Origin of the sequence: Robertmurraya mangrovi (genome assembly GCF_034427655.1) — a bacterium.
Taxonomy (GTDB): Bacteria; Bacillota; Bacilli; order Bacillales; family Cytobacillaceae; genus Robertmurraya_A; species Robertmurraya_A mangrovi.
The window spans coordinates 1-57,671 of sequence record NZ_JAXOFX010000001.1; the positions used below are offsets into that span (position 1 = coordinate 1).

The 57,671-nt window shown below is 35.6% G+C and carries 52 protein-coding genes, 24 tRNA genes, 2 rRNA genes, 1 pseudogene and 2 riboswitches (1 of these 81 running past the window's edge); of the genes and pseudogenes, 57 read left to right on the forward strand and 22 right to left on the reverse strand.

What is annotated here, in order from left to right:
• From SM124_RS00005 to SM124_RS00135, 27 genes are all read left to right on the forward strand, one after another.
• A 23S ribosomal RNA gene (locus SM124_RS00005) occupies positions 1–176 on the forward strand; the annotation flags it as partial.
• 108 nt (positions 177–284) lie between these two features.
• Positions 285–401: ribosomal RNA gene (gene rrf, locus SM124_RS00010) — 5S ribosomal RNA — on the forward strand.
• A gap of 83 nt (positions 402–484) precedes the next feature.
• Positions 485–559 (forward strand) — tRNA-Glu (locus SM124_RS00015).
• 44 nt (positions 560–603) lie between these two features.
• Positions 604–679 (forward strand) — tRNA-Val (locus SM124_RS00020).
• A 43-nt stretch (positions 680–722) separates the two neighbouring features.
• A tRNA-Thr gene (locus SM124_RS00025) sits at positions 723–798 on the forward strand.
• Between the two features lie 9 nt (positions 799–807).
• Positions 808–883 (forward strand) — tRNA-Lys (locus SM124_RS00030).
• 106 nt (positions 884–989) lie between these two features.
• Positions 990–1,074: transfer RNA gene (locus tag SM124_RS00035), tRNA-Leu, on the forward strand.
• Between the two features lie 42 nt (positions 1,075–1,116).
• Positions 1,117–1,191, forward strand: a tRNA-Gly gene (locus SM124_RS00040).
• A gap of 7 nt (positions 1,192–1,198) precedes the next feature.
• A tRNA-Leu gene (locus SM124_RS00045) sits at positions 1,199–1,284 on the forward strand.
• Positions 1,285–1,338: 54 nt separating this feature from the next.
• Positions 1,339–1,415, forward strand: a tRNA-Arg gene (locus SM124_RS00050).
• Positions 1,416–1,444: 29 nt separating this feature from the next.
• Positions 1,445–1,521 (forward strand) — tRNA-Pro (locus tag SM124_RS00055).
• A gap of 10 nt (positions 1,522–1,531) precedes the next feature.
• A tRNA-Ala gene (locus SM124_RS00060) sits at positions 1,532–1,604 on the forward strand.
• Between the two features lie 54 nt (positions 1,605–1,658).
• Positions 1,659–1,735 (forward strand) — tRNA-Met (locus tag SM124_RS00065).
• Between the two features lie 16 nt (positions 1,736–1,751).
• A tRNA-Ser gene (locus SM124_RS00070) sits at positions 1,752–1,844 on the forward strand.
• Positions 1,845–2,028: 184 nt separating this feature from the next.
• Positions 2,029–2,102, forward strand: a tRNA-Met gene (locus tag SM124_RS00075).
• Positions 2,103–2,112: 10 nt separating this feature from the next.
• Positions 2,113–2,188, forward strand: a tRNA-Asp gene (locus SM124_RS00080).
• A 194-nt stretch (positions 2,189–2,382) separates the two neighbouring features.
• Positions 2,383–2,455, forward strand: a tRNA-Phe gene (locus SM124_RS00085).
• Positions 2,456–2,466: 11 nt separating this feature from the next.
• Positions 2,467–2,550 (forward strand) — tRNA-Tyr (locus SM124_RS00090).
• Between the two features lie 11 nt (positions 2,551–2,561).
• A tRNA-Trp gene (locus SM124_RS00095) sits at positions 2,562–2,635 on the forward strand.
• Positions 2,636–2,647: 12 nt separating this feature from the next.
• Positions 2,648–2,723: transfer RNA gene (locus SM124_RS00100), tRNA-His, on the forward strand.
• 23 nt (positions 2,724–2,746) lie between these two features.
• A tRNA-Gln gene (locus tag SM124_RS00105) sits at positions 2,747–2,818 on the forward strand.
• 6 nt (positions 2,819–2,824) lie between these two features.
• A tRNA-Cys gene (locus tag SM124_RS00110) sits at positions 2,825–2,898 on the forward strand.
• Positions 2,899–2,907: 9 nt separating this feature from the next.
• Positions 2,908–2,981 (forward strand) — tRNA-Gly (locus tag SM124_RS00115).
• A gap of 3 nt (positions 2,982–2,984) precedes the next feature.
• A tRNA-Ile gene (locus tag SM124_RS00120) sits at positions 2,985–3,058 on the forward strand.
• Between the two features lie 33 nt (positions 3,059–3,091).
• Positions 3,092–3,166 (forward strand) — tRNA-Asn (locus SM124_RS00125).
• A 524-nt stretch (positions 3,167–3,690) separates the two neighbouring features.
• Positions 3,691–4,086: a response regulator gene (locus tag SM124_RS00130; protein ID WP_322444457.1), complete on the forward strand. Its 396-nt coding sequence runs from the start codon at positions 3,691–3,693 to the stop codon at positions 4,084–4,086.
• Positions 4,079–5,008: a cyclic di-GMP-binding domain-containing protein, MshE-related gene (locus SM124_RS00135; protein ID WP_322444458.1), complete on the forward strand. Its 930-nt coding sequence runs from the start codon at positions 4,079–4,081 to the stop codon at positions 5,006–5,008. The genes SM124_RS00130 and SM124_RS00135 overlap by 8 nt, the downstream gene beginning before the upstream one ends.
• A gap of 98 nt (positions 5,009–5,106) precedes the next feature.
• Here SM124_RS00135 and SM124_RS00140 read toward each other — a convergent pair whose 3' ends face one another.
• The 6 genes and pseudogenes from SM124_RS00140 to SM124_RS00165 all read right to left on the reverse strand — a co-directional run bounded on the left by SM124_RS00140 (position 5,107) and on the right by SM124_RS00165 (position 9,918).
• A complete protein-coding gene (locus SM124_RS00140) occupies positions 5,107–5,637 on the reverse strand; it encodes a YceI family protein (RefSeq protein WP_322444459.1) in 531 nt (176 codons plus the stop codon).
• A gap of 255 nt (positions 5,638–5,892) precedes the next feature.
• On the reverse strand, positions 5,893–6,021 hold the full coding sequence (locus tag SM124_RS00145) for a hypothetical protein (RefSeq protein WP_322444460.1): 129 nt from the start codon (positions 6,019–6,021) through the stop codon (positions 5,893–5,895).
• Between the two features lie 445 nt (positions 6,022–6,466).
• A complete protein-coding gene (locus SM124_RS00150; protein ID WP_322444461.1) occupies positions 6,467–7,816 on the reverse strand; it encodes a hemolysin family protein in 1,350 nt (449 codons plus the stop codon).
• A gap of 135 nt (positions 7,817–7,951) precedes the next feature.
• A complete protein-coding gene (locus SM124_RS00155) occupies positions 7,952–8,149 on the reverse strand; it encodes a hypothetical protein (RefSeq protein ID WP_322444462.1) in 198 nt (65 codons plus the stop codon).
• A 27-nt stretch (positions 8,150–8,176) separates the two neighbouring features.
• Positions 8,177–8,353 (reverse strand): annotated as a pseudogene (locus SM124_RS00160) (MerR family transcriptional regulator); the annotation flags it as partial.
• Between the two features lie 254 nt (positions 8,354–8,607).
• Entirely contained in the window at positions 8,608–9,918 is a 1,311-nt protein-coding gene (locus SM124_RS00165) for a hemolysin family protein (protein WP_322444463.1), read from the reverse strand.
• A 228-nt stretch (positions 9,919–10,146) separates the two neighbouring features.
• Between SM124_RS00165 and SM124_RS00170 the strand changes: the two genes are divergently transcribed.
• Together SM124_RS00170 and SM124_RS00175 are read left to right on the forward strand one after the other, a co-directional pair.
• On the forward strand, positions 10,147–10,530 hold the full coding sequence (locus SM124_RS00170; protein ID WP_322444464.1) for an ArsR/SmtB family transcription factor: 384 nt from the start codon (positions 10,147–10,149) through the stop codon (positions 10,528–10,530).
• Positions 10,511–12,646 carry a heavy metal translocating P-type ATPase gene (locus tag SM124_RS00175; protein WP_322444465.1) on the forward strand — a complete coding sequence of 712 codons (2,136 nt, stop codon included), beginning with the start codon at positions 10,511–10,513 and terminating at the stop codon, positions 12,644–12,646. The genes SM124_RS00170 and SM124_RS00175 overlap by 20 nt, the downstream gene beginning before the upstream one ends.
• A 61-nt stretch (positions 12,647–12,707) precedes the next feature.
• Here SM124_RS00175 and SM124_RS00180 read toward each other — a convergent pair whose 3' ends face one another.
• The 3 genes from SM124_RS00180 to SM124_RS00190 form a co-directional block, all read right to left on the reverse strand.
• Positions 12,708–13,250, reverse strand: a complete 543-nt coding sequence (locus tag SM124_RS00180) for a GNAT family N-acetyltransferase (RefSeq protein WP_322444466.1) — start codon at positions 13,248–13,250, stop codon at positions 12,708–12,710.
• A 161-nt stretch (positions 13,251–13,411) separates the two neighbouring features.
• The gene (locus SM124_RS00185) at positions 13,412–14,527 is read right to left on the reverse strand and encodes a histidine kinase N-terminal domain-containing protein (RefSeq protein ID WP_407691363.1); all 1,116 of its coding nucleotides are present in this window, start codon (positions 14,525–14,527) and stop codon (positions 13,412–13,414) included.
• 254 nt (positions 14,528–14,781) lie between these two features.
• Complete coding sequence (locus tag SM124_RS00190) at positions 14,782–16,191, reverse strand: cryptochrome/photolyase family protein (protein ID WP_322444468.1); 1,410 nt, start codon at positions 16,189–16,191, stop codon at positions 14,782–14,784.
• Between the two features lie 268 nt (positions 16,192–16,459).
• Here SM124_RS00190 and SM124_RS00195 point away from each other — a divergent pair, with 268 nt between their 5' ends.
• Together SM124_RS00195 and SM124_RS00200 are read left to right on the forward strand one after the other, a co-directional pair.
• Positions 16,460–16,906 (forward strand): helix-turn-helix transcriptional regulator, encoded by a 447-nt coding sequence (locus SM124_RS00195; RefSeq protein WP_322445024.1) that lies wholly within the window; start codon positions 16,460–16,462, stop codon positions 16,904–16,906.
• Positions 16,907–16,941: 35 nt separating this feature from the next.
• A complete protein-coding gene (locus SM124_RS00200) occupies positions 16,942–17,283 on the forward strand; it encodes a hypothetical protein (RefSeq protein WP_322444469.1) in 342 nt (113 codons plus the stop codon).
• 73 nt (positions 17,284–17,356) lie between these two features.
• On the opposite strand, the gene SM124_RS00205 is transcribed toward SM124_RS00200, so the two are convergent.
• Positions 17,357–17,875 (reverse strand): universal stress protein, encoded by a 519-nt coding sequence (locus SM124_RS00205; RefSeq protein ID WP_322444470.1) that lies wholly within the window; start codon positions 17,873–17,875, stop codon positions 17,357–17,359.
• A gap of 150 nt (positions 17,876–18,025) precedes the next feature.
• On the opposite strand from SM124_RS00205, the gene SM124_RS00210 reads away from it, so the two are divergent.
• The 13 genes from SM124_RS00210 (at position 18,026) to SM124_RS00275 (ending at position 33,600) form a co-directional block, all read left to right on the forward strand.
• Positions 18,026–18,199, forward strand: coding sequence for a hypothetical protein (locus SM124_RS00210; RefSeq protein ID WP_322444471.1), 174 nt, complete (start codon positions 18,026–18,028; stop codon positions 18,197–18,199).
• 104 nt (positions 18,200–18,303) lie between these two features.
• On the forward strand, positions 18,304–20,385 hold the full coding sequence (locus SM124_RS00215; RefSeq protein WP_322444472.1) for a transglycosylase domain-containing protein: 2,082 nt from the start codon (positions 18,304–18,306) through the stop codon (positions 20,383–20,385).
• A gap of 428 nt (positions 20,386–20,813) precedes the next feature.
• Positions 20,814–21,986 (forward strand): beta-aspartyl-peptidase, encoded by a 1,173-nt coding sequence (gene iadA / locus SM124_RS00220; protein WP_322444473.1) that lies wholly within the window; start codon positions 20,814–20,816, stop codon positions 21,984–21,986.
• A gap of 477 nt (positions 21,987–22,463) precedes the next feature.
• Positions 22,464–23,813, forward strand: a complete 1,350-nt coding sequence (locus SM124_RS00225) for a spore germination protein (protein ID WP_322444474.1) — start codon at positions 22,464–22,466, stop codon at positions 23,811–23,813.
• Complete coding sequence (locus SM124_RS00230; RefSeq protein WP_322444475.1) at positions 23,810–24,913, forward strand: GerAB/ArcD/ProY family transporter; 1,104 nt, start codon at positions 23,810–23,812, stop codon at positions 24,911–24,913. The genes SM124_RS00225 and SM124_RS00230 overlap by 4 nt, the downstream gene beginning before the upstream one ends.
• A complete protein-coding gene (locus SM124_RS00235) occupies positions 24,903–26,021 on the forward strand; it encodes a Ger(x)C family spore germination protein (RefSeq protein ID WP_322444476.1) in 1,119 nt (372 codons plus the stop codon). Before SM124_RS00230 ends, SM124_RS00235 begins: the two co-directional genes overlap by 11 nt.
• Positions 26,022–26,132: 111 nt before the next feature.
• On the forward strand, positions 26,133–27,419 hold the full coding sequence (locus tag SM124_RS00240; RefSeq protein WP_322444477.1) for an MFS transporter: 1,287 nt from the start codon (positions 26,133–26,135) through the stop codon (positions 27,417–27,419).
• Positions 27,420–27,699: 280 nt separating this feature from the next.
• Positions 27,700–28,251 (forward strand): RNA polymerase sigma factor SigY, encoded by a 552-nt coding sequence (sigY, locus tag SM124_RS00245; protein ID WP_322444478.1) that lies wholly within the window; start codon positions 27,700–27,702, stop codon positions 28,249–28,251.
• Positions 28,217–28,567, forward strand: a complete 351-nt coding sequence (locus SM124_RS00250; RefSeq protein WP_322444479.1) for a YxlC family protein — start codon at positions 28,217–28,219, stop codon at positions 28,565–28,567. Before sigY ends, SM124_RS00250 begins: the two co-directional genes overlap by 35 nt.
• Positions 28,568–28,782: 215 nt before the next feature.
• Positions 28,783–28,986, forward strand: a complete 204-nt coding sequence (locus tag SM124_RS00260; protein WP_322444481.1) for a hypothetical protein — start codon at positions 28,783–28,785, stop codon at positions 28,984–28,986.
• The gene (locus tag SM124_RS00265; protein WP_322444482.1) at positions 28,967–29,281 is read left to right on the forward strand and encodes a YbjQ family protein; all 315 of its coding nucleotides are present in this window, start codon (positions 28,967–28,969) and stop codon (positions 29,279–29,281) included. Before SM124_RS00260 ends, SM124_RS00265 begins: the two co-directional genes overlap by 20 nt.
• A gap of 546 nt (positions 29,282–29,827) precedes the next feature.
• On the forward strand, positions 29,828–31,585 hold the full coding sequence (locus SM124_RS00270; RefSeq protein ID WP_322444483.1) for an ABC transporter ATP-binding protein: 1,758 nt from the start codon (positions 29,828–29,830) through the stop codon (positions 31,583–31,585).
• Positions 31,582–33,600, forward strand: a complete 2,019-nt coding sequence (locus SM124_RS00275) for an ABC transporter ATP-binding protein (protein ID WP_322444484.1) — start codon at positions 31,582–31,584, stop codon at positions 33,598–33,600. Before SM124_RS00270 ends, SM124_RS00275 begins: the two co-directional genes overlap by 4 nt.
• A 461-nt stretch (positions 33,601–34,061) precedes the next feature.
• Here SM124_RS00275 and SM124_RS00280 read toward each other — a convergent pair whose 3' ends face one another.
• Positions 34,062–34,271, reverse strand: coding sequence for an alpha/beta-type small acid-soluble spore protein (locus SM124_RS00280; protein WP_322444485.1), 210 nt, complete (start codon positions 34,269–34,271; stop codon positions 34,062–34,064).
• Positions 34,272–34,683: 412 nt separating this feature from the next.
• On the opposite strand from SM124_RS00280, the gene SM124_RS00285 reads away from it, so the two are divergent.
• Complete coding sequence (locus SM124_RS00285; RefSeq protein WP_322444486.1) at positions 34,684–34,926, forward strand: hypothetical protein; 243 nt, start codon at positions 34,684–34,686, stop codon at positions 34,924–34,926.
• Between the two features lie 55 nt (positions 34,927–34,981).
• On the opposite strand, the gene SM124_RS00290 is transcribed toward SM124_RS00285, so the two are convergent.
• The 8 genes from SM124_RS00290 to SM124_RS00325 form a co-directional block, all read right to left on the reverse strand.
• Complete coding sequence (locus SM124_RS00290) at positions 34,982–36,091, reverse strand: ABC transporter ATP-binding protein (RefSeq protein ID WP_322444487.1); 1,110 nt, start codon at positions 36,089–36,091, stop codon at positions 34,982–34,984.
• 124 nt (positions 36,092–36,215) lie between these two features.
• On the reverse strand, positions 36,216–37,106 hold the full coding sequence (locus tag SM124_RS00295) for a PucR family transcriptional regulator (RefSeq protein ID WP_322444488.1): 891 nt from the start codon (positions 37,104–37,106) through the stop codon (positions 36,216–36,218).
• Between the two features lie 362 nt (positions 37,107–37,468).
• Positions 37,469–37,639 (reverse strand): hypothetical protein, encoded by a 171-nt coding sequence (locus SM124_RS00300; protein WP_322444489.1) that lies wholly within the window; start codon positions 37,637–37,639, stop codon positions 37,469–37,471.
• Between the two features lie 68 nt (positions 37,640–37,707).
• Complete coding sequence (locus SM124_RS00305) at positions 37,708–37,920, reverse strand: YheE family protein (RefSeq protein ID WP_322444490.1); 213 nt, start codon at positions 37,918–37,920, stop codon at positions 37,708–37,710.
• An 86-nt stretch (positions 37,921–38,006) separates the two neighbouring features.
• Positions 38,007–39,188: a YheC/YheD family endospore coat-associated protein gene (locus SM124_RS00310; protein ID WP_322444491.1), complete on the reverse strand. Its 1,182-nt coding sequence runs from the start codon at positions 39,186–39,188 to the stop codon at positions 38,007–38,009.
• Positions 39,185–40,543, reverse strand: a complete 1,359-nt coding sequence (locus SM124_RS00315; protein WP_322444492.1) for a YheC/YheD family endospore coat-associated protein — start codon at positions 40,541–40,543, stop codon at positions 39,185–39,187. The genes SM124_RS00310 and SM124_RS00315 overlap by 4 nt, the downstream gene beginning before the upstream one ends.
• A gap of 5 nt (positions 40,544–40,548) precedes the next feature.
• Positions 40,549–41,628, reverse strand: coding sequence for a YheC/YheD family endospore coat-associated protein (locus tag SM124_RS00320; protein ID WP_322444493.1), 1,080 nt, complete (start codon positions 41,626–41,628; stop codon positions 40,549–40,551).
• Positions 41,629–41,659: 31 nt separating this feature from the next.
• Positions 41,660–43,045: a YheC/YheD family endospore coat-associated protein gene (locus SM124_RS00325; RefSeq protein ID WP_322444494.1), complete on the reverse strand. Its 1,386-nt coding sequence runs from the start codon at positions 43,043–43,045 to the stop codon at positions 41,660–41,662.
• 199 nt (positions 43,046–43,244) lie between these two features.
• Between SM124_RS00325 and SM124_RS00330 the strand changes: the two genes are divergently transcribed.
• The 3 genes from SM124_RS00330 (at position 43,245) to SM124_RS00340 (ending at position 45,479) form a co-directional block, all read left to right on the forward strand.
• Positions 43,245–44,384, forward strand: coding sequence for a DUF445 domain-containing protein (locus SM124_RS00330; protein ID WP_322444495.1), 1,140 nt, complete (start codon positions 43,245–43,247; stop codon positions 44,382–44,384).
• Between the two features lie 98 nt (positions 44,385–44,482).
• Entirely contained in the window at positions 44,483–44,836 is a 354-nt protein-coding gene (locus SM124_RS00335; RefSeq protein ID WP_322444496.1) for a YlbF/YmcA family competence regulator, read from the forward strand.
• A 118-nt stretch (positions 44,837–44,954) separates the two neighbouring features.
• Positions 44,955–45,479, forward strand: a complete 525-nt coding sequence (locus SM124_RS00340; RefSeq protein ID WP_322444497.1) for a D-glycero-alpha-D-manno-heptose-1,7-bisphosphate 7-phosphatase — start codon at positions 44,955–44,957, stop codon at positions 45,477–45,479.
• Between the two features lie 70 nt (positions 45,480–45,549).
• Here SM124_RS00340 and SM124_RS00345 read toward each other — a convergent pair whose 3' ends face one another.
• Positions 45,550–45,756, reverse strand: a complete 207-nt coding sequence (locus tag SM124_RS00345) for an alpha/beta-type small acid-soluble spore protein (protein ID WP_322444498.1) — start codon at positions 45,754–45,756, stop codon at positions 45,550–45,552.
• A gap of 237 nt (positions 45,757–45,993) precedes the next feature.
• Between SM124_RS00345 and SM124_RS00350 the strand changes: the two genes are divergently transcribed.
• From SM124_RS00350 to SM124_RS00370, 5 genes are all read left to right on the forward strand, one after another.
• Complete coding sequence (locus SM124_RS00350) at positions 45,994–46,863, forward strand: Cof-type HAD-IIB family hydrolase (RefSeq protein ID WP_322444499.1); 870 nt, start codon at positions 45,994–45,996, stop codon at positions 46,861–46,863.
• An 81-nt stretch (positions 46,864–46,944) separates the two neighbouring features.
• A tRNA-OTHER gene (locus SM124_RS00355) sits at positions 46,945–47,030 on the forward strand.
• Positions 47,031–47,249: 219 nt separating this feature from the next.
• Positions 47,250–48,767, forward strand: coding sequence for a coproporphyrinogen III oxidase (locus tag SM124_RS00360; protein ID WP_322444500.1), 1,518 nt, complete (start codon positions 47,250–47,252; stop codon positions 48,765–48,767).
• Between the two features lie 178 nt (positions 48,768–48,945).
• A complete protein-coding gene (locus SM124_RS00365) occupies positions 48,946–50,565 on the forward strand; it encodes a long-chain fatty acid--CoA ligase (RefSeq protein ID WP_322445025.1) in 1,620 nt (539 codons plus the stop codon).
• Positions 50,566–50,731: 166 nt separating this feature from the next.
• Complete coding sequence (locus tag SM124_RS00370) at positions 50,732–51,520, forward strand: enoyl-CoA hydratase (protein ID WP_322444501.1); 789 nt, start codon at positions 50,732–50,734, stop codon at positions 51,518–51,520.
• Positions 51,521–51,593: 73 nt separating this feature from the next.
• On the opposite strand, the gene SM124_RS00375 is transcribed toward SM124_RS00370, so the two are convergent.
• Complete coding sequence (locus SM124_RS00375; RefSeq protein ID WP_322444502.1) at positions 51,594–52,166, reverse strand: DUF6434 domain-containing protein; 573 nt, start codon at positions 52,164–52,166, stop codon at positions 51,594–51,596.
• A gap of 106 nt (positions 52,167–52,272) precedes the next feature.
• Positions 52,273–52,458: a YhzD family protein gene (locus SM124_RS00380; protein ID WP_322444503.1), complete on the reverse strand. Its 186-nt coding sequence runs from the start codon at positions 52,456–52,458 to the stop codon at positions 52,273–52,275.
• Between the two features lie 468 nt (positions 52,459–52,926).
• On the opposite strand from SM124_RS00380, the gene SM124_RS00385 reads away from it, so the two are divergent.
• The 4 genes from SM124_RS00385 to thiC form a co-directional block, all read left to right on the forward strand.
• Positions 52,927–53,826: an ABC transporter ATP-binding protein gene (locus SM124_RS00385; protein WP_322444504.1), complete on the forward strand. Its 900-nt coding sequence runs from the start codon at positions 52,927–52,929 to the stop codon at positions 53,824–53,826.
• Positions 53,819–55,072 (forward strand): ABC transporter permease, encoded by a 1,254-nt coding sequence (locus tag SM124_RS00390; protein WP_322444505.1) that lies wholly within the window; start codon positions 53,819–53,821, stop codon positions 55,070–55,072. The genes SM124_RS00385 and SM124_RS00390 overlap by 8 nt, the downstream gene beginning before the upstream one ends.
• A gap of 75 nt (positions 55,073–55,147) precedes the next feature.
• A riboswitch (TPP riboswitch) is annotated at positions 55,148–55,259 on the forward strand.
• A gap of 109 nt (positions 55,260–55,368) precedes the next feature.
• Positions 55,369–55,878 (forward strand): energy coupling factor transporter S component ThiW, encoded by a 510-nt coding sequence (thiW, locus tag SM124_RS00395; RefSeq protein WP_322444506.1) that lies wholly within the window; start codon positions 55,369–55,371, stop codon positions 55,876–55,878.
• A gap of 47 nt (positions 55,879–55,925) precedes the next feature.
• Positions 55,926–56,038: riboswitch (TPP riboswitch) on the forward strand.
• A gap of 95 nt (positions 56,039–56,133) precedes the next feature.
• A protein-coding gene (gene thiC, locus SM124_RS00400) for a phosphomethylpyrimidine synthase ThiC (protein WP_322444507.1) crosses the window boundary here: on the forward strand, positions 56,134–57,671 show its 5' portion. It continues 235 nt past the right edge of the window; the window shows 1,538 of its 1,773 coding nt (coding positions 1–1,538); its start codon is at positions 56,134–56,136; its stop codon lies off the right edge, out of view.

Consider the following 57,671-nt stretch of genomic DNA (forward strand, 5'->3'; position numbering starts at 1 on the left):
TATGTGCGGAAGGGATAAGTGCTGAAAGCATCTAAGCATGAAGCCCCCCTCAAGATGAGATTTCCCATAGCGCAAGCTAGTAAGATCCCTGAAAGATGATCAGGTAGATAGGTCAGAGGTGGAAGCATGGTGACATGTGGAGCTGACTGATACTAATCGATCGAGGACTTAACCACATTATTGGTGATTACTCGAATTCTTCTTCTTCAATCATTATCTAGTTTTGAAGGCATAACTATGATTTTTCACGATAGTGAAAAGATCAATCCTTCTAAATTACATAGTCTGGTGGCGATAGCGAGAAGGTCACACCCGTTCCCATACCGAACACGGAAGTTAAGCTTCTCAGCGCCGATGGTAGTTAGGGGCTGTCCCCTTGTGAGAGTAGGACGTCGCCAGGCGAACATTTTCTTTTAAAAAAGTGTTGACTGTAATTAAAGAAAATGCTATCCTAATATAGTTCCTCTTAGAGGTAATTAATCTAGGCCCATTGGTCAAGCGGTTAAGACACCGCCCTTTCACGGCGGTAACACGGGTTCGAATCCCGTATGGGTCACCAATTTTTTTTACGGAACGTAGTGGAGTAAAAGCAACTTTTTTTATGGAGGATTAGCTCAGCTGGGAGAGCACCTGCCTTACAAGCAGGGGGTCGGCGGTTCGATCCCGTCATCCTCCACCATTTTTTTCACGTTACGTAGTGAAGCAAAAAAAAAATATATCGTGCCGGTGTAGCTCAGTTGGTAGAGCAACTGACTTGTAATCAGTAGGTCGTGGGTTCGACTCCTATCGCCGGCACCATAATAGTATGAGCCATTAGCTCAGTCGGTAGAGCATCTGACTTTTAATCAGAGGGTCGGAGGTTCGAGTCCTCCATGGCTCACCAAACTTTTTTGCGATGGCAAAAGAAGTTTCCTTAATTTTTGCGTAAGCAAAAGAGATTTCCTTATTATGTTTTTGCGTAAGCAAAAGAAGTTTCCTTAAATTACATTGCGGGTGTGGCGGAATTGGCAGACGCACTAGACTTAGGATCTAGCGCCGCAAGGCGTGGGGGTTCGACTCCCTTCACCCGCACCATATTTTTCTTTCTAGTAAACACTTTACCAAAAATAATGTAACGCGGAAGTAGTTCAGTGGTAGAACACCACCTTGCCAAGGTGGGGGTCGCGGGTTCGAATCCCGTCTTCCGCTCCAAAAATATGCCGGGGTGGCGGAACTGGCAGACGCACAGGACTTAAAATCCTGCGGTAGGTGACTACCGTACCGGTTCGATTCCGGTCCTCGGCATTTAACTTTTTTGCAGAAGCAAAAGTAGTTAGTATATACACTAGTACTTAATTTGCGCCCGTAGCTCAATTGGATAGAGCGTCTGACTACGGATCAGAAGGTTATGGGTTCGACTCCTTTCGGGCGCGCCACTATATTTAAGTAGTTAACAACTAGATATCGGGGAGTAGCTCAGCTTGGTAGAGCACTTGGTTTGGGACCAAGGGGTCGCAGGTTCGAATCCTGTCTTCCCGACCATCAATTTTATGGGGCCTTAGCTCAGCTGGGAGAGCGCCTGCCTTGCACGCAGGAGGTCAGCGGTTCGATCCCGCTAGGCTCCACTTAGATTTTTTCACGGAACGTAGTGGAGTGAAAAGAATCTACCATAATAATTTGGCGGTGTAGCTCAGCTGGCTAGAGCGTACGGTTCATACCCGTGAGGTCGTGGGTTCGACTCCCTCCGCCGCTACCATAATTTAAACTTTATTGGAGGTATACCCAAGTCCGGCTGAAGGGATCGGTCTTGAAAACCGACAGGCGGGTCAAACCGCGCGGGGGTTCGAATCCCTCTACCTCCTCCATTTTTAAAAAGAATATCTATAATACTATTATCGCGGGGTGGAGCACGGTCGAATATGCTTATTCGATTACTCTACAGCGCACCGATTGAGCCACTTCTTGAGATGCTTTCTGAAATCGAGGCGGTTTATCGGAATAGAAAATGCTTAACAAAGAGCATCTGCAATCTAAAACAAATACTATTATCGCGGGGTGGAGCAGTCTGGTAGCTCGTCGGGCTCATAACCCGAAGGTCGCAGGTTCAAATCCTGTCCCCGCAATAATCCATCTGGTCCCGTGGTGTAGCGGTTAACATGCCTGCCTGTCACGCAGGAGATCGCGGGTTCGATTCCCGTCGGGACCGCCATACTATATAATACTCGTTTAATTTGAGAAATTAATATGAAATATACGGCTCAGTAGCTCAGTTGGTAGAGCACGATGAATATACTTCTTGAAAAAACATCCAGCGTACCGATTTGAATTACATCTTTGTCTTTCCATCCTCGTAAATCGGGACGAAGGACGAAGCAAAACATATTGAATAGTATTTCAAAAAACGGCTCAGTAGCTCAGTTGGTAGAGCAAAGGACTGAAAATCCTTGTGTCGGCGGTTCGATTCCGTCCTGAGCCACCTTTTATTTTGGAGGGGTAGCGAAGTGGCTAAACGCGGCGGACTGTAAATCCGCTCCTTAGGGTTCGGCGGTTCGAATCCGTCCCCCTCCACCATTTTCTTATTTAGGGGTATAGTTTAAAGGTAGAACGAAGGTCTCCAAAACCTTTGGTGTGGGTTCGATTCCTACTACCCCTGCCAGAGTGAATTATGGCGGTTGTGGCGAAGTGGTTAACGCATCGGATTGTGGTTCCGACATTCGTGGGTTCGATTCCCATCAGTCGCCCCATAAAAGTTTTACTGAATAATCTTTGGGCTATAGCCAAGCGGTAAGGCATCGCACTTTGACTGCGACATGCGTTGGTTCGAATCCAGCTAGCCCAGTTATATGGCGGCATAGCCAAGTGGTAAGGCATAGGTCTGCAACACCTCTATCCCCGGTTCAAATCCGGGTGCCGCCTCCAAAAAATAATGCGGGTGTAGTTTAATGGTAAAACCTCAGCCTTCCAAGCTGATGTCGTGAGTTCGATTCTCATCACCCGCTCCATATGGGCCTATAGCTCAGCTGGTTAGAGCGCACGCCTGATAAGCGTGAGGTCGATGGTTCGAGTCCATTTAGGCCCATCATATACAATTAGTGAGATTAATACTAACTATTCCGCAGTAGCTCAGTGGTAGAGCATTCGGCTGTTAACCGAACGGTCGTAGGTTCGAGTCCTACCTGCGGAGCCATACATAAATTCTAAAGCTAGGTTCTATACCTAGCTTTTTTTGTGCTTTTTCTAACCTCTACTTTAAAGGAATTCAAACTTAACAAGTTATCTAGGATAAAATCTGCATCAATCAGTAACTAACTGTTGCGATACTCCTGAATTGATTGAATATATCTTCCAGAGCCTGTACAAGTCGAGCATTCTTTCTTATAGAAGAAGTATTTTTTTAAATATCCACTCCCATTACATTTATAACAAATTCCAACTAACCTCATGTTTATTCTCCTTATATATACTAATAAAAATATTTCCTTAAACTAGTTTAGATATTCATATTTATTTGCTAAGCGAGAACGTATAGATTCCGCTTAGTTATTCTAAATATGTGACTCATTTTAGAAAGTTAACTTTTAAACTTGAAATATGCCCATGTTCAATAATTAGTCATAAAGTAATAGTTTTTTTGAATTATTGAAGGAGATATGAACAGGTACGTAGAACTAGATTTGTGATGGAGAGAAATTGCTTAGGGAGATGACAGAGATGGAAAACAATTTGAGAGTATTAATATGTGACGACTCCGCATTAATTCGAAAAAAACTAAGAAGTACATTAGAAAAATGTAAGTGTAGTGATATTATTGAGGCAGAGAACGGTACGGTTGCTGTTGAAATGGCTATAAAACATTCACCTGATTTAATCTTCATGGATATTGTAATGCCTGATAAGGACGGAATTGAAGCATTAGAAGAAATTAAAGCTTCAAACCAAGAAATTAAGGTGGTAATGGCATCTTCTGCAGGTACTAAGGAACATCTAAAAAAGGCATTAGAGAAGGGTGCCTATGATTTTATACAAAAGCCAATTACATTAGAGGCAGTTACTAACTTAATTGAAAGAATACTGCTTGAAGAAAAGGAGGGAAGTTTAAATGTTTAGTCAATACTTCGGCCATTATCTATTGAACCGTGGGTATATAACTAGTGAACAGCTAAAAGATGCACTTGAATTACAAAAATCTGTTCATGTTAAGTTGGGTGTACTTGCTGTAGATGAAGGTTATATGACTCCATTACAAGTAGAAGAAACTCATCTTAAACAAACACAGATGGATAAAAGATTTGGTGAAATAGCAATCGAATTAGGTTTCTTGACGAATGACCAGTTAGAGGGTATGCTTACTGCTCAAAAACAAAATCATTTATTATTAGCTCAAGCTTTAGTGGATCGAGAGTATATGACTATTGAACAATTCTCACTAGCTTTAAACGAATATAAGAATGAAAATAGCCTTTCTGATGATAAATTTGAAGCAATCAAAAATGGGGATATTGAAGTTCTAGTAGAAAATTTAGTTCATATTGAGACAACTTCCTTAAAAGAACTTTATAGAGATTATTTATCCTTATTTATGAAAAATTTAATCAGGTTTATTGATGACCAGGTTTACCTTGAGGCTTACAATTCAGAGCAAGAAGTTAACAAGGAATGCTTTGTTCATCAAGAGATTACTGGTCAAACTCCATTGTTTACAGCAATATCTTCTAATACAGAGATTTTCCTAAAAATTGCTTCCATTTATGCAGAAGAAGAATTGACTGAAGTAAATGAATTAGCTGCAGCATCAGTAAGTGAATTTTTAAACTTACATAACGGTATTTTCTTAGTTAATATGTCTAATAAAGATATCGAGCTAAATATGAAACCGCAGAACTTTAGCCAAAATACTTTTGTAGATGGAATACAGCAAGGAAATATATTTACCGTTCATTTGTCAAAAGGGTCGTTCAACATCATTCTTTCTGAAAATCCAGAACTTATTCAAATTAGTTCTACAGAAGAAGCCGAGGTAGTTAAATAATCGTTTTTTTAACTAAAAGAGTCAGCCCAACAAAAGGGCTGACTCTTTTACTAAATGTATCTATAGAATTTACTAGTAGTAATAATCTAATAATCCCTTTATGCTTTTAATGCTTGAATTTGTAGGTCAATTTTTACTTTATCTCCAACTAGTACTCCACCAGTTTCTAAAGCAGAGTTCCATGTAAGTCCATAATCGCTTCTATTAAGCTTTCCAGCTACACTAAAACCTACTTTTTCATTTCCCCATGGGTCTTTGCCTGAACCTTCATAAGTAACAGAGAATGTTTCTTGCTTAGTTACACCGTGAAGAGTTAGTTCACCAGTCACATTATACTCATCATCATCTGTTTTTACAATTTCAGTTGATTTGAATGTCATGGTAGGGTGATTCTCTACATCAAAGAAGTCTGCTGAACGAAGGTGGTTGTCACGGTCTTCGTTACGTGTATCGATGCTTGCAATATCAATATTAAACTGAATAGATGCAGATGTTAGATCAGAAGGATCAGCCTCAACTTGAGCATCAAAGTTTTTAAATGTACCTTTTACGTTAGCAATCATCATATGTTTGATTGAAAAATCAACACTGCTATGTGCGTTATCTACTGTCCAATTAGTTTTACTCATTAGTTTCATCCACCTTTTTATAATTTATCTTTAATTCGAGATAATTGATTTCAAGATAAATTATAAAATGAAACTAACTTTTCGTCAAGTATGTTTTTAAAGGTTCTTTCGTGCCGGTAGTAGGACTATCTAAACATTAATGTGGAATCACTTGTCGGAGTAGGAAGGTATTGGGGAGAAGTAGAAAGTAAAAATAAAAAAGCTAAGACCAGGTGCTTAGCTTTCAAATATATTAATATTTAATTTAGTCTATATTTACCAGTCTTGTGTAGTTTCAAGTAATTTGTCAATTTCAATAATTTTGAGCCTATAACTACAATCGTCCTCAGCTAGTTCACTGGTAGCTTCCAATAATTCATCAATATCTGTTTTCACTAAACGCATACCTGAACCTCCTTAAAAAATCGTCAAGTTTAAATGCTCATACTTTTATATAACTCTGTTCTGTTTTATAACTGCCTAAACATTTATGATTGTCTTGATGTTCTTGTACTATATACTTCGGAGTTTAAATTCACTATTTGGGGGTATTATAAAAAAAGTTTTATAAAATATTTAATTTTTTCTATTATGTCTTACCTGTGAAATATTTACTATTTCTTTTATCACATTTTAATATAAGTATATTCTTAATAGCAAATATTGTGTGGTATTTTTCCTCATTTTGAGGTTGGGAAAATTTTTGAGGAGAAATAAGAGGTAGGAGACCACATTTAATTGTCGATTATCTATTGGTGCTTCTTAACCAAGTGGAGGTAGTGAACGTTTATAAATAAAAAAAGTTAACTCTGTTGGATCATAATATGATTCCATGAGTTAACTTTCTAATCTATGAAACTATTTCTGATTTAGTTAATTGAAGTGGGGTTACATTACTTTCTGTCTCTTGTTTTAATTTGACCTCAACGTATTTAATATGATGCTCTTCCATGTCGATAATTTTAAAGGAATATGATCCAAACTGAATGATATCACCTTGCTTGGCTTCATAATTTTCCGTTAGGATCCAACCGCCAATTGTATCAACATCTTCATCATTAATCTCAAGACCAAGTAAATCATTTACCTCAGTAACTAGAACTTTAGAGTCAATTATATAGTGACTATCCTTAATTTTTCTAATCTCAGGGATTTCGTCCATATCAAATTCGTCTCTAATATCGCCAACTATTTCTTCAATAATATCTTCAACTGTTACTAATCCAGATGTTCCACCATATTCATCCATCAAAATGGCCATATGAATACGATCCTTTTGCATTTTTACAAGTAGATCATGAATAGGAATTGAATCAATAACCCGAATAATGGGGCGACAGTACGCTTCTAATTCTTTTGTAATAACAGCACCATCACTGATTAACTCTGTCATTACTTCCTTAATATTAACCATTCCAATGATATGGTCTTTATCTCCATCGATAATAGGATAGCGGGTAAATTTTTCTTCTTTTACAACCTGTAAGAAAGTTTCAATGGTATCTTCTTTAGAAAGTGAGACAATTTCTGTTCGAGGAACCATAATTTCTTTTGCTATTCGATTATCAAAATCAAAGATTTTATTTACATACTTAAACTCTGACTGGTTAATTTCACCACTTTTATAACTCTCAGACAGGATAATTCTTAGTTCTTCTTCAGAGTGAGCTAATTCGTGTTCAGAAGCACGTTTAAGTCCGAACATCCCTGTTATGATACGAGCAGAACCATTAAGGCCCCAGATGAACGGATACATAAGACGATAAAACCATATTAGAGGACGTGCAGCTAACAGGGTAACAGCCTCAGCTTTTTGAATCGCCAATGTTTTTGGGGCAAGTTCCCCAACAACTACATGGAGAAATGTAATGAAAGCAAATGCAATACCAAAAGAAAGAACTTGAGAGACAGACTCTGGAATGTGCATGTCATTGAACAGTGGTCTTAGCATATGTTCAATGGTGGGTTCTCCAAGCCACCCTAACCCTAAAGCCGTTATAGTAATCCCAAGTTGACAGGCCGATAAATATTCATCTAGACCTGTAATTACCTTCTTCGCTGCGAGTGCATTTCTATTACCCTCTTCAAGTAATTGATCAATTCTTGAGCTTCTTACCTTAACAATTGCAAATTCTGAAGCAACAAAGAATGCTGTCAAAGCAATCAAAATGGCTATTGAAACCAAGTTTAATATGTCCAATAAGTTTCCTTATCTCGTTGATAGACGAGAAAGGAGTCACCTCCTGATAGATACAAAAATTTAATAAAATATGAATCTTATTAACATGTATTCATTTATAATACGTTTCTTTTCCGATTGTAATTATTTGCCATACTAACTAGTTAAAGATAGAAGGGACTTTAATAATAATTCACTTTCATCAGATAGTTTATTAGATAAATTTTCTGCTTGCTCACCATCTAATGATTCTATTAAAGGTAATAGTAGGGAAATATCATTATTTAGCTGTTTCATTTGTTGTGTTAAAGACTGTATATGTTTTTCAACTTCACAATCATTAACGGTATTCACTCTTTTAATTTCTATTTTTCTTTTAATTTCTTCAAGCGGAAGATGTAGACTCTTACATTCTTCAATAAATTTAATATCGGATAATGCTTCTTTACAGTATATTCTGTAATTTGCTTTTGAACGACTAGCTGTTAAAAGTCCGAGACTAGTATAGTAGTCAATCGTTCGTTTTGAAACATTAGCAATTTCTGCTAACTCACCGATACGATAGAATGCCCCATCATATCACCTCTACTTTTTATAAAATCAAAATCAATTATACTGGAATTAAAACTGTACAGTCAAACGTGACAGTTTTAAAAATTGATGCTATCTCTATTTTATGACAAAATTAACTAAATATGAATAAATTTGATTCAATTTTTTGAACATACATGCAATTCCAAGAAAATGGAAATATAACCCATTCGGTTTTCTCTATATAAAAAAGAGCCAATTCTAGATGGGCTCCTAAAAACTTAATTTTTATTATCTTCAATGGATTTTTTTATCTCAATATATTTAATATGGTGACCCTCAATTTCTTTTACAATAAACATGTAGCCTTCCTCTTCGATAAAGTCCTCTTGTTCTAAGTCAAACCTTTGTGTGAGTAGCCAACCGCCTATCGTATCAACTTCGTCCTCTTCAAGTGTAATTCCTAATAAATCATTTACTTCCATTATCAACATTTTAGCATCTAATATATAATGGTGTTCATCCAAATGTTGAATAAGAGGAATTTCATCTGTATCAAATTCATCATGAATCTCTCCGACAATCTCTTCTAAAATATCTTCAACTGTAACTAAACCAGCTGTACCACCGTACTCATCTGAAAGAATAGCCATATGGGATCGTTCTTTTTGCATTTTTAATAGTAGGTCGTGGATAGGGATGCTTTCAATAACAGTAATGACAGGTTTAATATAGCTAAGTAAAGGTTTGTCTCCTTCACACTTTTGTTGAATGCAATCGGTTAGAATTTCTTTAATATTAATGATTCCAACAATATTATCCTTATCACCTTCAATGACAGGATAACGAGTATACTTCTCTTCCTCAACAATTTGTACAATCTCTTGTAAGGTAGAGTCTGCCGCGAGTGTTATAATTTCTGTACGAGGGACCATAATTTCTTTTGCGATCCGATTGTCAAACTCAAATATATTATTCATATAGGTAAGTTCAGATTGATTGATTTCTCCACTTTCATAGCTCTCCGAAAGCAATATTCGTAATTCCTCTTCAGAATGAGCAATTTCACCTTCGGAGGCGGGTTTAAATCCAACTAACCCCACGAGAATCCTAGCTGAACCATTTAGAATCCAAATAAAAGGGAACATTAATTTATAAAAGAAGATTAGTGGACGAGCAAACAGTAAACTAACTTCTTCTGCTTTTTGAATAGCAATTGTTTTTGGGGCTAACTCTCCTACTACAACATGTAAAAATGTAATAAATGCAAATGCAATCCCAAAGGATAATATATGGGACATCGAAGGATTTAAATTAAGGTTGTGAAAAATAGGACGTAATATCTCCTCAACAGTCGGTTCACCTAACCATCCAAGCCCTAGTGCTGTAATTGTAATACCTAATTGGCATGCTGAGAGATATTCATCTAAATGAGTAATAATTTGTTTAGCTGGTTTCGCACCTGTTTTGTTTTCTTCTAAAAGTTGATCAATTCTAGAACTTCTAACTTTTACGATAGCAAATTCAGCTGCCACGAAAAAGGCTGTAAATCCGATCAGTATAGCAACCAATAATAAATTTAAGAGCGTCATCAAGGCTACCTTACGAACGTAAGGTTTCACCTCCTAATTATAACTTACTTGTACTTTGCCCTTATTTATCATTTTTACAACTGTTGAGGTTAAATTAGTGAGAAGAAAAGTACTTGGCAGCAAGTTCATTTCAAAGTTACCGAATAATCTAAAAATTCATATATATTTGACCGTTTAAACATACATGCATACAATAATATTCAAAAGATTGTTTGAATGTTTAGGGGGATGCTCTTGAATAAGGAAATTTGTGAAGTCAACATTATAGATGAAAGGAAAGTAAAGAAAGTTATAGATGAGCTTAAGCATAAAAATACAAAGGAAGTGGCAACACTCTTTAAAGCTTTGTCTGACAATACGAGGGTAAAAATTGCTTACTCCTTAACCATTGAGGAACCATTATGCGTATGTGATGTGGCAAACATTGTTGGTTGTTCTATTGCTACTGCTTCCCATCATTTAAGACTTTTAAGAAACTTAGGTTTAGCCAAGTATAAGAAAGAAGGAAAACTTGTTTACTATTATTTAGATGATGATCACGTGAAACAACTAGTTGAGATAGCTTTCACTCATCAAAAGGAGGTGGAGCTACGTGGAACAAGGGTTGAGTAATACTTTCGATAAAAAGGTATACCGTGTACAAGGGTTTTCCTGAATTAGCTGTGCTAAAAAGTTCGAATCGAACGTAAAACACCTGGATGGTGTTGAAGATGCTATAGTTAACTTTGGTGCAGCAAAGATCACGGTATTTGGTAGTACGACCGTTAAAGCAATTGAACAGGCGGGAGCCTTTGAGAATATTAAAGTTATTCCGGAAAATGAACGATTTGAGGAAAAGAAGGAGTCATTTTTAAAAAGGCATTGGAATGTTCTTCTGTCAGGGTTATTTTTAGCATTGGGTTGGCTAGGAATGGCCTACTTAGGGGAAGAACATCTAATGGTCATTTTAGCATTTGTCTTTTCCATTGTACTAGGTGGACATCGTTTATTTACGACTGGTTTTAAAAACCTGCTTCGCCTAGAGTTTGATATGAGAACATTGATGACCATTGCCATTATAGGAGCAGCTCTTATCGGTGAATGGGGAGAAGGGGCAACGGTTGTCATTTTATTTGCTATAAGTGAAGTGTTGGAAGCCTACTCAATGGATAAAGCGAGACAATCGATTCAGTCATTAATGAATATAACGCCTAAGGAAGCTCTGATCAAACGTGATGGACGAGAGCTTAGTTTAAACGTAGAAGATATTCATGTCAACGATATCATGATTGTAAAACCTGGACAAAAAATTGCGATGGATGGGCAAGTGATTTCAGGTACTTCATCAATCAATCAAGCCTCTATTACAGGGGAATCGATTTCAGTCTTAAAATCTGTAGGTGACGACGTTTATGCTGGAACACTAAATGAAGAAGGTTTACTAGAAATTGTTGTTACTAAAAAGGTGGAAGACACGACTATTGCGAAAATCGTACATTTAGTTGAAGAGGCTCAAGCGGAACGAGCTCCATCACAGGCATTTGTAGATCGTTTTGCTAAATACTATACTCCTACCATCATGCTTGTTGCTTTGTTAGTAGCGATTGTTCCTCCTATTTTTCTAGATGGGGATTGGAGTAAATGGGTGTATCAAGGATTAGCCGTACTCGTTGTTGGTTGTCCATGTGCATTAGTTATATCTACGCCGGTTTCCATTGTAACAGCTATCGGAAATGCTGCCAAAAACGGAGTTCTAATAAAGGGTGGCATTTATCTAGAGGAAATGGGTGCTTTAAAGGCCATTGCATTTGATAAAACAGGAACCTTAACAAAAGGAATCCCGACTGTGATAGATTTTGTTACGATAGATAATGGTAGTGAGCAAAAACATCTGCAACTAGTTGCTGCCCTTGAAAAAGGGTCACAGCATCCTTTATCAACGGCTATACTAAAAAAGGCAGAAGAAGAGCGGGTTTCATTTGAACAAATAGAAGTGAAAGATTTTTCTTCTATAACTGGGAAAGGAATAACTGCAACTATACAAGAGCAGAGATATTTGGTTGGAAGTCCGAAATTGTTTAGTCAACATCCTGAATTGGAATTCCACTTACAAGTTATTACTAACTTTCAATCTGAAGGTAAGACAGTCGTACTATTCGGAACAGAAGAAAAAATCATGTCTATTATTACTATTCAAGATGCAGTAAGGGAGACTAGTCGTTCCGTTATCCAGCGACTTCACCGTCTTGGTATTGAAGAAACAGTCATGCTAACAGGAGATAATAAAGGAACAGCTGAAGCCATTGGAAACCAGGTAGGGGTTTCAACTATTGCTGCTGAATTACTTCCTGCAGAAAAATTAAACCATATTAAAGAACTTAGGAAAAAGTATGATAAAGTGGGGATGGTAGGAGACGGTGTGAACGATGCCCCAGCTTTGGCAGCCTCTTCTGTAGGTGTAGCAATGGGTGGTGCGGGTACAGATACCGCACTAGAAACTGCAGACATCGCATTAATGGCAGATGACTTAAGAAAGCTTCCGTTTACGGTTAAACTTAGTCGCAAGGCATTAACAACCATTAAACAAAATATTATCTTTTCAATTGGAATTAAGCTGTTAGCACTCTCCTTAGTTGTTCCTGGTTGGCTAACTCTTTGGATTGCGATATTCGCCGATATGGGTGCTACGCTTATCGTAACTTTCAATGCATTACGCTTACTAAGAGTTAAAGATGAAGAAGATATGTGATTTCAGAGATATATTAAGGAAACCCTTGGATTCATTAATCCAAGGGTTTCCTATTGCTTTTTTAATAATGCCACTCATTGGCAAGGAGACCATAAACGACTAAATTATGAAACTGGCCATATAAGTTCTCACCCATTCGAATCGTACCTTCATTGGTAAAACCTAAACGTTCGGGGATAGCACGACTTTTAAAGTTATATTCACCACAACGGATTTCTATTCTATATAGTTTCAGTTCGTAAAAAATGTAGTTTATTAGGGCTTGAACTGCTCTAGTCATTATTCCATTTCCTTGTGCATGATGACCCAAATAATAGCCAATACTTGTGGATTTATTGTTCCAATCGATTTGGTGTAAACCGATACAACCAACTAATTTCCCCTTATAGCGAATACCACAGTTAAATCCATTATTATCAGCAAATTGTTTTAGCCAAACAGGAATGATGGAGTGATATTGAAAGGGTGAGTTCATGCTGTCTACCCATGGTAACCACTCTCTAAGGTGCTCTCTGTTTGCATCTACAAGCTGATATAGCTCTTCGGAATGATGGATTTGAAATAGCTGTAATTCAATTTCTGAATCAACCTTTAAAGTAAACACTTTAATCCCCCTTTTCTCGAAATTCAAACTAGTACTATTACAATCAACTATACTAGAAAATTTTAGAAAGAAATAGGTTCTTTATAGAGCTGGTTAGTAACTTCCAAGAAAAAATCATTTATTAAACATATTTGGAGCAGAAATCAATGACTAAATAGCCTTTATGACAAAGGAAGGACGATATTGAAGATGGTTTTCTCTTCAGTTGATTCGCAGGTTAGTGTTCCTTTATGCTTCTTTATAATTTCTCTACACACAAATAGTCCTAGACCCGTCCCTAATGTCTTTGTCGTAACAAATGGTTCGAAAATCGTTTGTAGTAAATCATTTGGAATAACAGGACCATTATTAGATATTTTTAATGAAATTGATTTTTCCTGTATGGTACCTGAAATCTCGATAATCGGATCGTTACGGTATTGGCTCAACACATCAATGGCATTAAAGATAATATTAATTAATACTTGTCTAATTTCATCGGCATAACCGATGATTTCTATGTTGTCTACAATGTTTTTCAATACTTTTACTTTACAATCTAAAATACTAGGGTATAGGAAGATAAGGACCTCATCTATCAGTTCGTTTAGTGAGAAAATTACTTTTTCTTTTCCGATCAATTCTTTCTTTGATAAAAGAAGGAACTGGGAAATTCTAAAATTAAGCTGCTCTAACTCATTGGATATGATATCTAAATATTTTATTGAAGGATCTTCGGACTTCAACAATTGTATAAAACCTTGAACAGATGTTAACGGGTTACGAAACTCATGAATAAAGCTAGAGGTCATTTGTCCAAGAAGTGTTAATCGATCCTTATGTGTGGAATCAATGAAATGTGTTTTTTCTTCTATTATTTTATTTTTCTCTTCGGTATAACGACTAACAGCATAATAAAGGAACTTATCGAAACAAAAGTTAATTTTTTGGATAAAATGTTGGAGCTCAGTCTTATCTAAATCGGTACTTAACAAGAACTCAAACACAGTTGATCGACCAACATTAACATTATATACAAAGTCGCCAATATTGATTTTCGCATTAACACGTTCAACAGCAATTGATTGAGCAATATCCTTTATGTATTTTTCTAATTCATCATTATTTTTATAGAAACCATGAAGAAAGATTTCAAACATCCCTGCTCCGTTTTCCTTGATTTTATCTTTGTATGGGTCAATAGGAGAAACGAGGATCTGTCTTTCCCATTTATCTAATAGTTCTTCTTTACATCCTGCTAAAAAATCGATTAACCGTTCATTCATATTAGCTCCCATTTTAATCTTTCCTTCCTATGGGTTTCATTATAATTAACAAGTACAAATGATTCTCTCGGCAGACAGTCTGTTCAGGCCAATAACATTTAATGATGTGATTGCAAACAAACTATGATGTCTAGAACTGAATAAATATTAAAATCTTAATATTATAAAACATTTTTCTATTCATTTGCACAAGGTCAAAATGGACTAGAAGGGATTGATATCAAAAAAGAGATGACAGTACAAACGCTCATCTCTTGAATCTACTTCTACTTTATTTCATTATATCGATTTAATGCTCTAGCTCTTGCTGTATGATGGTCAATAATGGGGAGCGGATAATCTTTTTCCAATTCAATTCCTGCATCTTTTAGCAAGCTACTGGGTGCTGTCCAAGGTTCATGTACATATCGCTCAGGAAGAAGTGTTAGTTCAGGAATCCACTTTTTAATATATTCTCCTTTAGGGTCAAACTTCTTACTTTGTAACATAGGGTTAAAAATTCGAAAATAAGGGGATGCGTCACGCCCTGTTCCAGCTACCCATTGCCAGCCAAAAGAATTATTAGCAACATCAGCATCTAATAAGGTATCAAAAAACCAGGTTGCCCCTTTCCTCCAATCCATTAGGAGATGTTTAGTTAGGAAGGAGGCGGTAATCATTCTCACTCGGTTATGCATCATTCCTGTCTCCCACAACTCTCTCATTCCAGCATCTACAATCGGGTATCCCGTTCTTCCTCTACACCACTGTTTATATAAAAAATCATCATCTTCCCATTGAAAAGATAGAAACTTACTGTTTAGAGGCTCGTGCTCCATATGTGGTTCGGTCATTAGTGTATGATAAGTAAATTCTCTCCAAACTAACTGGCGTAAGAATTCACTTGAGATAAAATCATGATCAAACTGGTTTATCTGATGCCATAATCTCCTTACAGATAGTTGGCCAAAACTTATATAGGGAGAAAGTGTTGAACAGCCTTCCAAATAAGGGTAGTCTCTATGTTGTTTATATAAGCTTAAGTTGTTTTTAATAAAAACCTCAGCCATCTTTAGTGCTTTATCTTCTGTAGGATCAAAAACGTGAAATCCTCTAGTCCAGGGGATTGTAGGTAATAAGTTTAAGTCCGAAACATCTAGACTAACAATCTCTCTGTCTGTTTCATGATAAATCTTCTGGATTGAGGGTACACATTTTGGAATGTTTTCTCTAAAAAATTGCTTATAAAATGGAGTAAACACCTTATAAGGCTCATTTTTTGAATTTTTTATCGTCCAAGGAGGTAGTAGAAGCGTTCCTTCATAAGTTTTAATATTGATTCCTTTTTGAGATAACTCATTCGCTAAAATTATATCTCTATTATAAGTGTATGGATCATAGATACGGTTCCAATAGATCGTGTGAGCTTCTGTTTCCTTTATAAATGATTTAATCTCTTGTTCGTAACAACCTTTTTTGATAATAAGCTTTCCGTTCAGCTTCCCGAGTTTTTGCTTGATATCCACCAAGGCATGATGTAGCCACCACTTTTTTGCAGAACCTATTCTTTCCCTGATAGGATCATATATATATAGGATGTATGTATTTTTATGTTTACTAGCTTCGAAAAGGGCAGGGTTGTCATGGATACGAAAATCCTTCCTCATAATATAGATAACACGATCATGTTCCTTCATTTGGATTGTCTCCCTAGAATTATTTAATTCTACTTTAAGGACAGAGTGAGTTAGAAGCAAAAATAAATGTGTTTAAAGTTCTTTTTCCTTGCTACCAATTATTAACTTCTCTTATAATAACAGTAGTAAATGGGTGTAATATTACACGAATCTGATCCGTTTGGCTACATGTTATTTAGAATATAAATTTGTTTTAGTAAAAATAGTTAATCCGACTTTCTGTTAGTAGTTAATGAATAAAAAACAAGATTGAAGAGGATGAATGAGTTTGGATCGAGATGAAATCATACAAAAAGTTTCAGACAAGTTACGTTTAATTAGAACAGAAGCTGGTTATACGCAAGACAAGATGGCTGAGGTTATTGGAATATCGAAAAAGACACTTGTACAAATTGAAAAAGGTCGATTGCATGCAAATTGGCCAACAGTTGTAACAATCTGTGCTCTTTTTAGAGAAACAGAAACGGTTCAATTTTTATTTGGAAATGAGCCGTTAGAGGTGCTCGAAACAGTAGCTAGAGATGGAATAGATGTTCGTAAAGAAAAAACTTTAGGCGGAAAAATTTGGTGGCGTGAAGTTGAACGCAAAAACGGTTACATACTCCAACAAAATATTTTAAGCCAACATTTTCGAATTTTAGATGATGAATTTTTTAGGATTTTCAGTAGTCTAGATGAACAAAGTGCACAAGAGCGATTTAAAGAGTTAGTTTAGATAAAACTTATCAATAGGGGTTTGGAGGGGGAAGGATGACTCCAATCAGTGTAGTCTTTATTTTATTTCCTATAGGTGTTCTCATTTTGACGGTTTTACTAAAAGCTGTACTAAGATTCTCTAAGAAAGTAAATATAATGATTGCCCTAGTTACCTATTTGTTAACGAACATTGGGCTGTATTTACTCATTAAAGGAGCCTTTATCTCACAAGCTTTTGACCTAGCGAAAGAGCTTCAGGTGTTTATGAATTTACGGTTACGTCAATGGATTGATATTTTACTAATCCCAAATACATTCACTTTTATGTATTTAGCAATTAGTTTAATTACGCTTAGGGTGATGGACCGATTAATGATAAAGATTCAGGACATCTAAATATGCAGCGAAAAAAGAGAGCTAAAAGAAAATAGCAAGGCTCTCTATTCATCGTGCATATTAGTCAACAAGATTACTTTACGACCAAAACATGACAAGGAGCGTTTTTAACTAATTTCTCCGCAACAGTTCCTAATAGTAATTCTTTTATTGCATTTTTACCTGCATTACCTACTACAATTAAATCCGCATCCTTTTTCTTGGCAAAGTCACAGAGACTATCGGCAGGAGCTCCTTCTAATAATTCGTATTCCGCTTCCATGTTTCTCGTTTTCAATTCTTCTTTTACATTGAAAAATACTTGGTCCACGCTGTCAGTGATTTTAGTATGATGATTTTCTAATTTATTTTTCTCAACCGTTACTGGTGGTATCTGAATCCCCTCTAAAAGAAAACCGTTTGTTCGAACTGTTTCAATTTTCTTCTCTTGGTCCACATTGATGTTACTTACTTTCTCTTCAATGACATGTGCAATAATTAGCCTGGACTTTGGATGTGCTTTCTTGATGTTGATCGCAACATTCAATACTTCTTTACTGATTTCAGAAAGGTTATAAGCAACCATTATACATTCATAATTCGTTCCCAACATTTTCATCATCCTTTCTTGTGTTTGTTTAATACCCTTAAAAGGAATGAGATAATCGATTATCATACAATTTCAGCGAATTTTTTTATAAACCCCCAAAAAGTTAGAGAACGGTACGAATTATATAGTTAGATGATCTTATAACGAGGTGAAATGATGGGAGCTAATAGTAATATTGGAGTTCATCCTACCATTAAGAAGTGCTTAAAGCATTTAGACGTTCTACATGTTGACAATAAAACAAAACAAATTGTCTGTATGTATATGGAGTCTCTTTATAAGGAACTTACTGATAAACAAAAACTTGAAACAAAAGCTAATATGTAGAAAAAGCAATCGAGCTATTCGTTTGCTTTTTCTTTTTTGGTTTCCCCATTAAAGGGATATGGGTATAAAAAACGAAATTTAATTGTTAAGAAGGTTGGGAAAAAATGAGTACACGTACAAACCAGACGAGAGCGGACAGAAATCGAAAAATAGGAAAAGGAAAATATATATTTCAGATTTTGCTATTGTTATTGGCTACAGGTTCTTTAATCGCTCTAAGTCTATTTTATTTTTTATCAAAGGATGTTGATATTAGCAATCTTGAAGATGGTCTGGCTCAATCTACTATTATTTACGATGTTAATGGTAAGGTTGCGAGTAAAATAACAGCCAATAAGACGGAAGGCGTTCCTTTCAATCGAATACCGGAGCATTTAAAAAATGCAATTGTGGCGATTGAGGACCATCGTTTTTATGAACATGATGGGGTTGATTATAAGGGACTGATAAGGGCATTTTACAAAAATCTAAAAGCTGGCGGAGTAGTGGAAGGCGGAAGTACCATTACACAGCAATTGACGAAAAATGCACTATTATCCCATGAAAAAACGTATAGAAGAAAATTAGAGGAGTTCTTTTTAGCAAAGGAAATTGAGAAGAACTATACGAAAGAAAAAATTCTAGAAATGTATTTAAATCAAATATATTTTGGAGAAGGTGCCTGGGGTGTTAGGAATGCTGCCTTAAAATATTTTGGCAAGGAAGCTTCAGAACTAACAATAGAGGAGTCTGCATTATTAGCGGGTTTAGTAAAAGCCCCAACGAACCTTAATCCTTATAATCATATAGAGAAGGCAAAAGAAAGAAGAAATCTCGTTTTAAATCAAATGTATACACATGGTTTTATAACAAAATCAGAATTAGACAAAGCAACAAAGAAAAAGGTTAAATTAACCGATTCTGGAATTGATCCTCTGAAAGGGAAGTATCCACACTATATTGATGTTGTTCTAAATGAAGGAATCAATAAATATGGGTTTACTTTAGATGAACTTTTAACGGGGGGCTATGAAATTCATACGGAGTTGGATCCACATATGCAGACCGTTATAGAAGAAACTTACACAAATGATCAATTCTTCCCTGCGGATGGAAAGAAACAGATGGTCCAGAGTGGAGCGATATTGCTTGATCCTAAAACAGGAGGAATACGTGCTTTAATCGGAGGGAGGGGTGAAACGGTATTCATGGGATATAACCGAGCAACTCAATTAAAAGCACAGCCCGGCTCTTCTATGAAACCAATCGCTGCATATGCTCCTGCACTTGAAAATGGTTGGAGCGTTACCGATAGTTTAGTAGATGAAAAGATCTCTTTTGGTAGCTATAGCCCTAGTAACTATAACCACCAGTACAAAGGAAGAGTTCCGATGTATGAGGCAGTAAAGGATTCTTTAAACCTTCCTGCTGTTTGGTTATTAAATGAGATTGGGATAGAAAAAGGGATTAATGCGGCGGAAAAATTCGGTATTCCCCTGGATAAAGAAGACAGAAATTTAAGTATTGCTTTAGGAGGTTTAAACAAAGGGGTTTCACCTCTTCATATGGCTCAAGCTTACTCCGCATTTGCCAATAAAGGGGAACGGCATGAGGCCCACACCATTACAAAGATCATTGATTCTGAGGGAAATGTGGTAGCAAAATGGAATGATGAAAAAGTGCAGGTTATTACGGATAAGGTAGCTGATCAGATGACTGCATTGTTACTTGGAGTTGTGGAACAGGGAACCGGAAGAGCTGCTCAAATTAACGGAAGAGAAGTTGCAGGGAAAACGGGATCTACTCAAGTACCAATTGAAGGAATCAATGGTGTTAAAGATCAATGGTTTGTTGGATATACCCCTCAGCTTGTTGGAGCAGTATGGGTTGGTTATGACAATACTGATAAGGATCATTATTTAACTACGACTAGTAGTGAAGGAGCAGCGCCGATTTTCCGTGAATTAATGGAAAAGAGTCTTAAAGATCAAGAATCTCTCTCCTTTGGTGTCCCGTCTGTCTATTCTTATTTAGCCAAGAAAAAACAAGATGAAATGAACAGAGCGCGTGAGTTAGAAGAAAAGATGAAGAAAGAAAAAGATCAATGGGAAGATAGATTAAAAAAAGAACGAGAAAAATGGGAAAAGAAATTTAAGGACAGAGGGAAAGGAAGAGGTAAAGGAAAAAAGAAAAAGAGGGATGATTAACACCACCTTAAAGTAGGGGGAGCATCCGATAAAAAGGTCTAAGTTTTAAGGAATATGCTGGTAATTCAGGCATAAATAAATCATAAGAACCGAAAAATTAGCGTTAATTACCAATAATTTTAGTTATTTTCCCACAGTTATTGGGTAAAGCATCAGATTATAATTAAATTAGAAAGTAATCACAAGTTTTGATTGCTTTCTTTATACTCATGTTTTTGGCGATTAGAATCCTTCCAATTCTAATCGTCCTTTTTTTGTTTAATAGTCCTCTATTTAAGAATTCCACATAATGTTGTAACCTCCTTTTTGGTTTGACTTGCATAATAGCTAGTGTGCCTGATTATTGGTATTATTTACATTGAAGCAAAAAATTCGAAACAGTAAACTAGTTACACTTTCTATCAATTGAATAAAGAAAGGTGAAAGCAATGTTAACTTTAATTCAAAACGGAGAAATTTATGCTCCTCAATATTTAGGGCAAAAGGATATTTTATTAGTTAATGACAAAATTGGTTACATCCTCGATAAAATCGAGTTGCCTCAAGACTTTGTGGATATAAAGACGATTAATGCTGACGGAAAAATCGTTGTACCTGGTTTCATTGATGCTCATGTTCATATCATTGGAGGGGGCGGGGAAGGTAGTTTTAAAACGAGAACACCAGAAATTCAATTAACAGATGCTACTTTGTCGGGTATTACAACATTAGTTGGGGTTATTGGAACAGATGGAACAACAAGAACGATGCCAAGCTTAATAGCCAAAGCTCGTGGTCTTGAAGAAGAAGGAATTTCCTGCTTTGTTCAAACAGGCTCTTATCAAGTTCCTGTTAAAACACTAACAGATAAAATTGAAGATGATATTATTTTAATCGATAAGATAATTGGTGTTGGTGAAGTGGCTATTGCCGACCACCGATCTTCACAACCAACCGTTGAGGAAATGGCTAAGATTGCTTCAGCCGCTCGTATCGGTGGAATTTTATCTGGAAAATCAGGAATTGTTAATGTCCATGTTGGCGATAGCTATGACCATTTGAAACTAATTGAAGAGGTAGTAGATACAACAGATATCCCAATTAGACAGTTCTATCCAACACATATTAATAGAAATCCTCACTTATTTGAAGAAGGAATTCGTTATGCAAAAAAAGGTGGGTATGTTGATTTTACAACTAGTTCTATTCCTAAATTTTTTGAAGAAGGCGAAGTAAAATGTAGTATTGCATTAAAAAGAATGCTTGATTCTGGGGTAGATATTTCACAAATCACCTTTACTTCAGATGGACAAGCTAGCCTTCCGGATTTTGACGAAAATGGTGAATTTATTGGTTTACAAGTGGGGAAAGTTTCAACCCTTTTTAAAGAGGTTAGAGACGCTATCGTCGAGGAAGGCATTTCAGTTGAAACAGCCATAAAAGTAATTACGCAAAATCCTGCTAACATCTTAAAACTCCGTCAAAAAGGAACCATCGAAATAGGCAAGGATGCCGATTTAGTCATGTTAGACAAAGAAACCTACAGCATTGACCATGTATTAGCCTTAGGAAAACTAATGGTAAAAAACGGAGAAGCTATTGTAAAAGGGACATTTGAATAGACTTATTCGTATTATAATAAGTTAGAAAAAGTGTTGAAGAGATTACCTAATAGTCTTTATATTTATCAAAACTAATTTATTTCCGGATACTAGTTGATTGGAGCGAAGGGCGACGACTCCAGTGGGAAATAGTGTGAACCTTGAGACCCCGCAAGGAGCGTAGCGACTGAGGAGGCTCAAGTCGCACCCCGCGGAAAGCGTTCGCCCGTAGCGGAAATCTACGGTTATTAAGGGATCTTTAATTTTAAAGTAGAACTAGACAATCAATTTAAAAAGTTTTCTACATTCAAGACATAAACCTTAACCTGTTTATGTCTTTTTTGTATTTCTGATTCTGACCCCTTTTAGTATTTTTTACTATTACTTCTTCATTTTTCTAATGATTTATGTAATTCCGGAGATACTAACTAAAACAATTGTGAAAAAGTGGATAGTTGTCCAGCGAATGACAAAACAGGAACTTAGAAGAGGGTATAAATGAGACAAAACTTCTTAGGCTTAGCAGATAAAATACTAGAACAATTCTCCCAAGCAGATGATTTAATCCATCATGACATTAAATATAATGGAGAAACAGTCACTTTATATTTCTTAAAAAGTATTGCAAATGAAGATTCGATTACAAGATTATTCATTAAACCTTTTTTTGAGGTTGGAAATTTAAATGAATATTGTTCATATATCCGGTCACTAACCATCTTTAAGGAGTTTAAAGATGAAGATGAAGTTTTGCAAGCACTGTCCATCGGTCATTTGCTTGTAAAGGTTCATTATCAATATTTTTTATTTGATACAAAAAATGTAAAAAATAATGTCATTTTAGAAACTGCCGTTGAAACTACTGTTCATGGTCCTCATACAGCGTTTAGTGAAGATTTTGAGACAAATTTAAATATGATTAGGCATAGGTACCATGAACCAAAATTAGCGATTGAAATAGATAAGATTGGAAAACGAAATGATGTAAATATGGTTTTGATATACGATCCTACCTATGTTAATCCCAATACTCTAGATGCAATAAAGACTGATTTAAAAAATCTGGATAAGTCGCTAATCATATCCGTTGGCCAATTACAGAAATATATGAATAAGAAGTCGAAAGCACTACTTCCAACGACACTTTTAACGGAAAGGCCAGACCGCACCATCTTTGCAATAGAAAAAGGAAAAGTGGTTGTCATGATAGACGGTAGCCCATTTGTATTAATTGCTCCAGCGATATTTTACGACTTTATGTCAGCGATGGATGATATTTATCAGTTTTTTTGGGCTACGATGTTTATACGGCTACTTCGTTATGGAGGCTTATTTTTAACCTTACTATTACCAGGTTTATATGTCGCTGTAACTTCTTACAATACGGAAGTGTTCCGAGTCCAGTTGGCACTGTCGATTGCATCAAGCAGGGTGGGGGTACCTTATCCATCCTTTATAGAAGTACTATTTATGTTATTGATGATGGAATTTTTAATAGAAGCGAGTTTACGTCTACCGAAAACAATTAGTAGTACAGCAACGATGGTAGGTGGCTTGATTTTAGGTCAAGCAGCTACTGAAGCTGTCCTTATATCTAATATTATGATTATCATTGTTGCCGCAGTTGCTATTGCAAACTTTGTTATACCCATTAATGAAATGAGTGTAGCTATTCGAGTTTTAAAATATGTGCTACTATTTACAGCTAGTATTGGTGGTCTGATGGGTTTAACTTTAGGATTTGTTATGATTTTGTTTTATTTCATACAAGTAGATAGCTACGGAGAGCCATATTTAAAAGTTATGTACGAAAAGAAAGAGAAGTCTGTTAAAGGAGAATCTGCATGAGTAGGTATTATTATTATCTCCTCATCTTAAATATGCTTGCGAACATAACGGTTTTTACGCCAAAACTCCTTCTTGAAAAAAGAACAAATGGCATGATAGGGAGCTTAATAATTGCTGTAATATTAGGTATTACTTTCTTGTGGATCATTACCAAGATTTTCATTAAGTTCCCTGGGAGAGGCTTACCAGAGCTCCTTGAAAGTTACACTCCAAAGTGGTTTGCTAAGTTATATCTTCTTGGTGCAGGGCTAACATGGTACGTAGCAGGGATAACTACATTAATTGGTTATTCCTTTTTAAGTAAAAGATACCTTAATCCAGATATGTCATTAACGATGATTGTTAGCATCTTTCTGGTTGTCATTACCTTTGGAATTTTAATGAAATCTCAAAAGGTATTGTATGCACTAGAATTTGCTTTAGCCTTATGTGCCCCAATTATTATAGTGATTATTATAAAAGCTTCTTTTAGTGACAGTATGAATTGGGAAATTGCGAGGATGCCTTTTACTTATTATAGAAATTTACCCTCTTATGAAACTATTTCAGTGGCAATGTTTAGTGTATTAGGTTATATAAACATTTCAATTTTTAATCGAGAATGGAAAAAACCTCAAAAATTAAAGATAGGACCTATTGCTGGTATTGGGTTGTTAGCATTTATCAATCTATTGACAACTACATTAATCCCAATTGGGTTTAATGGAATCGATGGGGTAGGGGATATTGTCTATCCTTGGATTTTTACATCTGATTCCATAAGGATGGAATTCTTTTTCTTAGAAAGAGTTTTTATCATGTTTTTACTACTTTATCTAGTTATATCTTTAATAAGTATGGTAATCCATTGGCATGTGGGGTTTCAATTTTTAATGGGATTTTCCACCTTTCCATTTATTAAATGGAAAAAACATCAGTTGGGCAAATATGTGTACATAGCTTTTTTTTGGATTGCATCTATACAAATTGTTAATCGCATACCTGAGTTTCAAGCTATATCTTTTATTAAATTGTACTTAAGTTTAATCATACCGTACATTACATTCATGGTTTTATTACTTTTCTTTATTGTGAGAAAGGTGAAAAAAAATGAGGCATAAACTCCACTATCCTTTGTTAATTATTATTTTTATGAGCGGCTTACTAACTGGTTGTGGATTTAAGGACATTGATAAAAGAATTTTTGTGACCAATATAGGTATTGATAGGAGTACGGATGAAAAAGAATTATATAAAGTTACACTTAGGTTAGCTATACCTAGTGGAAATATTAAACAAGGGCAGGACCAGGAGTATGTATTATTAGTTGAAGATAATATGACAATTTCTCACGCTGTTAGGAAAATGAAATCAGAAATCGATAAAGAATTAGATTTTGCCCACGCAAAAGTTATTATTCTTGGTGAAGATGTAGTTGATGAAAACCTCTATGATATTATTGACTGGCTTGCAAGAAGAAGGGATATACAAAAAATAGCTTGGATTACTATGGCAAAAGGTACGGCTGAAGATATTTTAAAAGCAAGACCTAAATCAGAGAGGTTGGCATCTGAAGCGTTAATTAACATTTTTGACAAAATTGGTACAGAATCTCCTTACATCCACTCTGAATACTTTTCAGAGTTTAGAAGGGATTTATATGAAAAGGGTATTGATGCCGTATTTCCAGTTATAGATTTGAAAAAAAGTGAAGATAAAAATGAGACATATTCCATTAATAAAGTGGCAATTTACAGAGCTGGAGAGGAATGGAAAGTAGTCAATCTAGATCCAGAAGAAACTCGAATCTTTAACATGTTAAAGGACTTTGAGCAGAATGTGGGATTTGTTATTGATACGGAAAAGGAGAAGTTCCTGTACGCAACGGATATTATAAAAATCAAGTATAAATTAACTGATCAACCAAAACCAAAGATTACTTATGATATTATGATGCAGGGAATCCTCGAGGAAAAAGAAGGAGTATTTAAGCAAGAGAAGGTAAAACAATATAACAAATTAATTGAACAAGAAGTTAAGAAACAGATTGAGGATTTATTAAATAAGCTAAAAGAGGAAAATGTCGATCCAATAGGCTTTGGGGTCAGATATAAATCCACACGATTTACTCAAGAAGACAGAATTGAAAAATGGAATCGTTTATATCCAGATGTACTATTTGATATAAAAGTAAAAGCCATGATTAAGAGTAGTGGTGTAACAGAGTAGTAGAAAATTTCCCTCCGTCCCTAGACTGAATAAAAAACCACCAGCAGGCTCTTATAAAGTGGAAAAATATGAGATATGATAGAGATAGAACAGGGACGAGGGGAAAAGAAGATGAAAAAGTTTAAAGAAGTATTTCAAAACCCAAATTTCAGGCGGTTATTTTTTGCTAACTTCACTTCACAAATGGGTAGTGTGATTGGGTTAACAGCTTTTATGTTTTATTTGTTAGATCGTTTTTCAGACCAACCCGCATACGCTACTATTACAGAATTAATGTATTCAGTTCCAACTTTAGCCGTTTTCTTTCTAGTTGGAGTATTTGCTGATCGAATGGACAGACAAAAAATAGCTTATTATTGTGATTGGTTAAGTGCTATTTTATCTCTCATGCTGATTGGGACCATTATACTAGGCTGGATGCCACTGATTTTTGCTGTGTTGTTTTTAAGAAGTGCTATCCAAAAATTCTTCTTTCCTGCTGAGCATGCTATGGTACAAGGGATTCTAAAGAAGGAAGACTATACAACTGCTGCAGGATTAAATCAATTAGTCATGAGTTTGTTTATGCTATTCGGAAACGGATTAGGAATTTTCGTTTACTGGACGGTAGGAGTTTATGGAGCGATTACGGTTGACGTCATTACCTTTATTATAAGTGCATTATTAATTAAATCAGCAGTAATTAATGAAGAAGTAAGATTACCCAATGGGAAACATAAACTTACGGATTTAAAGGTAAAGTTAGTATTAAGTGATTTTAAACTTGGAATGAAATATATTTTTGAACATAAATTACTGAGAACACTATTGGTAGGATTTATCGTTTTTGGAGTTGTAAACGGTGGATTTACAGTGATGCCAATCTTTATGCTTAAATATAAACTGGCTCCGGATTCTTACGAGGAAATGTCTGTATTAGTGGGAGTTGTGTTCGGAGTTGGAGTTCTTTTAGGTAGCTTCTTTGCTTCCTTATTAAGTCAAAAAGTAAAGTTATATCAAATGGTTATAATGGGATTACTTATTTCAGGAAGTTTCATTGTTTTAGCTTCTTTTGCTAACCATACTTACTTATTTATGGCTTTTACCTTTATATCTGCACTCGGATTACCACTTGTAAATATTGCAATCGGTGGATGGATGCCAAGTATTATTGATCCAAAAATGATGGGGAGAGTTCAAGGTTGGATTTCACCTCTTATGATGTTCTCTCAATCTTTAACATTAGGTTTTATTGCATACAGTTTCCCAGCTATTTTAAAAGTTGAAATGCTGTTCTGGTTAGTAGGTGGTTGCTTAATGTTAGTGGGTATCTTTTATTTATTCACACTGCCTAAGTTTACTAAAATTTCTAATAATGAGACACAAAGTACTACCGTTCGACAAACGGGTACGGTATAATAATTGGTAGAATTGGTAAAAAAGTCCCTTAAAAAAAGGGGCTTTTTGTACGTTCAAAAGTTTGAAAAAATTTATAAAAAAATAATGAACGAAATAAACCCTCAATACGTCTTAACTTTAGATTATTTAAATAAACTTTGTTTTTGTGAATTTCCTTTTTAAGATTAAAGGACTAGCGAGTCTTTTACAGTAGCAGATACGTCACTTAAACAATGAATATGATAGTAAACTAGGTAATCACGATTGTTTGGGTTTGGTCACGAAAGAGAGGATCAAAGAGTTGGAGGAAAAGGACCTAATTACCAAAGCCAAACGTGGGGATCAACATGCCTTTGCTAAGTTATTTCAAGACAACTATGCTTTCTTAGTAAAATATTTAATTAAGGTTACAATGGATAGAAACTTAGCAGAAGACATTGCTCAAGAAGCAATGGCCAAGTGTATTGAAAAAATTCACTTATATGACGGGAAAGCAAAGTTTTCGTCATGGTTAATCTCAATTGCCTCAAACTATTATATTGATCAACTTAGAAAAAATAAGCGAGAGAAGAATTGGCAGCAACAAGAGCAAGCCGTTCGACATTTAAAATGGCAAGTAGAAACTCGGAACGAGGAATGGAATGATACGTTAACGGCGTTAGGAAAACTATCAGAGGATGTTCGGATTCCAATTATCCTGAAGCATTATTATGGATATTCCTACGATGAAATTGGTGAAATGATGAAGGTTTCTCCGGGTACCATAAAGTCTAGGATTCATAACGGTATACTAACAGTCAGGAAGGAGTTGAGGTTAAATGAAGAACCGAAAAAAGTATCCACTCGATCATGAAGCAGAAGAAGAGTTCCTAGATTTATTTGATGAGCTTGAGGAAGGTTTTGAGACGTTAGATAAAAGCTTTCAAATCGAAACCCCTAATATGCAGTTTTTTGAACAAATGGTTGCTAACAAACAAGTTGAACTGAGGAAGAAACTGATAAAGGACATCAGTATTTTTTCAATTGTTGCTCTCTTAGTCGTGAGTATCGTTCTTTATACCCTTTATCAGCTTCCTACGGTCTTTTATGTACTTCAAGGGATTGTCACCATTTTTATCATTGGTTATACTTCCAGAAAAGTATCTCAGCGGGTGAGTGTACATGAATGAGGAAGTTTCTTTACCTTTATTAATCATCGTGGGAATCATTTTACTCAGTCAAAGTTTATTTCTATTCATTCATGCGAGGAAGCACGGACATAATTTTTGGTTGTGGGGGATTATAGGTTTAATACAAGTGCCAATGCCTTTACTCTTTTACTTGCTATTTGTACGGAAAATATGGAAAAAGTCAAATCGGTAAGTAATTCATAAGGATGATTATCATGAATAAATTGAAGTTGTTATTAATAATCTTTGCTATAGCGGGACAGTTTATTGGATTAGGTATGTTGTTTATAAATATAAAAGCAGCTCTATTCATCTATGCTTCTTATATAATATTTTTGATTATTTTATTTGGTGTACTTATAAGAGAAAGAAGAAAAGAAAAAGAGGAGGACGATCGAAATGATTATCGTAACTACTGATTTTGTACCTGGAAAGGAAATTAAAGAACTAAAGGGGTTTGTTAAAGGAAGCACAGTTCAATCAAAGCATATTGGTAAAGACTTATTAGCAGGCTTGAAAACCATTGTTGGTGGAGAAATCACTGAATACACTGAAATGATGGATGAAGCTAGACAAAAGGCAATTGGCAGATTAGTTGAGGATGCAAAAAGTAAAGGGGCTAATGCTGTCATCGCCATGAAATTAGAAACATCTGCTGTCATGCAAAATGCTTCAGAAATTATAGCTTACGGAACAGCTGTTGTTGTTGAATAAGAGAAACGTGTTAATTTTGTAGTCATAAGACTAGTCACTCATTGGTTGAAGATGTTTTCAGAAAATTTTAACATAGTCTATTGACATTTAGAATTTACGATGATAATCTTACAAAGATGGAAATATATGAAAAGGATAGGAGGGTTACAAGATGATTGTTTTAAACAGAGTATTTAACTCAACTGAATATCAAATAAATGTAACCAACCCTAGCCAAAACGACTAATCCTACATTATTTTTTTGAATTTAAGTCACAAAGCACAGGTTACGTTTATTCGTGGTCTGTGCTTTTTTGTCTTTCTATAGCTGTTTACGAAAGTCCCTATAGGTGATTTTCTAAACGGTAATTCTGAGACATATCGCATAGAGTGGTATGTCTTTTTGTTTTCTCTGAGAAAAACGGGTTATACCCGATTTCTATAAAAATTTGAAACTTAGGAGGAATTAAAATGTTACTCGTATTAACCAAAAGACTCGCAATTTCACATATGGAGCTAGAAGGTGGCTAGTGACGGTTTTGGTTTGTAAAAGAAAGGAGAGACAGCATGTTTTCAATACTAAAAAAGTTAAGTTGGTTTTTTAAAGAGAATTGGAAAAGGTATACAGTTGCAATCGTTCTATTAATATTCGTTGGGGTACTAGATGTAATCCCGCCGAAACTAGTTGGAATGGCCATTGATGATATCCATGTTGGAGCAATGACAACAGAGGGGATATTAAAATATTTAGGTTTGATGGCTGGGATCACAGTAGTATCATACGGAATCACCTATATTTGGATGTATCAGCTTTTTGGCGGGGCGTTCCTAGTGGAAAGAAAATTACGCTCTAGATTCATGAATCACTTATTAAAAATGACACCTACATTTTTCGAGAAAAACAGAACGGGCGACTTAATGGCAAGGGCAACAAATGATTTAAAAGCCATTTCAACGACAGCTGGCTTCGGGATCTTAACATTAATTGACTCCACTTTTTTCATGTTGACCATTTTGTTTGTAATGGGTTTCTTGATTAGTTGGAAATTGACACTTGCTGCCATTTTACCATTACCATTAATGGCTCTATTAATGAATATATATGGGAAAAGAATTCATAAAAGATTTATGGAGGCCCAGGACGCTTTCGGGGAACTAAATGACCGTGTCTTAGAATCGGTATCAGGTGTACGTGTCGTACGTGCCTATGTTCAAGAAAAAGCTGATCAAGATCGTTTTCATTCCCTTACAGAGGATGTTTACAATAAAAATATCCATGTAGCACGAATTGATTCTTTATTTGATCCTACTATTAAGATATTGGTTGGTTTAAGCTATATTATTGGACTTGGATATGGGGCTTATTTAGTTTTTCATCAGTCATTAACCTTAGGACAACTCGTTTCATTCAATGTATATTTAGGTATGCTTATTTGGCCAATGTTTGCAATTGGTGAATTAATCAACGTCATGCAGAGAGGAAATGCTTCCTTAGACCGAGTTCAGGAAACCTTATCTTATGAGGAGGATGTAAAAAATCCTGAGACTCCGATTCTTGTTGATGAGCCAAATCAAATTACCTTTGGTCAATTTACATTCCAATATCCTTCTTCTAATGTGGAAAACTTAAAGGAAATCAAAGTGAATATTGGTCGTGGAGAAACACTTGGTATTGTAGGTAAAACGGGAAGCGGGAAGACCACATTTATCAGACAATTACTGAGACAATATCCAGTGGGAAGCGGGCAATTAGATATATCAAACGTTCCAATTAATGACCAAACTCTTGAGAACACTAGAAACTGGATAGGCTATGTTCCCCAAGACCATATCTTATTTTCAAAATCCGTTAAGGAAAATATCTTGTTTGGTAGAAATGAAGCAAATGAATCTGATTTAGAAAAAGCCATTCAACTGGCTGATTTTAAGAAGGATCTAGAAATGCTTCCAGAAGGTTTAAATACATTAGTTGGTGAAAAAGGTGTAGCCCTATCTGGAGGTCAGAAGCAAAGAATATCAATAGCAAGGGCGTTAATAAAAAATCCGGAAATATTAATTCTTGATGATTCTTTATCTGCTGTTGATGCAAAAACAGAGAAAAAAATTATTGAAAATATAAGAACAGAACGAGCTGGGAAAACAACGATTATTACTACGCACAGAATGTCTGCTGTCCAGCATGCTGACCAAATACTTGTCCTCGATGACGGAAAAGTAATTGAGGAAGGTACACATGATCAACTAATGGAGCTCAATGGATGGTATAAAGAGCAATATGAGAGACAGCAAGTTCAATCGGCATCTGAACAGGAGGTGCTAGCATGAAGACGACAGGGAAAAGATTATTTCAATATGCATTAAATTTTAAAAATATCATTATAATCGCTTTAGCTATGTTAACGGTTTCTGTAGCAGCAGATTTAGCAGGTCCTTTTATTGCGAAACGCTTAATTGACCAGCATATACTTGGAGTTGAATCTACTTGGTATCAAACAGAAGCAGAGAAGGATGCTGTACCTTATAAAGGAAACTTCTATAAGAGAGAAGCCTATATAGAACCTTCTGATACAAAAATAGAAGAGGTAAGAATCCTGCAAGTTGATCGTCAATTTGTCTTTGTTGAAGGTAAGGTTGATTTTGATGGAGAACGTTCATTTAAGGATGGAGTTCTAACGATTAAGAGTGGAGAAAACACAGCCTCTTATGATGGAGTTATTTTGAAAAAGGAAGAACTTCTAAACTTTTATCAACCTGAAATTCCAAAAATCATTTGGTTGCTCGCTTTCTATTTTGGATTACTAGTAGTAGCTTCCTTTTTTCAATATGGCCAAAGATTCTTTCTCCAGAAATCGGCTAATCGAATTATACAGAAGATGCGGGAAGATGTGTTTGGTCAGATTCAAAAGCTACCTATAAAGTACTTTGATAATCTTCCTGCTGGTAAAGTTGTAGCGAGAATTACAAATGATACGGAAGCTATTCGTGAATTGTATGTAACCGTGCTATCAACATTCTTTACAAGCATCATCTACATTACAGGAATCTATATTGCTTTGTTTATTTTAAATGCAAAGCTTGCAGCCATTTGCTTGTTGCTCATTCCTATATTAGTGGTATGGACTTTAGTTTATAGAAAGTATGCTTCAAAATACAACCGTGTCATCCGTGCTCGAAACAGTGATATAAACGGTACAGTAAACGAATCCATTCAAGGGATGAACATTATTCAAGCCTTTAACCGTGAAAAAGAAACACGAGCTGAATTTGAGAAACTAAACAATGAACATTTTACTTTTCAAAATAAATTACTTAATTTAAACTCTTTAACGTCTCATAATTTAGTAAACGTATTAAGAAATATCGTTTTTGTGGCATTTATATGGTACTTTGGTGGGGAAGCTCTAAATCCTTCAGCCGTTATCTCACTTGGTATGCTCTATGCGTTTGTTGATTATATTAATCGTCTATTCAACCCGATTCAAGGGATTGTTAATCAGTTAGCAAACTTGGAGCAAGCTTTAGTTGCTGCAGACCGAGTGTTTGAGTTGTTGAATGAAGATGGAATTGATGTTAGTGAAGAGATGATTCCACGTTATAAAGGAAATGTAAAGTTTGACCATGTCTACTTTGGATATAAAGAAGGCGAAGACGTCCTGAAGGATATACATTTTGAAGCTAAACATGGTGAAACGGTTGCTTTAGTCGGCCACACGGGATCCGGAAAAAGTTCGATTATTAATTTATTGTTCCGCTTCTATGATTGCCATAAAGGAAGCATTTCTGTTGATGGAATGGATATAAAGGATTTATCTCATCAAACGTTAAGAAAGCATATGGGGATCGTTTTACAAGACCCATTCTTGTTCACGGGAACAATTGCCTCTAATGTAAGTTTGGATGATCCATCTATTTCAAGAGAGAAAGTCGAAAAAGCTCTGAAAGATGTTGGTGCAGATAAAGTTTTTAAAAACTTAGAAAAGGGCTTTGATGAGCCTGTTATTGAAAAAGGGAGTACCTTATCGAGTGGCCAAAGACAATTGATTTCATTTGCAAGAGCACTAGCCTTTGACCCAGCCATTTTGATTTTAGATGAGGCTACTTCAAGCATTGATACGGAAACAGAATTAATTATTCAAGAAGCAATGGATGTCTTGAAGAAGGGGAGAACTACATTTGTGATTGCCCATAGGCTATCTACGATTAGGAATGCCGACCAAATTCTCGTTTTAGATCGAGGAAACATAGTCGAGAGAGGAACGCATGACGAGTTGATGGAGCAAGGTGGTAAGTATTATCAAATGTATCAGCTTCAACAGGGTGAGAATTCATTAGCGGGTTAAAATAATACTAAAAAAGCCAACTGTATTTTTTACAGTTGGCTTTCTCATGTTTAATACGTAAAGGGATGATGTTCATAAAATATTCACTTCCCTGACACAGAATATTCCTAGATCAAAACCTGACCACTTTTTAAAATGTGGTAACTTATAAATAGTAATGGAAAAGGCCAATAAGAGGAGGTTTACATAATGGAAGAATTTTCTATCACATTAAGTATCGCTAGTATTATGGTACTTGTCTATTATATCGGATATTCGATTGCAAAAGCATAATGAAAAGTAAATGACAATCGAGGGGGTTAATATCTCCCTCGTTTTTTATAATTGAAACTTTTGGTAGAAAGTTTAGTTTGTAAACAGGTAAAAATAGATAAGGTGAGAAAATTGAAAAGCCTCCTTCAGAAGAAGGAGGCTTTTAGCCATTTAATATATTCAATTGTTATTTAAAGGATGAACCAAAATTATTGTTGTTGAAAACCGCCGCCAAGTTGTTGTTCAGCCATTTGAACTAGACGCTTAGTGATTTCTCCACCAACAGAACCGTTAGCACGAGCAGTAGTATCTGCACCTAAGTTAACACCGAATTCACTTGCGATTTCGTATTTCATTTGTTCTAGAGCTTGCTCAGCACCTGCTACTAATAATTGGTTTGAAGAATTGTTGTTTGCCATTGATGTACACTCTCCTTCAGAATTTTTTTATCTAATTGGCTGGGTTAGTCGGACTTGCACCGACAAGCAAGATTCCTTGCCACCTATGCTTGGTTTAACCCATTGGTTGATAAATATTTTCCTTTAGAAGCTGTGTTGCTTGTTGGGGTGTTGCTGTGTGTTGCTGTGTTGTTAATCAATATTATGGATGATTTTTTAAACTTTATTCAAAAATAGATAAAAGAAATATTTACCTTTTTCATCTTGAGTGAAATTCAGTAATTCATGTAAGAAAGACTAAATTACAATTGGATTTACATAGAGAAAGTAAACAGACGTAAACTAAAAGCATTAAATAAAATTTTAAAAATTAAATAGAGAATTTACCGACAGTTTTAAAAGTAAAATGAGTTACTAGAAAAGAGGCTAGAAGATGGGAATGTGTCCTTTATGTAATGGTTTTTATGAAATGCAAGAAAGCTGTCCTTCCTGTGGAAATCAACTTGAAGAAAGCGGAAGGTTAATGGACTTTTTCGATGATTATAGTCCTTATATGCCAATCGACTTGATGAAACTGGAGGACGGATATTCATTAGATTTTCAGGAGGAGCAATGTCCACATGTATTTAAGTGTCCAAATTGTGGATATGATGAAGTGAAATTTATTCAAGAATAGAAAAAACAGGAAGACTCAACACACGAGTCTTCCTGTTTTTGTGAAAATGTTCGTACTATTCGTTTTTATTTCTAATTCTAGATTCTGTTGCAACATCGAAGAAGTGAGCTTTGTTCATATCAAATGCAAGTTCAAGGTTTTGGCCTGGTTTAATGTCTGTACGTGAATCCACACGAGCAACAAAGTCTTGGCCTTCAAGTGAAGAATAAAGCATCGTTTCAGCACCAGTTAACTCAGAAACATCAATTTTTACGTTAATCTTTGAACCTTGAGAAGCTTCAATGAATACAGGCTCATCATGAATATCTTCAGGACGAATTCCAAAGATAATATCTTTTCCAACATACCCTTGTTCGCGAAGCATTTTCATTTTACCTTCAGGAATAGCAACTGAAACTTTTCCAATTACTAGTTTGCCTTCTTCAATTTTACCATTTAAGAAGTTCATAGCTGGAGATCCAATGAATCCACCAACAAACACATTTTCTGGCTTTTCGTAAACTTCTTTTGGAGCACCAACTTGTTGAATGATTCCGTCTTTCATTACAACTAAGCGAGTAGCCATTGTCATCGCTTCTGTTTGGTCATGGGTAACGTAAATTGTTGTTGTTTGTAAGCGTTGGTGTAATTTAGCAATTTCAGAACGCATTTGAACACGTAATTTCGCATCAAGGTTTGAAAGTGGTTCGTCCATTAAGAATACTTTAGCATCACGAACAATCGCACGTCCTAATGCAACACGTTGACGTTGACCACCCGATAAAGCTTTAGGCTTACGATCTAAATATGGCTCTAAGCCTAAGATTTTAGCTGCGTCTTTTACACGACGATCAATTTCGTCTTTAGCAAACTTACGAAGTTTTAATCCGAAAGCCATGTTATCATATACACTCATGTGAGGGTACAGAGCATAGTTTTGGAATACCATTGCGATGTCTCGGTCTTTAGGAGGCGTATCATTTACACGCTTACCATCAATGTAAAAGTCACCTTTAGAAATTTCTTCAAGTCCAGCAATCATACGTAAAGTAGTAGATTTACCGCAACCAGATGGACCTACGAATACGATAAACTCTTTATCTTGAATATGAAGATTGAAATCATCTACAGCAGTTACTTTATTATCATAAATTTTATAAATATGATCTAATTTAAGTTCAGCCATTTTAAAAGCCTCCTAGGTTTTTGAAATCGTTTTCTTGTTATTAGCTTACCTCAAGAAAGCCTAAAGCTGTATGTGAATGGTGCACAAAAATATTAAGCACTCTATTATGCACAATGTATAGTTACTAATCTTGGTTATGATAGAGACAGGCAAAATACATAGTAAAGGCACTAGTGAATTCTTTAAAGTTAATGCCAGTCTTCTCAGAAACTTTATCTAATCGATATTGAAGGGTATTTCTATGAATATAGAGTTTCTTGGCCGTAAGAGTCACATTTAAATTGTTTTCAATGAACACTTTTACCGTTGTTAATAACTCCTCATCATCCTTCAGGCCACTAAGAAGTTGAAGAGCAATGGCTTCTTTTAAATCGTTGGAAAGTTGTTTTGTTACTAGGGATGGAAATGTTTTTTCAAATGTAAAAATACGCTCTCTATTTGACAATCGTTCTAAACAACTATCATAAAAACTTCTATCTAAACGAAAAACTCGTTTTAATTCGTTTGTACGACTGAGGAATTTTCCAATATAGAAAGTGGTTTTTATGTAAAAATCACTTTCTAACGTTTCCGAAATAGAGTGAAAATCATCTTCTTTAAGAAAGCCTTCAGATTCCATCTCAACAATAATCCCTCGGGACTCATTTTCCCAAAATAGAGTAGTTTCGGTTTGGAAAAAATTAAGCAGAGCCGTTTCAATATCTTGTCGTTCCCATTGATTACCGGAACAATGAAACTGAATTACACGGTATCGAACATCCTTACCACTAGGAATCTCGCCTGTTAAAAATAAAAAGTTAAACCAGCTTTGTGAATAGGAGTCTCTTCCTGTTGGTTCATAATAGGAAAATAAAGTTTTTAATAAGGTCAGCTCTTTATCGGTTAACGCAGATTTAGGTATGCCTAACCATTCACGGTTCGTCAGACTAGTAAACCAGTGATATGTATTTTCAAAAGTAGGCTGTTCCTGTAAAAGAAGCGCCTCTGGATATAATTCTATGATTTTTTTGAACATGTATCAAAACTCCATATCATTATTTAAAACTTAATGTAATTATAGCAGTAATAGGTGGGTAAAAAAAATTGCGAGTGGGGGAGTGTGGTGTTGATGTGTAATTTTACTTTTTTTTAGGTGTTAAAGCCAATTTAGATAAGAGAGAAAATAGCCAGCCGTAACTATTTTTGCGGAAATTATGATTATTTTGCGAAAAGGCGAATAATCTTGCGAAAAACTAATTAATTTTGCGAAAACCCGCCAGATTTTTGCGAAAAACTCAATTTTTTTGCGAAACCACTTTTCCCGAACAATAATTTGTCTACAGGAAGGCTTTTAACAAAAAAAAGAAAGCCCATCTATAGGCTTTCCATCAATATTATTTATTCACATTCATACGGCGGAATCTCTTCATCTAAGTCGCGAGCTTGTTCGATATTTGTGTGAGTGTCCTGCCTGTGAACAGAACCACCTGATAGTCCCTCATTAATCATTCGATCAACATCTAAATAGACTTTGTTTCTGCCTTCATTTAGAATATCTTTATTTTTCATGATAAGCCTCCTTACTGTGTGATCATCTATATTTTTCGTAAGGTTTTATTGGCTCATGCAAAAAAAATTTATTGATCATAAACATGAAAATACATAAGGCTATGAATATGCTCCATAATCTCTTTTTCAGATTCACTTTCTGGTTGCTGAGATGTCCATTCAATTTTTCCATCTGGATGATAGATCCCATTGAATTTTTGTTTTTTATAGTAAAATGAAATTCTCCAACCTGGCATTTGCTTGTTTTCATACAATGGTTTGTATTGGAAATGGGTAATCATAAAATGTATCCCTCCTAAGCTGTTAAGTAAATTTAATCCTATTGTAGCAAAACAAAATAAAAAACACCCTAATAATTATTAAGGTGCTACTGAAATTGTGCTAGCTGAAAAAATAAATCAACTAAGCTTTGAATTCTTTCTATTTCTATCTCTTCCTCGTCAAAACTCATTGGTTTTGAATTTACCTCATATATAACATATTCTCCACTTTCAGTTAGACCGGCATCAATAGAGAGTTCACCGAAAAAGCCCAATTTTTCCGAAAGAAGAGCACCACACTCTTGAACCATGTTTTCAAATTCAGCCATATGTCGATCTGTTTTAACTTCTTCAAAAGTCAGGAGCTTACCGCCATTTGGGATATGTGTCGTGATATTTTGTTCAGATGATTGGCGAATTCCAACTCCAGTCACCTCATATCGACCCTTGTAATGAGATAATATTCTAAAATCATATCGCTGCCCACTATAGAGAGCTGGTTGGATGGCCTTTTGCGCAATGTAGGATCTATTTTTTAAAATAAAGTCTCTATTGTTCCAGAATTCCTCAAAGTTAGTAAATGTATAAGAATGTCTAATACCGTCTAACTGTAGACAACCGCCTTCATCAAGATTTACTCGATAAATGCCCTTTCCTTTAGAAGCTTTAACCGGTTTAATGTAGATGCTTTTATAGTTTTTTAGAAAAGTAAGTAACTCCTTCTCTTGATCGATTAAAATCGTCTCAGGGAGAAGAGTACTAAGATAATCATGACTGCTTAGTAATTGGTGGAGCTTATATTTATCGATAAAAGAGGGATTAAAAATAGGGATTCCATTTTTACTAAAAATCTCTAAAGCATTTTCATACGTTATCGATTCTTCTTTTTTACGAAAGGGGATTCGGTTGTAGACAACATGGGGGAGAGGACAAGTGGCCTTTAGCCATTGTTTTTGCTCAGGAAGATAGATATAACCTAACATGTCTACAGCAGTTAAATCCTCAAGAGTAAAAACGATAGCCATCCCTCCTAATTTCATTAGGGCACTTTGCAATTCTTTAAAGTATGGGGCATTACCAGCTACCTCTCCATTTTTATCCTTTGTTGTCATAATACCTACAACTGGGCCAAGGTTTTTATCTTTAGCATTCAGCTTAAAAGGGAGACTTGGATTTTCCTCCTTATGAAGAAAGGAAAGAGGTTCAGCACTCTTTCCAAAAAACAGCTCTTCTTTTTTCAATGAAGTTTGAAACCAGCATTTATTTTTTAAATCATAGAAAACCATCATTTGAAAATTTCCCCTGGCTCTTTAATCGCACGTTCAGTTAAAAATACGGCAAACGCTAAGGAGAGCTTTCTTGTTAATAAATCAAATTCTTTTAACTGGGGGTGTTTAAAAATGGAGCGACCAGGTTTAGAGTTTGCCTCAAAGAACCAAACATTCCCTTTACGATCCATTCCTAAATCAAAGCCTATTTCCCCAATAATACCCTCCATTTGATGCTCGAGTATTTGACTCATTTCTAGGGCAGCTTTTGTTAGCTTATTAGTAATCTCTTGACTATTATCTGTGAATAATTCCTCAATCGTTTTGATGCTGCCTCCATTACTAACATGTGTTGTTACACTCCCGGACCCAGCCACTTTTGCAGCTAGAGCGGTAACATGCCATTCACCTAATTCATCTTTATTTGTATGAATTCTAAAATCAACGAGGCGTTTGTCTACACGCATAAGGTGAATTCCTTGTTGAACGAGCATATTTTCTAATTTGCGATTTTGAAAGACATGATGAAATAAGCTTTCTAATGTTTGGAATTTTCTAAGGCGATTTTCACCCGTTCTGTCACGATAACGACAATAGTAATCTCCTTCTTTTTTATCGTAAATAATTTGATGAATACCAAGTCCTAAGCTTCCATTAATTGGCTTCATATATACATGCCCATAGTCTGAAAGCATTCTTTCAATTACGGAAAAAGAAGTAAACGGGTGAGTTTCTGGCAAATAGGAGGCAACTTCTTGGTGTTGCTGTAAGCGCTCATAAATATCGAGCTTATTAAAAAATCCAGGATTATACCATGGGATTAAATATTCTGTTTGAAGCCGCTCTTTAATCTTATTCATTTCCGTTTTTCTTTCACTTTTGCGGTTGGGCAAACGGTCATAAATAACATTTGGAAAGGGAACTTCAATTTTCTCCCAGCCATTTTCATTGTAAAAAAGTCCTTCAATTGTCCCTTGGTCCCAATTGATATGCTGCTCACCGAAGACAAAAGGGAGAGCACCTACAGTCTTTTTAACAGATAATAGCTTTGAAAAAAATAATGTCCTTTCCCCAATGGGACGAATAGGGAAAGGGGTAAATCCAGCTGTGAATATTCCAACTAGTGGCCCAATATGCAACGTTTGTTCTTCTTGGAAGATGTGTAATGGAACATTTAAAAGTGGAAATTTTAATTCTTCTACTAGGTCCTGAGAAATCGCTATTACATTTTTTTTATCAGGGTGAGGAGAGCAGCTGGCTTCAACTGAAATGGTTCCGAAAGCAATTCTACTTACTGGTATATTGGAAAACTCGACTGGGAAATAAACGGTCCTTTTTTGCTCCTCAATTAGCTCAATCGGATAGTGTCTTTTCATATAGGTTACTGGCTCCTCTCCGGTATAACCTTATTAACTAAGACATTGGCAAAACGTAAGGGAGACTCCATTAATTGCTCCTTTTTCTTAGGGGCTATCGTTGAGATTACCTTTCTCCCAGGCTTAGAATTGACATCTAATAACCATATCGCACCATTCTTTGCGATTCCAATGTCTACTCCTAACTCAAATAAAGGTAGAAAATGTTGTTCTAATATAAGAGGCAAGTTCTTTAATATATAATCAATTTCCTCGCATATATAGTTTTTTGAACGAACAGAAGCGGAGTCAAGCCAATCGTTAAACGGTAGAATGGTGGCTCCTGCACTTAAGTTCGAAATAATTCCGCCTTTTTGTCCTACTCGAACTCCTTTACCAATAATATCCCAGTTATTTGTTTCGTTTTTCTGTAAAAGTGACCGAACATCGTATGGTTGCTCATCGTCATTCGTAAGTGGTAAGTAAGGCTGCAATAGGAAAGTAATTTTTTGCAACAGAGTTTCAAGCCATTTTAAGAGTTGTTGGTCCGTTTCAAAGGTGCGGGAAATCTGTTTCTCCTTTTTATCCGTTCGAACGATAAAATTACCGTCTATCTTTTCAATGTAGTAAATTCCATATCCTTGAGAACCATTTATAGGCTTTAGAATTAAAGGGTTAATGGCTTCTAATGTATGGATTACTTGTGAGGAAGACTCGACTTTAATTGTTTTTGGTATATAGGCAGCTAAGCGTGACTGGGATAATACATGATAAAGCTCCATTTTGTTAGGTAGGCCATAGCCTAAAAATTGAATATCTTTACGTGTCTTTAGCCAATTTACGATGGCCATACATTGTTTTGAGTGAGCATCGTCTCCGTAAAAACACCGGTCGTATAGACAAACTGGTAATGTAAACTCTCCCTTGCGCCATGTTTGAGACTCTTCTACAAATTCCTCCCCAACTACTTTCTCTGTTACGGGATTAATTTGAGATGGGACAAATCGGAAACATTGAATCTGGTATTTGGCTGCATTCTTGGCTAGCTCGGTAAAGTAACTGTTTTCACTCTTTAAATTTAATGTCATAAAACCTAACGCAAGCATGTTCACTCCCCCTATATAGGAGACAGACCCTTTAGTTTGATAAAGGGGGACTGTCCCTCTTGTTAAAAGCTAGTGCTGTACTGTATTCAATAATGGCTTTAGATGAAGGCCTGATTTTCACATCATGCTCCTCAAAGCTCTTTGATGGTTTAGAGTTAACTTCAATAATCCACATCTTTCCTTCATGATCCACTCCAATGTCTATCCCAAACTCCCCGTAATTACCGGGAGCACTTTGGCTTACAATATTAGCTGTCTCTAAAGCTAATTCCTTTATTAAAGCTACTTGTTGTACAGCTATTTCTTTACCGAATAACAATGTTAGTGGTTTTAGAGGTTTCATCGTCTCACCACCTCGAGCAACATTTGAAACAAATTGTTCTTCAGCTGATACTCGAGCGACGACCGAAGTAACCCTCCACCTCTCTTGATAATTTTTATGGCAGAGGACTCTAAAATCTAAATGGCGATCTTCCAATGTTAGTAACGGGATGGTTTGTTGAATCAAGTATGTGCTCTTATTCATTCGTGGTTTAAACCACTTAATAAATGGATCAGCACTTTTAAATGTCATACTGTCTTTGGATTTACCTGATGATGTTACCACCTGTATACCATCCTCTGTTAAATCTAAACGAATAATGTTACGGCCTTGACTTCCATGGATTGGTTTGATGAAAACGGATGGGTACTTTTTCAAAAAGGTAGAGAGGGTTTGTTCTGTGAATGTTGATGTATCAGGAAGATAGGGATGGAGATGTTCCTCTGAAAAAAGCATTTCATGAACTTCTATTTTTGATAAAAATTTCGCATTGAAAATAGGAATGTTTAGGTGATGAATTTGTTCCAGTATTTTATTAAAAGAAGAACTAGCCTCCAGTCGCCTAGAATGGACCCGGTTGTATATGACATCTGGCAATCCAAAAGAACCTTTTACCCATTCTCCATCGTCAAAATAGTAACAATTAGTCGACTCCGTACCGAAATCTCTAGGATGAAAAACGTAAAATAATCCACCTATACTTGCAATTACATGATGTAATTCTTCACAAAACGAATGGACGGAACGAAAATCGGGTTCCTTAGAAACGGAATCTTCCTCTAGTTCTGTCATTAATCCAATAATGGGGCCAAGATAAATGCATTTGTCTTTATGACAGTATTGGGAAAGAAACCGTGATTCTTTTTGTGGCACCTGAATGTTTTTTAAGAGGACAGGGTTGATGTGTAAAACATCCTTTTCAATATCAGCCATCTTGACCTCTACAGAAATGGTGCTAACTCCAAGACAAAGCTGGATGGTATCTAACGGTTCTATTTTCCAGTATTTTGCAAGGGAGTAGCTTATATAGATATTTGTTTCCGATTGATGAAACGTTTCGTTAGGAACAATCGTAATAGGTAAGTAAGAAACCATACATATTCCTCATTCACTTGTCATTTAAAACTCAGAAGTTTGAACTCTAACTCTTCGTCCATTTATAATAGAAAAAGATTGTTTTTCCAAAAATAAGCTAATCTTTGTATATGACAGTTGCTTTATATGGGCGAATGCTGATATATCGTATGTTAAAAGGAAAATATGTGTGCGAAACGAATACGGAAGGTAGATGGAGATGGACATCGTTATAACGTTTTTATTTTTAATTATCATAGGAGCTGTCATTGGGGGATTTACTAATTCCCTGGCTATTAAAATGCTATTTAGACCTTATAAACCAATCTATGTCGGAAAGTGGAAAGTTCCTTTTACGCCTGGTTTAATTCCAAAAAGACGAGGAGAGCTTGCTAACCAGCTAGGAAAAATGGTGGTTGACCACTTGTTAACTCCAGAAAGTATTAAGAGAAAATTCTTAAATGAAACCTTTCAAACGGAGATGACAAAGTTAGCTCAAAAGGAGTTGGAAAGATTCTTAGAAAAAGAAGAGACCCTTGAAGAGTTCTTAGGTAATCTAGGAGTTTCAGACAGTAAGGTGAAATTTGAAAAGAAAATGGATCAGTTCATTGTAGATAAGTATGAAAACTTAATGAACAAATATCGAGAACAACCGATTAGAACAGTTCTTACACCAGATATTCAAACGAAACTTGATTCAAAGATTCCTTTAATAGCTTCCTTTATCCTTCAAAAAGGTGTTGATTATTTCTCAAGTGTAGAGGGAGAATTAAGAATTGCTCGAATGATTGATGACTTTATGCGTGAAAGAAGTGGCGTTCTTGGCAACATGCTTCAAATGTTCCTTGGAAATGTGAACTTGACCGATAAAATTCAACCAGAATTGATAAAGTTTTTAAATAATCCAGGTACACATGATTTAGTTACGACTTTGATTAGAAACGAGTGGGAGAAAATTTTAGAATGGAAGGCTGAAAAGATTGAAGACCAGTTTGGGAAAGAACAACTCCTATCAACTGTAAAAGAATACAGCCGTAAAATCGTAAATGTGGATAAACTATTCGAAAGTTCAATATCTGACTTAACTTCAGCATTTAAGGACACACTGCTAGAAAATATTGTACCAAAAAGTATTCAACTTATCGGCGAATGGCTATCTAACCGAATAGAGGTACTAATGGAAAGATTACATTTATCAGAAATTGTTCGAGAACAGGTCGAAACTTTTTCGGTAGAGCGATTAGAAGAAATGGTACTTTCCATAACAAGAAGTGAACTTAAGATGATTACTTACTTAGGGGCCTTACTTGGGGGAGTCATTGGTTTGTTCCAGGGAATAGTTGTTGTTTTTCTACAATAAGAACTCGTTTGTAGAGTAAAAAGGTTGCATTCTCGCATTTCCATTCATAGTTTGTTATAGTGTAGTGGATTGCCTAAACGGAAAAGGAGCTGGATACAATGGCCGTTAATTTACATGATTCTGCATATGAATTAGAGAGAGCGATTAGAGAAAGCGCAGAGTTTAAAAACTTAAAACAAATGTACGATGAAGTAAACGCTGATCCATCAGCAAGACAAATGTTCGAAAACTTCCGTAACATTCAATTACAATTGCAACAAAAGCAAATGATGGGCCAAGAAATATCTCAAGAAGAAGTAGAGCAAGCTCAAAAAGTAGTTGCATTAGTTCAGCAACATGATAAAATCTCTAGACTAATGGAAACGGAACAAAGAATGAGCATGATTATTGCAGAACTAAATCAAATCATTATGAAGCCACTTGAAGAGCTTTATGGTCCAATGACTAAATAATATCCATGAAAATCCACAAATTTATTGTGGGTTTTTTTGTTTAAAAAAATCTTCTTAAGTAAATCATTAATGAGGGAAGTATCGTATCAAAAATAGATAACAGAGGTATTGAAGTCAAATGAAAAAAGCAGTATTTCTAGATCGTGATGGAGTTTTAAATGAGGTCCTTTCTGATAGGGTGAAGTTTGTAAATAAACCAGAACAACTATACTTACTTGAAGGTGCTGCGGAGGCTGTTGCAGAGATCAATAAGGAAGGCTATGAGGTTTTTGTAGTAACAAATCAGGGTGGAGTAGGTCTAGGCTTTCTAAAGGAAAAAGAATTAATCAAAATACATGATCGATTACAAGAATTAGTAAATGAAATAGGTGGTCATTTTAAAGAGATTGCCTATTGTCCACATAAACCAAAAGCAGGCTGTGAATGTCGTAAGCCTAATGCAGGAATGTTAACCGACCTGGCCAAAAGACATGATATAGATTTAAGGAACAGTGTAATGGTAGGCGACCATGAAAGAGATATCGAGGCTGGAATAAAAGCAGGTTGTAAAACCATTTTCATAGGAGCAGAGGAAACAAAGGCTGATTTTCAAGCGACTTCCCTAATGGAAGCAACTGAAATTATTAAAAAAATATTAAGATAACATAAGAAGACCCTACTTATTCCAGGAAGTAGGGTCTTCTACATTTATTCGGTTAAAAATACTAAAGTTATTAGAACTGTCTTCCGCCGCCAAGTTGTTGTTCAGCCATTTGAACTAGGCGTTTTGTAATCTCTCCACCAACTGAACCGTTTGCTCTTGAAGATGTTTCTGGACCAAGATTTACTCCAAATTCTGATGCAATTTCGTACTTCATTTGATCAATTGCCTGTTGTACCCCTGATACTAGAAGCTGGTTTGAATTATTGCTTCTTGCCATGTAAATCATCTCCTTGGTGTAGTTTTATTGTTTGTTACATTTGTAGTTTTGTTTGAGATATAAAAAATTATTCATAGATGATAATTGGTAATTTTTACACTATGGGAATAATGTTAAATCAATTAATTAAAAATCAACCTAAAACATTGTCCTCCTAACGTTCTAATTACATGGTTATTTTCATACATGTGATATAAGGATTTATTTAATTAATCATCAGGGTAGGGGGACAAAAATATGATATATCGGTTACTAGCATTAAATATAGATGGAACGGTTCTTCAGTCGAATGGAAGACTTCATAAATCTACAAAAGAAGCCATTCATTATGTGCAGCAAAAGGGGATTTATGTGACTCTTGTAACATCAAGAAGTTTTCCATCTGCAAAAAAGGTTGCAAAAGCTCTTAAGTTAGATTCTTTCCTAGTAACTCATCGGGGAGCTTATATTGCTAGCACAGATGAAAAAACAATCTCAGTGAAACGTATTCCTGAGGATATTACTTTTGAACTTGTAAGACTTCTAGAAGGCTTTTCTTGCCAAATAAGAATTGTACATGAAGAATACTCACTGGCAAACAAGTCAAAAATTAATAACAATTTATTATCAAAAACAGTGTTTACTTCTGGAGATCCTGTCTTTTACTCTCAACAGTTTGTCGATTCAATCAGTGATGCAATTGCGGATGAGCCGGTTGCACCTCCAAAGATGGAAGTATACTTTGAAGACCAAGAAGATCTAGAGGATGCAGAAAAAGCTATTGCTAGTATGTTTCATGAAGTGGATACATTAAGGATGGACAACAAAAGTTTAGAAATCGTACCACAAGGTGTATCTAAATTAAATGGACTTTTATATCTAGGAGAACAACTAGGAATTGATCGTAAAGAAATGGTGGTTATTGGTGATTCACTAGATGATATTGAAATGATTGAGCAAGTAGGTTTAGGGGTGGCTATGGGAAATGCACCAGTTGAGGTTAAAAAAGCCGCAGATTGGATTACTCGCTCTAACAACCAACAAGGTGTTGGTTATATGGTCAAGGAGCATTTTAGAAAGCAACAGCCAATTGAATTTTTGAGGAAAATGAACATAATTAAAAATTAAGTTATACATCAAATCCAAGTTTTAAAACTGTGAGAGAAAAACTTTAGAATAAAAACTGTAATCAAGGGAAATATAAGATTAGGACTTGTAGCTCAAAGATTAGAGCGGCCGATGTTTTACCATGTAAACCATTGTGCAGTTTGTGGGTTTAAATCCCACCAAGTCCCATAATATCTTAGTTTAAAAAGCGGATTCCACACATGGAGTCCGCTTTTTTATATTGAATAATAGTTAAGTATTCCCAGTATATACGTTTTTCCTCTATTGACCTTATTAACTTCTTTTTTGTACACTTTAAGGATGGAATTAAATAAAGGCTTTATATTTACTAATATGTAAGTTACTAATATTTAGTTAGACTAACTTTAAATAAAAAGGTGATTTTATTGCAAATTTTAATAAAAGGATTACAAGATGAAAGATTTCATCGACCGTTAAGGCTAATTGCAAATTTATTTTTTGAGGAATCAGAAGTTATATTAACGGACAATGGTGATTGTTATGATATAACCGTTGATTTTACATTAGAAATAAGTGAAAAGGTTAAGGTGGAAGCTTCCTTAACCGATGAAGAAGGGAACATTTTTAAAGCTAATGCTGAGAAAATTCTACCTATTACTGAAATAGAAAAGGAATCGTTTAAGGTTGTTAAGAACGCTGTTTCATATGTTTATTTAACCGTGCTTCAAGAAAAAACAGGAATGATTCAGAAGTGGGGTTTCTTAACAGGCATTCGACCGACAAAGCTCCTTCATAAATACATGCAACAAGGAGTTCCAAAAGAAATTGCCCATAAACAATTAAAAGAAGATTATTTAATTACGGACGAAAAAATCGACTTAATGCAAAGAATCGTTGATCGACAGTTAGCCGTTGTTCCTGACTTATACGAGTTAGGTAAGGAAGTTAGTATTTATATAGGAATTCCGTTTTGTCCAACAAAATGTGCTTATTGTACATTTCCTGCTTACGCCATTAATGGAAGACAAGGCTCGGTTGATTCATTCTTAGGCGGACTTCATTTTGAAATGAAGAAAATCGGGGAGTGGTTAAAAAAGAACAATGTAAAAATCACCACCGTCTATTATGGTGGAGGTACTCCTACTAGTATTACTGCTGAGGAGATGGATATGCTTTATGAAGAAATGTACGCTTCATTTCCTGACGTAGAAAACATTAGGGAAGTTACGGTCGAAGCTGGAAGACCTGATACCATTACTCCAGAAAAATTAGATGTGTTAAAGAAGTGGAATATTGATCGTATTAGTATTAATCCGCAATCCTATATTCAGGAAACTTTAAAGGCGATTGGACGTCATCATACAGTAGAAGAAACAATTAATAAATATCATCTTGCACGATCAATGGGGATGAATAATATTAATATGGATTTAATCATTGGTCTTCCTGGAGAAGGTGTACCTGAGTTTACTTACACCTTAAATGAAACCGAAAAATTAATGCCTGAGTCATTAACCGTACACACATTATCATTTAAGCGTGCTTCTGAAATGACAAAGAATAAAGAGAAATACAAAGTAGCTAGCAGAACGGAAATTGAAGATATGATGAGTCTAGCCGAACAGTGGACTAAGGACCATGATTATTCTCCTTACTACTTGTATAGACAAAAGAACATACTCGGAAATTTAGAGAATGTAGGCTATTCTTTACCAAACCAAGAAAGTATTTATAACATCATGATTATGGAAGAGCAGCAGACCATTATTGGGCTAGGTTGTGGAGCGGCAAGTAAGTTTGTGGACCCTGAAACTGGAAAAATCACTCATTTTGCCAATCCGAAAGATCCAAAGTCGTATAATGATGGATTCGAAGCTTATACAGAAGACAAAATAAAGATTTTAAATGAGCTTTTTACAAAGGAAAAGCTAGTTAAAGAATAACGAATCGGAACACCGCATTGCTTAATTAATTAGCATTACGGTGTTTTTTGTTAAATTCAAAAAATTCAAAATTAAACAAAGGATTTTCTTTCCAAATAGAGAATCTATAGGTACAACCAGTCATACACTTTTACGAGGAATGTTTTGAAAGCGTTTACTTAAGGGAGGATGATGGATGATGATGCAAACACCTTTAACAATGACACAAATGATTAAGCGTGCCGAAAAGTACTTTCCCAAAAAGCTTGTTATTTCGAGAACAGCCAAGGGAATAGAGCGTTTTACCTACAAGGAAATTGGAGAAAGAACAAGAAAATTAGCGGATAGCCTACAGAAGCTAGGTGTAGAGAGAGGGGATAAAGTGGGTACACTTGCTTGGAACCACCATCGTCACCTAGAGGCATATTTTGCTATTCCGTGTAGTGGGGCTGTTCTTCATACAATTAATATTAGACTCTCTCCAGAGCACATTTCATACATAATTAATCATGCTGAAGATAAAGTGTTACTCATTGATTCTGACCTGATTCCACTAGTTGAAAAATGTAAAGATGAAATTAAGACAGTAAAAGCTTTTGTCATTATGACTGACGAAGATGATTTGCCTGAAACGACTTTATCTCCTGTTTATCATTATGAAAAATTACTAGCAGAAGCTAGTTCAGATTATGAATACCCAGATGATTTAGATGAAAATCAACCAGCTGGTATGTGCTATACTTCTGCAACAACAGGCAATCCAAAAGGAGTTGTCTATTCTCATCGTGGAATTGTTTTACACAGCATGGCACTTGGATTAGCGGATAGTGCTGCTATAAGTGAAAGAGATATTGCTATGCCGGTCGTACCAATGTTTCATGCTAATGCTTGGGGTCTGCCATTTGCAGGAGTTTGGTTTGGAACCAATCTTGTTTTCCCTGGACCTTACTTTACTCCAAAAATAATTGCAGAACTGATCGAACAAGAAAAAGTCACCATGACGGCGGGAGTTCCAACCATTTGGTTAGGTCTGCTGAAGGAATTAGAAGAGAAAGAGTATGATATGAGTAGTCTACGTGCTATTTTATGTGGCGGTTCGGCAGCTCCTAAAGGAATGATTCGAGCATTTGAACAAAAGCATCATATTCCGTTTATACATGCCTATGGAATGACTGAAACTAGTCCACTCGTAATCATCTCCACTTTAAAAAGCTATCAAGAGGACCTAAACTATGAGGAAAGGCTTGATATAAGAGCAAAACAAGGAATTTTAGTTCCAGGTCTTGAGACGAAAATTGTTGGGAAAGACGGGGAAGTTGCTTGGGACGGTCAAGAGATGGGTGAATTATTAATAAGAGGCCCTTGGATTGCTTCTGAATATTATAAAGATGAAAGATCGAATGATGCTTTCCGCGATGGATGGCTATATACAGGTGACGTTGTAACCATAGATGAAGAAGGTTTTATAAAGATTGTCGACCGTACAAAGGATCTTATTAAGAGTGGTGGAGAATGGATTTCTTCGGTTGATTTAGAAAATGCTCTTATGGCCCATGAAGCCGTGTTTGAGGCAGCTGTTGTTGCTGTACCACATGAACAATGGCAAGAGCGTCCTGTAGCTTGTGTCGTGTTAAAAGATTCGTATAAAGATAAACTAAGTAAGGATGAATTATATGAATTCTTGAAGCCTCAATTTGCTAAGTGGTGGCTTCCTGATGAAATTCTATTCTTAGAGGAAATACCGAAGACTTCAGTAGGAAAATTCTTAAAACGTGCATTAAGAGATCAAGTTCAAAAGGAATACTTACAAAAAAATTAAGATAGGAAGATTGAGAGACAAAATGTTTCTCAGTCTTTTTTTTCATCATTTCTGTAATAGTTATGGAGATATATCAACAAATTAGGGAAATTATATTAAAAATGGTTTTTTCCAGTTTAAAATATCGATATAATAAACTTAGTGGAAAATAAGGGAGGGGCTTGGTTTGGCAACTGATTTTGTTACAAATACAGTGAATGTAAAGATTGAAGGACGCGTAGCAACTGTCCAAATGAATCGTCCAGAAAGTTTAAATGCTTTGGACAAAGAGATGATTAGAGGTTTAACCGCTAGATTAAAAGAGATTAGTATTTCAGATGATATTGATATTGTCGTACTAACTGGTAATGATCGAGCTTTCTCATCTGGTGGAGATATTAAATCTATGCTTTCGATGAAAGATGAAAGCGATTTCTTCCCAATTATGGATTGTATCAACGAATTAGTTATTACCATTTATAGTTTGCCAATGCTTACGATTAGTGCGGTTTCAGGTGCTGCTGCAGGTCTTGGCTTGAGTTTAGCGTTAGCAACAGATTACATTTTAGCAGACGAAAAAAGTAAATTGGCAATGAATTTCATTGGTATTGGGTTAATTCCTGATGGGGGAGCTCACTTCTTCTTAGAACGTCGATTAGGAGAAGATAAAGCGAAACAATTAATCTGGGAAGGTAAGACCTTGACTGCTAGTGAAGCTTTGCAATTAAGCTTAATTCATGAAGTAGCATCTGATTACAAAGAAGCCCTAAACCAAAAAATTGAAGACTGGCTGAATAAACCTATTCAAGCAATGGTTAAAACGAAGAAAATTCTAGCTGAAAATAATAGACCACATTTACTGAAGATACTAGAAATTGAAAAACATGCTCAGTATAAAATGCGCCAAACCGAAGATCATTTAGAAGGTATTAAAGCATTTGTAGAAAAGAGAAAACCGCAGTTTACGGGTAAATAAATAGGTTAATATTATATTAGTATACTGGTATGTAAGAATGCACCAAAAGTATATTTGCTTTTGGTGCATTACTTTATTGTGGAACGTATTTGTTACTCCCAGGTAGTTTCTTTATATGTTTCCAAGCAGAAATCGCTTCCTGTAAACTTTTCCCATCATTTGATGGGTCAGTAAAATAATCACGGATGAATTGGTTGTACTCAAATTGTGGGGATATGTTTGTTTGATAATCAGGGTTTTTCTTTCTAACCTCTTCTTCGTCCCAAGCTGATACAGCATCTCGATATGTTTTTCCAACGTTATCTTTAAAATAGTTTTGAATATATGTAGAAAAATGAAAATGTTCACCAATGACGGTTTTAAAAAAGTGTCTTACACTTTGACTGCAGCGATGTTGTTCGGTTATAACCGTATTTAGACTTAGCTCTTCTTGTGAGTGCACTTTGTCCTTTGTCCTTTTCATTTTTAACTTACTACTGCTGATTAATCCTGTCTCAAGATAGGTTGTAATTCTATTTGTCAGTTCTAGTTTTGAGCCAGATGTGGGTATGCCTTCTTGTTTACAAAAGTTTTGTAATTCACTTTTTAACCAATAAAAGCTTATGAAGTCTTGGGGGTTCATTTCTTTTGAAAGTTTAGGTCTCATTTTGTTAGCCTCTTTAATTTGAATTTATTACCATTATAGAACATTTGTTCTGTTTTGTGAAGAAAAAAATAGACATAAGTTAACGAACTTATGTCAAAAGAACCTATTATGAGTGGAAAAGTATTAGTTTTCCGCTAGGTGAAGTACAACGATGTGTATGATCTAGAAAGTTTTTTTCTTTTAAAAGTTGTTCGCCTTTTACTTTTGCATCTTGGTCGTTACTAGCTTCAAAACTTTCATCTAAAATTTTCTCACCGTTTGCCTCAAATACTGTTAATTTGTAGTTCTTCATTCTATTAACCCCTTTGTTAAAAAATTCAGATAGTTACTATTATTCTTGCATAATTTTATTGTTTGTACAAGGACGATTTACAAAGTAATGTCATTCTCATAATTTTACCCGTTGATTTCCGGTCCAGGTACTTGCTTTCCACGGGGAAGAATTAACGAAAAAATCCAATAGCCGATTTTTTCTAAGTGCGAATTCTTCCTCGGGAGGAAGTCAAGCCTCCTGTTCGTCTGTGGGGTCTTGACCTTTCCTCTATTTCCCGTAGGAGTCAAGTACCTTCCCCTCCAATCAACTCGGTGCTTAGTTTTTAATAACCTTTTGTACCATATATTGTTTTAAAATAGCATAATATAAATCTATGTTTTTCAATACAAAATATAAATTAATAATTAAAATTAGACATTCTTTTTTGGAAAATTGAACCTTTTTGTATTTTTAATCGTATAAGTTATTAGAATAGGAGGAGTTTTTATGGTGTTAAGGATTGAGCATGTTACGAAAAGGTTTGGGGATTTTACAGCTGTTGATAATCTTTCTATTAGTATTCCAGAAAAAGAAATGTTTGGATTTTTAGGGGCAAATGGTGCTGGGAAGACAACGACTTTTAGAATGATTCTAGGCTTACTAAACCCAAGTGGTGGGACTATTACGTGGGACGGGAAGCCAATTAATTATTCTACTAGTCATTTAATTGGGTATCTGCCGGAGGAAAGAGGTCTGTATCCGAAGCTGAAAGTGAAGGACCAAATTGTTTATTTAGCTAGATTAAGAGGAATGCAAAAACAAGATGCTTTGAAAGAACTAGATGTTTGGTTAAGTCGTTTTAAGGTCCCTGAATATGCAAATAAGAAAGTAGAAGAGCTTTCGAAAGGAAATCAACAAAAAATACAATTCATTGCGGCTGTTATCCATAGACCGAAATTACTTATTTTAGACGAGCCATTCAGTGGACTTGATCCTGTCAATGTTGAACAGCTTAAAGAGGCTGTTTTAGATTTAAAGAATAATGGGACCACCATTGTTTTTTCCAGTCATCGAATGGAACACGTAGAGGAAATGTGTGAACATTTATGTATCATGCATAAAGGTAGCCCTGTTGTACATGGCTCTTTGAAAGAAATTAAACGTTCATTTGGAAAGAAAAACTTAGTTATTCATGCAGACTTTTCCCTTGAATTTCTAATGGACTACCCAGGAGTTATGAAATCAAAAAAGACAACAGAGGGTATTCACCTACAAATAGAAGGAGAAGAAGTTGCGGAAAAGGTATTAAAAGAGATTGTAGGAAAAGGCTTTATTCGGAAATTTGAAATAGAAGAACCATCCTTAAACGATATCTTTATAGAGAAAGTAGGTGCAGCATATGAGTAATTTTTGGGTTATTTTATTTCATACTTATATTAGCAAATTAAAGACAAAATCTTTTATTATTACAACTTTAGTCACGCTTGTCATTATTGTCGGTCTTACTAATCTAAATACTATCATGGAGACTTTTACTAAGGACGAAAAAGGAACAAACATAGCTGTAATAGATGAAACGGCAACACTTATACAGCCTCTTCAAGAACAATTGAAAATCGTTAATGAAGAAATAAAGCTTACTAATTATGAAAAAACAGAGGAAGCAGCTGAGAAAGATGTAGAAGAAGGTAATTATGAGGGCTTACTGTTATTAAAATTTAATGAAGAAAACTTACCAGTAGCTACTTTTAAAGCAAATACGGTTGCAGATACAACCTTATCACAAGAACTACGGAATGGCTTGCAGCAAATCAAAACGCAATTGGCAGCGAATCAAATTAATCTGACTCAAGAACAGTTAGGAAAGCTTTATGAGCCTGTTCCATTTGAAAGTATAGCATTAGCTGAAAACGCAAAAACCGAGGAGGAACTTAACCAAGCTCGGGGATTAGTTTATGTATTGCTATTCTTTATTTATTTTGCCGTAATCATGTATGCAAGTATGATTGCAATGGAAGTGGCGACAGAAAAATCATCACGTGTAATGGAGATTCTAATCTCAAGCGTATCCCCAGTAAAGCAGATGTTTGCTAAGATATTGGGAATTGCTTTGTTAAGTTTAACTCAAATGGTCTTACTAATTGGAGTAGGATACTATTCAGTTAAACATAATATGGACTCTTTAGAAGGTGGCTTCTTTAGCTTCTTTGGATTCGGTGACGTACCGTTAGCAACGATTGTCTATGCTTTAATATTTTTCTTATTAGGATATTTCCTATATGCAACCTTAGCAGCCTTTTTAGGTTCACTAGTTAGTAGAATTGAAGATGTTCAACAAATGATTACGCCAATGACTTTATTAGTGGTTGCTGGATTTATGATTGCCATGTTCGGACTAGGTCAACCAGAAACACCATTTATTCAAATTACTTCTTATATTCCGTTCTTTACACCGATGCTTATGTTTATGCGTGTAGGAATGTTGACTCTACCAGTTTGGGAGCCACTTTTAGGGATTGTTATATTACTCATTACCATTATACTGCTAGCGATATTTGGAGCTAGAGTATACAAAGGGGGAGTATTAATGTACGGAAAATCAAATTCCTTTAAAGATATTAAAAAAGCTCTACAACTTACGAAGAAGGATTAGTTTATTAGAGATAAAGAAAAATATATTTGCAAATTTTACCTTATGTGTTATAGTTGCAATGAAAATAACATATTCTTACGTCACTGGGGGTGCCGGATATTGGCCGGCTGAGATTAAGACCTATAGTCTTTGACCCTTTTAACCTGATCTGGTTCGTACCAGCGGAGGGAAGTGTATTGACTTTTGTCTACATACGCAGATTCCTATTGCTGGAGTCTGCTTTTTTTGACTCCAAAAAATAGAGGATTTAATTAGTATGCACACCCCCAGTGAAAACCACAATTGGAGGGATTTTTATGGGGAAAACACAAAAGTTAACGTTAACGGCAATGATGGTTGCAATCGGAACACTAACCAGTCATATGTTTTATATTCCGATAGGCTTTGCCAAAGTATTTCCTATGCAACATTTTATTAATGTATTATCTGCTGTATTATTAGGACCTTATTATGCAGTAGCCCAAGCTTTTACCGTCTCATTATTAAGAAATATGATGGGAACAGGCTCTCTATTTGCTTTCCCAGGCAGTATGATTGGAGCTCTCCTGGCAAGTCTAATATTCTTAAAAACTAGAAAAACGTTATTTGCAGCATTTGGTGAAGTAATTGGAACAGGAATATTAGGAGCCTTAGCCTCATATCCAATTGCTACACTTTTATTAGGAAAAGAGGCTACTCTATTCGGCTTTGTGCCAGCATTTATAGTGAGTTCCATAGGTGGAGCGGCAATAGGCTTCATAATTTTAACTGTATTCCAAAGAAATGTAGGACTGAACAGAGAATTAAATAATGTTAGTAAGTTCTAAAAACGAACATATAACTAATATCTTTATAGAGAAATAAATTTAATAGAAAAATCTACTAGGGGAGTCCTATAGCAGGGCTGAGAAAAAACGCGCGTAAAGTTTTTGACCCTTTGAACCTGATCTGATTCATATCAGCGTAGGGAAGTAGTCTGACAGTGCGATTATTCACGCACTCTTCATCTACTTACACTCGGGTTCCTTATTGGGAACCCGTTTTTTATTTTTTGAGCAAACAAACAAATTGGAGGTATAACCATGCAAAAAGAGAAAAATCAATTACAACCATTAAATCAGTTTCCAGGCAGTAGAAAGGTTTATGTAGAAGGTGGGAGCACAGATATACAAGTTCCAATGAGGGAGATTTATCAATCAGCAACGGAAGGAATTTTTGGAACAGAAGAAAATGCACCAATTCGAGTGTATGATACGAGTGGACCTTATACAGATCCTAATTACGAGGTTGATATTTATAAAGGCTTACCGAAGCTTCGTCAAAACTGGATAGTAGAGCGTAATGATGTTGAGGAATACGAAGGTAGAGAAGTCAAACCAGAAGATAATGGCTATCGAAATGACGTGGATGGTAGAATTGTAGAAGTTTTTCCTAATGTTGTAAAAAGGCCTTTAAGAGCAAAAAAGGGCTCGAATGTAACTCAAATGCACTATGCGAAAAAAGGCATGATCACACCTGAAATGGAGTTCATCGCTATAAGAGAACAGCTTGACCCAGAGTTTGTACGTAAAGAAGTAGCATGCGGAAGAGCCATTATCCCTGCTAACATTAATCATCCTGAAAGCGAACCAATGATTATTGGACGTAACTTTCATGTGAAAATAAATGCGAATATCGGAAACTCTGCGGTGTCTTATTCTATTTCAGAGGAAGTAGAGAAAATGACTTGGGCAACTAGATGGGGTGCGGATACCATCATGGATTTATCAACAGGGAAAAACATACATACAACAAGAGAATGGATTATTCGTAACTCTCCTGTACCTGTTGGAACTGTACCTATTTATCAAGCATTAGAAAAAGTGAAAGGTGTTGCAGAAGATTTAACTTGGGAGGTTTATCGCGACACGTTAATAGAACAGGCTGAACAAGGGGTTGATTATTTCACCATTCATGCTGGAGTGCTATTAAGATATATTCCAATGACGGCAAAAAGAACGACAGGAATCGTGTCACGTGGAGGATCTATATTAGCTCAGTGGTGTTTGGCTCACCATAAAGAAAACTTCTTATACACTCACTTTGAAGAAATCTGTGAAATCTTAAAAGCGTATGACATTGCTGTTTCTTTAGGAGATGGACTACGACCAGGATCGATTGCAGATGCAAATGATGAAGCACAATTTGCAGAGCTAGAAACATTAGGTGAATTGACGGAGATTGCTTGGAAACATGATGTTCAAGTTATGATTGAAGGTCCAGGGCATGTGCCAATGCATATGATTAAAGAAAACATGGAAAAACAATTAGAAATTTGTAAAGAAGCTCCTTTTTACACGCTCGGTCCTTTAACTACAGATATTGCACCGGGATATGATCATATTACATCAGCTATTGGAGCTGCCATGATTGGCTGGTTTGGAACAGCCATGCTCTGCTATGTAACGCCTAAAGAGCATTTAGGACTTCCAAATAAAAATGATGTTCGTGAAGGGGTTATCGCTTATAAAATTGCCGCACATGCAGCTGATTTAGCTAAAGGCCATCCCGGTGCACAAGTGAGGGACAATGCATTATCAAAGGCTCGATTTGAATTCCGCTGGAACGATCAATTTAATTT

What these genes read in the sequence shown, in the direction of transcription:
- SM124_RS00305 (WP_322444490.1), bottom strand. Translation starts at nt 37,920, where the DNA reads ATGATTACCCATTTCCAATACAAACCATTGTATGAAAACAAGCAAATG.
- thiW (WP_322444506.1), top strand. Translation starts at nt 55,369, where the DNA reads ATGGGGAAAACACAAAAGTTAACGTTAACGGCAATGATGGTTGCAATC.
- SM124_RS00215 (WP_322444472.1), top strand. Translation starts at nt 18,304, where the DNA reads ATGAGTACACGTACAAACCAGACGAGAGCGGACAGAAATCGAAAAATA.
- iadA (WP_322444473.1), top strand. Translation starts at nt 20,814, where the DNA reads ATGTTAACTTTAATTCAAAACGGAGAAATTTATGCTCCTCAATATTTA.
- SM124_RS00320 (WP_322444493.1), bottom strand. Translation starts at nt 41,628, where the DNA reads ATGCTTGCGTTAGGTTTTATGACATTAAATTTAAAGAGTGAAAACAGT.
- SM124_RS00270 (WP_322444483.1), top strand. Translation starts at nt 29,828, where the DNA reads ATGTTTTCAATACTAAAAAAGTTAAGTTGGTTTTTTAAAGAGAATTGG.
- SM124_RS00310 (WP_322444491.1), bottom strand. Translation starts at nt 39,188, where the DNA reads ATGATGGTTTTCTATGATTTAAAAAATAAATGCTGGTTTCAAACTTCA.
- SM124_RS00145 (WP_322444460.1), bottom strand. Translation starts at nt 6,021, where the DNA reads ATGCGTTTAGTGAAAACAGATATTGATGAATTATTGGAAGCTACCAGT.
- SM124_RS00295 (WP_322444488.1), bottom strand. Translation starts at nt 37,106, where the DNA reads ATGTTCAAAAAAATCATAGAATTATATCCAGAGGCGCTTCTTTTACAG.
- SM124_RS00130 (WP_322444457.1), top strand. Translation starts at nt 3,691, where the DNA reads ATGGAAAACAATTTGAGAGTATTAATATGTGACGACTCCGCATTAATT.
- SM124_RS00315 (WP_322444492.1), bottom strand. Translation starts at nt 40,543, where the DNA reads ATGAAAAGACACTATCCGATTGAGCTAATTGAGGAGCAAAAAAGGACC.
- SM124_RS00345 (WP_322444498.1), bottom strand. Translation starts at nt 45,756, where the DNA reads ATGGCAAGAAGCAATAATTCAAACCAGCTTCTAGTATCAGGGGTACAA.
- SM124_RS00240 (WP_322444477.1), top strand. Translation starts at nt 26,133, where the DNA reads ATGAAAAAGTTTAAAGAAGTATTTCAAAACCCAAATTTCAGGCGGTTA.
- SM124_RS00350 (WP_322444499.1), top strand. Translation starts at nt 45,994, where the DNA reads ATGATATATCGGTTACTAGCATTAAATATAGATGGAACGGTTCTTCAG.
- SM124_RS00170 (WP_322444464.1), top strand. Translation starts at nt 10,147, where the DNA reads ATGCTCTTGAATAAGGAAATTTGTGAAGTCAACATTATAGATGAAAGG.
- SM124_RS00390 (WP_322444505.1), top strand. Translation starts at nt 53,819, where the DNA reads ATGAGTAATTTTTGGGTTATTTTATTTCATACTTATATTAGCAAATTA.
- SM124_RS00285 (WP_322444486.1), top strand. Translation starts at nt 34,684, where the DNA reads ATGGGAATGTGTCCTTTATGTAATGGTTTTTATGAAATGCAAGAAAGC.
- SM124_RS00210 (WP_322444471.1), top strand. Translation starts at nt 18,026, where the DNA reads ATGATGGGAGCTAATAGTAATATTGGAGTTCATCCTACCATTAAGAAG.
- SM124_RS00300 (WP_322444489.1), bottom strand. Translation starts at nt 37,639, where the DNA reads ATGAAAAATAAAGATATTCTAAATGAAGGCAGAAACAAAGTCTATTTA.
- SM124_RS00185 (WP_407691363.1), bottom strand. Translation starts at nt 14,527, where the DNA reads ATGGGAGCTAATATGAATGAACGGTTAATCGATTTTTTAGCAGGATGT.
- SM124_RS00225 (WP_322444474.1), top strand. Translation starts at nt 22,464, where the DNA reads ATGAGACAAAACTTCTTAGGCTTAGCAGATAAAATACTAGAACAATTC.
- SM124_RS00230 (WP_322444475.1), top strand. Translation starts at nt 23,810, where the DNA reads ATGAGTAGGTATTATTATTATCTCCTCATCTTAAATATGCTTGCGAAC.
- SM124_RS00385 (WP_322444504.1), top strand. Translation starts at nt 52,927, where the DNA reads ATGGTGTTAAGGATTGAGCATGTTACGAAAAGGTTTGGGGATTTTACA.
- SM124_RS00275 (WP_322444484.1), top strand. Translation starts at nt 31,582, where the DNA reads ATGAAGACGACAGGGAAAAGATTATTTCAATATGCATTAAATTTTAAA.
- SM124_RS00375 (WP_322444502.1), bottom strand. Translation starts at nt 52,166, where the DNA reads ATGAGACCTAAACTTTCAAAAGAAATGAACCCCCAAGACTTCATAAGC.
- SM124_RS00200 (WP_322444469.1), top strand. Translation starts at nt 16,942, where the DNA reads ATGACTCCAATCAGTGTAGTCTTTATTTTATTTCCTATAGGTGTTCTC.
- SM124_RS00250 (WP_322444479.1), top strand. Translation starts at nt 28,217, where the DNA reads ATGAAGAACCGAAAAAAGTATCCACTCGATCATGAAGCAGAAGAAGAG.
- SM124_RS00340 (WP_322444497.1), top strand. Translation starts at nt 44,955, where the DNA reads ATGAAAAAAGCAGTATTTCTAGATCGTGATGGAGTTTTAAATGAGGTC.
- SM124_RS00265 (WP_322444482.1), top strand. Translation starts at nt 28,967, where the DNA reads ATGATTATCGTAACTACTGATTTTGTACCTGGAAAGGAAATTAAAGAA.
- SM124_RS00235 (WP_322444476.1), top strand. Translation starts at nt 24,903, where the DNA reads ATGAGGCATAAACTCCACTATCCTTTGTTAATTATTATTTTTATGAGC.
- SM124_RS00260 (WP_322444481.1), top strand. Translation starts at nt 28,783, where the DNA reads ATGAATAAATTGAAGTTGTTATTAATAATCTTTGCTATAGCGGGACAG.
- SM124_RS00140 (WP_322444459.1), bottom strand. Translation starts at nt 5,637, where the DNA reads ATGAGTAAAACTAATTGGACAGTAGATAACGCACATAGCAGTGTTGAT.
- SM124_RS00165 (WP_322444463.1), bottom strand. Translation starts at nt 9,918, where the DNA reads ATGACGCTCTTAAATTTATTATTGGTTGCTATACTGATCGGATTTACA.
- SM124_RS00365 (WP_322445025.1), top strand. Translation starts at nt 48,946, where the DNA reads ATGATGCAAACACCTTTAACAATGACACAAATGATTAAGCGTGCCGAA.
- SM124_RS00280 (WP_322444485.1), bottom strand. Translation starts at nt 34,271, where the DNA reads ATGGCAAACAACAATTCTTCAAACCAATTATTAGTAGCAGGTGCTGAG.
- SM124_RS00135 (WP_322444458.1), top strand. Translation starts at nt 4,079, where the DNA reads ATGTTTAGTCAATACTTCGGCCATTATCTATTGAACCGTGGGTATATA.
- SM124_RS00290 (WP_322444487.1), bottom strand. Translation starts at nt 36,091, where the DNA reads ATGGCTGAACTTAAATTAGATCATATTTATAAAATTTATGATAATAAA.
- SM124_RS00325 (WP_322444494.1), bottom strand. Translation starts at nt 43,045, where the DNA reads ATGGTTTCTTACTTACCTATTACGATTGTTCCTAACGAAACGTTTCAT.
- SM124_RS00335 (WP_322444496.1), top strand. Translation starts at nt 44,483, where the DNA reads ATGGCCGTTAATTTACATGATTCTGCATATGAATTAGAGAGAGCGATT.
- SM124_RS00330 (WP_322444495.1), top strand. Translation starts at nt 43,245, where the DNA reads ATGGACATCGTTATAACGTTTTTATTTTTAATTATCATAGGAGCTGTC.
- SM124_RS00380 (WP_322444503.1), bottom strand. Translation starts at nt 52,458, where the DNA reads ATGAAGAACTACAAATTAACAGTATTTGAGGCAAACGGTGAGAAAATT.
- SM124_RS00205 (WP_322444470.1), bottom strand. Translation starts at nt 17,875, where the DNA reads ATGTTGGGAACGAATTATGAATGTATAATGGTTGCTTATAACCTTTCT.
- SM124_RS00190 (WP_322444468.1), bottom strand. Translation starts at nt 16,191, where the DNA reads ATGAAGGAACATGATCGTGTTATCTATATTATGAGGAAGGATTTTCGT.